Source organism: Streptomyces sp. NPDC058534, assembly GCF_042717365.1.
Classification (GTDB): Bacteria; Actinomycetota; Actinomycetes; order Streptomycetales; family Streptomycetaceae; genus Streptomyces.
The window spans coordinates 46802-89166 of the sequence record NZ_JBHXNW010000029.1 but is presented as its reverse complement, the minus strand read 5'-3'; the positions used below and the strand labels follow the sequence as shown (position 1 = coordinate 89166).

General features: G+C 71.7%; 45 protein-coding genes and 1 pseudogene. 11 read left to right on the top strand and 35 right to left on the bottom strand.

Annotated features, from left to right (window positions below; translation table 11 throughout):
- Positions 1–153: 153 nt before the first annotated feature.
- Positions 154–2019 (bottom strand): S9 family peptidase, encoded by a 1866-nt coding sequence (locus ACFWR9_RS19595; RefSeq protein ID WP_383843546.1) that lies wholly within the window; start codon positions 2017–2019, stop codon positions 154–156.
- A 143-nt stretch (positions 2020–2162) separates the two neighbouring features.
- On the opposite strand from ACFWR9_RS19595, the gene ACFWR9_RS19590 reads away from it, so the two are divergent.
- Positions 2163–3014, top strand: coding sequence for an SURF1 family protein (locus tag ACFWR9_RS19590; protein ID WP_383843543.1), 852 nt, complete (start codon positions 2163–2165; stop codon positions 3012–3014).
- A gap of 11 nt (positions 3015–3025) precedes the next feature.
- Here the strand turns inward: ACFWR9_RS19590 and ACFWR9_RS19585 are convergent, their stop codons facing one another.
- From ACFWR9_RS19585 to ACFWR9_RS19525, 13 genes are all read right to left on the bottom strand, one after another.
- A complete protein-coding gene (locus ACFWR9_RS19585) occupies positions 3026–4297 on the bottom strand; it encodes a hypothetical protein (RefSeq protein WP_383843540.1) in 1272 nt (423 codons plus the stop codon).
- Entirely contained in the window at positions 4294–4869 is a 576-nt protein-coding gene (locus ACFWR9_RS19580; protein WP_064729026.1) for a SigE family RNA polymerase sigma factor, read from the bottom strand. Before ACFWR9_RS19580 ends, ACFWR9_RS19585 begins: the two co-directional genes overlap by 4 nt.
- A gap of 494 nt (positions 4870–5363) precedes the next feature.
- Entirely contained in the window at positions 5364–6431 is a 1068-nt protein-coding gene (locus tag ACFWR9_RS19575; protein ID WP_383843537.1) for an aspartate-semialdehyde dehydrogenase, read from the bottom strand.
- On the bottom strand, positions 6431–7708 hold the full coding sequence (locus tag ACFWR9_RS19570) for an aspartate kinase (RefSeq protein WP_383843534.1): 1278 nt from the start codon (positions 7706–7708) through the stop codon (positions 6431–6433). The genes ACFWR9_RS19575 and ACFWR9_RS19570 overlap by 1 nt, the downstream gene beginning before the upstream one ends.
- 222 nt (positions 7709–7930) lie before the next feature.
- Positions 7931–8488, bottom strand: a complete 558-nt coding sequence (locus ACFWR9_RS19565) for a Uma2 family endonuclease (protein ID WP_383843531.1) — start codon at positions 8486–8488, stop codon at positions 7931–7933.
- Between the two features lie 19 nt (positions 8489–8507).
- A complete protein-coding gene (locus tag ACFWR9_RS19560; protein ID WP_383843528.1) occupies positions 8508–8897 on the bottom strand; it encodes a hypothetical protein in 390 nt (129 codons plus the stop codon).
- Entirely contained in the window at positions 8894–9169 is a 276-nt protein-coding gene (locus ACFWR9_RS19555) for a hypothetical protein (protein ID WP_383843525.1), read from the bottom strand. The genes ACFWR9_RS19560 and ACFWR9_RS19555 overlap by 4 nt, the downstream gene beginning before the upstream one ends.
- A gap of 23 nt (positions 9170–9192) precedes the next feature.
- Positions 9193–10116 carry a hypothetical protein gene (locus ACFWR9_RS19550; RefSeq protein ID WP_383843522.1) on the bottom strand — a complete coding sequence of 308 codons (924 nt, stop codon included), beginning with the start codon at positions 10114–10116 and terminating at the stop codon, positions 9193–9195.
- A 236-nt stretch (positions 10117–10352) separates the two neighbouring features.
- On the bottom strand, positions 10353–10538 hold the full coding sequence (locus ACFWR9_RS19545; protein ID WP_383843519.1) for a DUF397 domain-containing protein: 186 nt from the start codon (positions 10536–10538) through the stop codon (positions 10353–10355).
- Positions 10531–11346, bottom strand: coding sequence for a helix-turn-helix domain-containing protein (locus ACFWR9_RS19540; protein WP_383843516.1), 816 nt, complete (start codon positions 11344–11346; stop codon positions 10531–10533). The genes ACFWR9_RS19545 and ACFWR9_RS19540 overlap by 8 nt, the downstream gene beginning before the upstream one ends.
- A 94-nt stretch (positions 11347–11440) precedes the next feature.
- Positions 11441–12100 carry a DUF5063 domain-containing protein gene (locus ACFWR9_RS19535; RefSeq protein ID WP_383843513.1) on the bottom strand — a complete coding sequence of 220 codons (660 nt, stop codon included), beginning with the start codon at positions 12098–12100 and terminating at the stop codon, positions 11441–11443.
- On the bottom strand, positions 12093–12692 hold the full coding sequence (recR, locus tag ACFWR9_RS19530) for a recombination mediator RecR (protein ID WP_383843510.1): 600 nt from the start codon (positions 12690–12692) through the stop codon (positions 12093–12095). Before recR ends, ACFWR9_RS19535 begins: the two co-directional genes overlap by 8 nt.
- Positions 12693–12765: 73 nt before the next feature.
- Entirely contained in the window at positions 12766–13110 is a 345-nt protein-coding gene (locus tag ACFWR9_RS19525; protein ID WP_383843507.1) for a YbaB/EbfC family nucleoid-associated protein, read from the bottom strand.
- Positions 13111–13338: 228 nt separating this feature from the next.
- Here ACFWR9_RS19525 and ACFWR9_RS19520 point away from each other — a divergent pair, with 228 nt between their 5' ends.
- The gene (locus tag ACFWR9_RS19520; protein ID WP_383843504.1) at positions 13339–14103 is read left to right on the top strand and encodes an SLATT domain-containing protein; all 765 of its coding nucleotides are present in this window, start codon (positions 13339–13341) and stop codon (positions 14101–14103) included.
- 161 nt (positions 14104–14264) lie between these two features.
- Here ACFWR9_RS19520 and ACFWR9_RS19515 read toward each other — a convergent pair whose 3' ends face one another.
- Positions 14265–16064, bottom strand: coding sequence for a serine/threonine-protein kinase (locus ACFWR9_RS19515; RefSeq protein ID WP_383843501.1), 1800 nt, complete (start codon positions 16062–16064; stop codon positions 14265–14267).
- Positions 16065–16247: 183 nt separating this feature from the next.
- Here ACFWR9_RS19515 and ACFWR9_RS19510 point away from each other — a divergent pair, with 183 nt between their 5' ends.
- The 3 genes from ACFWR9_RS19510 (at position 16248) to ACFWR9_RS19500 (ending at position 19262) form a co-directional block, all read left to right on the top strand.
- Positions 16248–17603, top strand: a complete 1356-nt coding sequence (locus ACFWR9_RS19510) for an aspartate aminotransferase family protein (protein WP_383843498.1) — start codon at positions 16248–16250, stop codon at positions 17601–17603.
- Positions 17604–17781: 178 nt separating this feature from the next.
- Positions 17782–18504, top strand: coding sequence for a GntR family transcriptional regulator (locus ACFWR9_RS19505; RefSeq protein WP_383843496.1), 723 nt, complete (start codon positions 17782–17784; stop codon positions 18502–18504).
- Between the two features lie 107 nt (positions 18505–18611).
- Entirely contained in the window at positions 18612–19262 is a 651-nt protein-coding gene (locus ACFWR9_RS19500; protein ID WP_383843493.1) for a hypothetical protein, read from the top strand.
- 22 nt (positions 19263–19284) lie between these two features.
- On the opposite strand, the gene ACFWR9_RS19495 is transcribed toward ACFWR9_RS19500, so the two are convergent.
- The 5 genes from ACFWR9_RS19495 to ACFWR9_RS19475 all read right to left on the bottom strand — a co-directional run bounded on the left by ACFWR9_RS19495 (position 19285) and on the right by ACFWR9_RS19475 (position 22791).
- Positions 19285–19575, bottom strand: coding sequence for a hypothetical protein (locus tag ACFWR9_RS19495; RefSeq protein WP_383843490.1), 291 nt, complete (start codon positions 19573–19575; stop codon positions 19285–19287).
- A gap of 38 nt (positions 19576–19613) precedes the next feature.
- Complete coding sequence (locus ACFWR9_RS19490) at positions 19614–20474, bottom strand: sigma-70 family RNA polymerase sigma factor (RefSeq protein WP_383843487.1); 861 nt, start codon at positions 20472–20474, stop codon at positions 19614–19616.
- Between the two features lie 153 nt (positions 20475–20627).
- Positions 20628–20828, bottom strand: a complete 201-nt coding sequence (locus ACFWR9_RS19485; protein ID WP_383843484.1) for a hypothetical protein — start codon at positions 20826–20828, stop codon at positions 20628–20630.
- A gap of 83 nt (positions 20829–20911) precedes the next feature.
- Positions 20912–21433 carry a DUF3515 family protein gene (locus ACFWR9_RS19480; protein WP_383843481.1) on the bottom strand — a complete coding sequence of 174 codons (522 nt, stop codon included), beginning with the start codon at positions 21431–21433 and terminating at the stop codon, positions 20912–20914.
- Positions 21434–21507: 74 nt separating this feature from the next.
- Positions 21508–22791 carry an adenylosuccinate synthase gene (locus ACFWR9_RS19475; protein ID WP_122616763.1) on the bottom strand — a complete coding sequence of 428 codons (1284 nt, stop codon included), beginning with the start codon at positions 22789–22791 and terminating at the stop codon, positions 21508–21510.
- A gap of 184 nt (positions 22792–22975) precedes the next feature.
- On the opposite strand from ACFWR9_RS19475, the gene ACFWR9_RS19470 reads away from it, so the two are divergent.
- Complete coding sequence (locus ACFWR9_RS19470; RefSeq protein WP_383843478.1) at positions 22976–23875, top strand: diacylglycerol kinase family protein; 900 nt, start codon at positions 22976–22978, stop codon at positions 23873–23875.
- 12 nt (positions 23876–23887) lie between these two features.
- On the opposite strand, the gene ACFWR9_RS19465 is transcribed toward ACFWR9_RS19470, so the two are convergent.
- Positions 23888–24484, bottom strand: coding sequence for a Uma2 family endonuclease (locus tag ACFWR9_RS19465; protein ID WP_383843475.1), 597 nt, complete (start codon positions 24482–24484; stop codon positions 23888–23890).
- A gap of 134 nt (positions 24485–24618) precedes the next feature.
- On the opposite strand from ACFWR9_RS19465, the pseudogene ACFWR9_RS19460 reads away from it, so the two are divergent.
- Both ACFWR9_RS19460 and ACFWR9_RS19455 read left to right on the top strand, forming a co-directional pair.
- A pseudogene (locus ACFWR9_RS19460) lies at positions 24619–24807 on the top strand (ABC transporter permease); the annotation flags it as partial.
- A gap of 151 nt (positions 24808–24958) precedes the next feature.
- Positions 24959–25162, top strand: a complete 204-nt coding sequence (locus tag ACFWR9_RS19455; protein WP_383843472.1) for a hypothetical protein — start codon at positions 24959–24961, stop codon at positions 25160–25162.
- Here ACFWR9_RS19455 and ACFWR9_RS19450 read toward each other — a convergent pair.
- Positions 25145–26365 (bottom strand): cytochrome P450, encoded by a 1221-nt coding sequence (locus tag ACFWR9_RS19450; protein ID WP_383843469.1) that lies wholly within the window; start codon positions 26363–26365, stop codon positions 25145–25147. The two genes, ACFWR9_RS19455 and ACFWR9_RS19450, sit on opposite strands and share 18 nt — an antisense overlap.
- Positions 26366–26517: 152 nt before the next feature.
- Here ACFWR9_RS19450 and ACFWR9_RS19445 point away from each other — a divergent pair, with 152 nt between their 5' ends.
- Positions 26518–27660 carry an endo-1,4-beta-xylanase gene (locus tag ACFWR9_RS19445; RefSeq protein WP_383843466.1) on the top strand — a complete coding sequence of 381 codons (1143 nt, stop codon included), beginning with the start codon at positions 26518–26520 and terminating at the stop codon, positions 27658–27660.
- 63 nt (positions 27661–27723) lie between these two features.
- Here the strand turns inward: ACFWR9_RS19445 and ACFWR9_RS19440 are convergent, their stop codons facing one another.
- Positions 27724–27912 carry a DUF397 domain-containing protein gene (locus tag ACFWR9_RS19440; RefSeq protein ID WP_383843464.1) on the bottom strand — a complete coding sequence of 63 codons (189 nt, stop codon included), beginning with the start codon at positions 27910–27912 and terminating at the stop codon, positions 27724–27726.
- Positions 27912–28763 (bottom strand): helix-turn-helix domain-containing protein, encoded by an 852-nt coding sequence (locus ACFWR9_RS19435; protein WP_383843461.1) that lies wholly within the window; start codon positions 28761–28763, stop codon positions 27912–27914. Before ACFWR9_RS19435 ends, ACFWR9_RS19440 begins: the two co-directional genes overlap by 1 nt.
- A gap of 224 nt (positions 28764–28987) precedes the next feature.
- Between ACFWR9_RS19435 and ACFWR9_RS19430 the strand changes: the two genes are divergently transcribed.
- Together ACFWR9_RS19430 and ACFWR9_RS19425 are read left to right on the top strand one after the other, a co-directional pair.
- Entirely contained in the window at positions 28988–29386 is a 399-nt protein-coding gene (locus ACFWR9_RS19430; RefSeq protein WP_383843458.1) for an ATP-binding protein, read from the top strand.
- Positions 29301–29906: a group II intron reverse transcriptase/maturase gene (locus tag ACFWR9_RS19425; RefSeq protein WP_383843455.1), complete on the top strand. Its 606-nt coding sequence runs from the start codon at positions 29301–29303 to the stop codon at positions 29904–29906. Before ACFWR9_RS19430 ends, ACFWR9_RS19425 begins: the two co-directional genes overlap by 86 nt.
- Positions 29907–29997: 91 nt before the next feature.
- Here the strand turns inward: ACFWR9_RS19425 and ACFWR9_RS19420 are convergent, their stop codons facing one another.
- The 11 genes from ACFWR9_RS19420 to ACFWR9_RS19370 form a co-directional block, all read right to left on the bottom strand.
- Positions 29998–30672, bottom strand: coding sequence for a response regulator (locus ACFWR9_RS19420; RefSeq protein ID WP_383843452.1), 675 nt, complete (start codon positions 30670–30672; stop codon positions 29998–30000).
- On the bottom strand, positions 30669–32018 hold the full coding sequence (locus ACFWR9_RS19415; RefSeq protein WP_383843449.1) for a sensor histidine kinase: 1350 nt from the start codon (positions 32016–32018) through the stop codon (positions 30669–30671). Before ACFWR9_RS19415 ends, ACFWR9_RS19420 begins: the two co-directional genes overlap by 4 nt.
- A gap of 113 nt (positions 32019–32131) precedes the next feature.
- Positions 32132–32818 (bottom strand): response regulator transcription factor, encoded by a 687-nt coding sequence (locus ACFWR9_RS19410; RefSeq protein ID WP_307013939.1) that lies wholly within the window; start codon positions 32816–32818, stop codon positions 32132–32134.
- Positions 32815–34209, bottom strand: coding sequence for a sensor histidine kinase (locus tag ACFWR9_RS19405; RefSeq protein ID WP_383843446.1), 1395 nt, complete (start codon positions 34207–34209; stop codon positions 32815–32817). Before ACFWR9_RS19405 ends, ACFWR9_RS19410 begins: the two co-directional genes overlap by 4 nt.
- Entirely contained in the window at positions 34202–35578 is a 1377-nt protein-coding gene (locus ACFWR9_RS19400; protein ID WP_383843443.1) for an acyltransferase, read from the bottom strand. The genes ACFWR9_RS19405 and ACFWR9_RS19400 overlap by 8 nt, the downstream gene beginning before the upstream one ends.
- The gene (locus tag ACFWR9_RS19395) at positions 35571–36560 is read right to left on the bottom strand and encodes an alpha/beta hydrolase (protein ID WP_383843440.1); all 990 of its coding nucleotides are present in this window, start codon (positions 36558–36560) and stop codon (positions 35571–35573) included. Before ACFWR9_RS19395 ends, ACFWR9_RS19400 begins: the two co-directional genes overlap by 8 nt.
- Positions 36561–36730: 170 nt before the next feature.
- Positions 36731–37669, bottom strand: coding sequence for an alpha/beta hydrolase (locus ACFWR9_RS19390; RefSeq protein ID WP_383843437.1), 939 nt, complete (start codon positions 37667–37669; stop codon positions 36731–36733).
- Positions 37670–37872: 203 nt separating this feature from the next.
- Positions 37873–39096, bottom strand: a complete 1224-nt coding sequence (gene kynU / locus ACFWR9_RS19385) for a kynureninase (protein WP_383843434.1) — start codon at positions 39094–39096, stop codon at positions 37873–37875.
- Entirely contained in the window at positions 39089–39904 is an 816-nt protein-coding gene (locus tag ACFWR9_RS19380; RefSeq protein ID WP_383843431.1) for a tryptophan 2,3-dioxygenase family protein, read from the bottom strand. The genes kynU and ACFWR9_RS19380 overlap by 8 nt, the downstream gene beginning before the upstream one ends.
- Before the next feature lie 145 nt (positions 39905–40049).
- Entirely contained in the window at positions 40050–40463 is a 414-nt protein-coding gene (locus tag ACFWR9_RS19375) for a DUF3151 domain-containing protein (RefSeq protein WP_122616749.1), read from the bottom strand.
- A gap of 324 nt (positions 40464–40787) precedes the next feature.
- Positions 40788–42242 (bottom strand): MFS transporter, encoded by a 1455-nt coding sequence (locus tag ACFWR9_RS19370; RefSeq protein WP_383843428.1) that lies wholly within the window; start codon positions 42240–42242, stop codon positions 40788–40790.
- Positions 42243–42365: the final 123 nt, after the last annotated feature.

Sequence of the window (42365 nt, the reverse complement as noted above, 5' to 3'; positions counted from 1 at the left end):
CCGGGGGGGGGGGGGGGGGGGGGGGGGGGGGGGGGGGGGCGTTCGGGGCCGGCCCCCACCCCCCCCGCCAGGGGGCTCCGCCCCCTGGACCCCCGGCCTATGCCCACCCACCACCCGTCTCGGTAGCTCAGGAGGCGAGCTCGAAACGACTCACTACGCGCCGCGCGGCAAATGCCTCTCCGCGAAGTCCAGTTCCAGGCGGACCTGCTTGATGCGTTCGTCGACGACCAGGGAGCCGTGGCCCGCGTCGTAGCGGTAGACCTCGTGGAGGGCGCCGCGGGCCTCCAGGCGTTTGACGTAGTTCTCGACCTGGCGGATCGGGCAGCGTGGGTCGTTGACCCCGGCCGAGATGTAGACGGGGGCCTTGACGTCGTCGACGTAGGTCAGCGGGGAGGATGCCTCGAAGCGCTCGGGGACCTCCTCGGGGGTGCCGCCCAGCAGGGTGCGGTCGAGGGCCTTCAGGCCCTCCATCTCGTCGTGGTACGCGGTGACGTAGTCGGCGACCGGGACGGCGGCGATGCCCAGGGTCCACGCCTCGGGCTGGATGCCGATGCCGAGGAGCGTGAGGTACCCGCCCCAGGAGCCGCCGGTGAGGATGAGGCGGCCGGGATCGGCGAGGCCGGACGTGACCGCCCATTCGCGCACCGCCGCGATGTCCTCCAGCTCGATGAGGCCCACCCGGTGCTTGAGGGCGTCGGTCCAGGCGCGTCCGTACCCGGTGGAGCCGCGGTAGTTGACGCGGACCACCGCGTAGCCGTGGTCCACCCAGGCGGCCGGGCCGGCGGCGAAGGAGTCGCTGTCGTGCCAGGTCGGGCCGCCGTGGATGTCGAAGACCGTCGGGAGCGGGCCGGTCGTGCCGGCGGGCTTCTGGACCAGGGCGTGGATGCGGCCGCCGGGGCCCTCCACCCACACGTCCTCCACCGGGACCGAGCGGGGCGACTTCATGCCGGGCGGGTCCAGGACGACGCGGCCGGTGGTGGAGCGGACGGCCGAGGGCTCGGCGGCCGAGGACCACAGGTACTCCACGGTGCCGTCCGGGCGGGCCGTCGCCCCGGAGACGGTGCCCGCGGGCGTCTCGATCTCGGCCAGCTCGCGCTCGGCGAAGTCGTAGCGGAACAGCTCGCTGCGGGCCTCGAAGCCGTGCACGATCAGCAGGGCGCCGCCGTCCGGGAACCACTCGGCGCTGACGTCGCCCGGCAGCTCCAGGGCGAGGTCGGTCTGCTCCCCCGTCGCCACGTCCCACACCAGCGGCTCCCAGCGGCCCCGGCGCTGGTGCCCGATGAGCAGGCGGGTGTCACCGTCGACCGGCGCGAAGCCCAGGACCTCCAGACCCAGCTCCTCCTCGCCGCCCTTCGTGTCGTCCAGCTCGGCGACCGTCGTGCCGTCGGGACGCAGGACGCGCAGCGCCGAGTGCATCGCGTCGCCGTGCTCGGTGTGCTCGATCGCGATCAGCGTGCCGTCGTGCGAGAGGTCGCCGACGCCCGCGGACTCGCGGTGCCGGTAGATCTCCGCCGGGGCGGCGCCGTCCCCGCGCGCGAGGTGGATGGTCGTGCCCTCCTCGTCGGTGGAGCGGCCGACCACCGCCGTACGCCCGTCCCGGCCGAGGGCGAGGCCCGCCGGGTAGGAGGGGTCGAGGCCCGGCACGGCCGCCTTGTCCTCACCGCCCGCGAAGGGCTGGCGGCGCCAGACACCGAACTCGTCGCCGTCCTTGTCGTCGAACCACCAGATCCAGTCGCCGTCGGGCGAGAGCACGCCGTCCGTCGTGCCGTTGGGCCGGTCGGTGACCTGGCGCTGGTCACCCGACGAGCGGTCCCAGGCGTACAGCTCGTACGTCCCCGTCGCGTTCGACACGAACAGGGAGCGGTCCGGGGCGTCCTCGGCCCAGTCGGGAAGGGACACCCTGGGCGCCCGGAACCGCTTCTCCCACTCGGGCATCTGCTCGCCCTGCGTCTGCCGCTCGTCCGACTCGTCCGACTCGTCCGACTCGTCCGACCGAACGGACCCGTTGCTCTCAGTCATGGCCCCATACTGCCCCGACCTGCCGACAACGCGCAGACGGGATCCCCAGCCTGTGGACAACCTCGCCCGTCCACCCGTCTGCCACCACGTTTTCCACAGCCCCGAAGCAGGGGCGCACAGGCCCGCCCCGTACCGTGGAGGGCGTGTACCGGTTTCTGCTGACGCCCCGATGGTGGGGGATCAACGTCTTCGTCGTCCTGGCCATCCCCTTCTGCATCTTCATGGGTTCCTGGCAGCTGGGCCGCTTCGAGGACCGGGTGCAGGACCACGAGACCGCGACCACCCAGCACGAGGAGGCCCGCCGGGACGCGCCGCGCCCCCTGGCCGAGCTGCTGCCCCTGGACAAGTCGACCGTCGGCAAGCAGACCACCGTCACCGGCCGGTACGCCGACCAGCTGCTCGTGCCCGAGCGGAAGCTGGACGACCGGGAGGGCTACTACGTCCTCACGCTGCTGCGCACCGACGACGGCCGCGCCCTGCCGGTCGTACGCGGCTGGCTGCCGGGCGAACCCGACCCGGCGAAGGTCCCGGCCCCGCCCACCGGCGAGGTCACCGTCACGGGAGCGCTCCAGGCCCCGGAGTCACCGGGCAGCAACGGCGTCAGCGGACGCTCGGGATGGCCCGCCGGGCAGACCGGCTCGATCAGCGCGGCGACGCTGCTGAACCTCGTGCCCTACGACGTGTACGACGCTTGGACCACGCTGAACAGCGGCGACTCCGGGATGCGGGCCGTGCCCGTCAGCGCGCCGCAGAACAGTGGCCTCGACCTGAAGGCGTTCCAGAACCTCGGCTACACCGCCGAGTGGTTCGCCTTCGTGGGCTTCGTGATCTTCATGTGGTTCCGGCTGCTGCGCCGCGAGGCCGAACTCGCCCGGGACGCGGAGCTGGGGCTGGCCGTGGAGGACGCGGAGGACGTCGAGGCCACGGAGACCGACGCCGAGAACGCCGGGGAAGAGACCGAGCGGGCAGCGCGGCCCAGCCCGTCCAACGCCTGAGCAGGCGCCCCTTACGACTCCGTGCCCGCCAGCACACCCGTCCAGTACACGGTGCCCACGCACGCGTTGGACACCGTGGCCGTGGCCGAACCGGATCCGCTCTCCGGGGTGTACGTCACCGACACGCTTCCGTCCGCCGGTCCGTCCTCGTTGAGCAGCTGGGTCGTGGGGCCGGCCTCGGCGCCGCTCGTGGAGGTGCCGCCCGCGGCGGTCGTGTCCCCGGTGGGCGAGGGGTCGGGCGAGGGCCCGCCGGTGCTGCCCCCGGTGGTGCCGCCGGTGGTGGGACAGGTCTCCGAGGGCACCCAGGCGAACTGCACCTCGTACCCGGAGGCCGGCGCCAGGGTCAGCGCCGTGGTCTCCAGGGACGGGTCGGGCAGTCCCGCCGCGGCGTCGCCCGCCACATGCCGTGCCGTGCCGATCCTGGAGGCGTCCGCCGCTCCCTGCGAAGCGGTGACCACGTTGCCGGGGCCGGTGACGGTGCAGCCGTCCGAGGAGACGTTGGTGACCCGGAACGAGCCGTAGACCACGCCCGCGGAGTCGGGCTCGGCGATGCCGGCGACGGCCGGTCCGAGCTGCTTCGGCGTACACGCCGGAACGCCGGCGGCGACGCTGGGCGACGGTTCGGTCCCGGGCGCGGAGCCCGTGGCCGCGCCGCTCTCCTTGCCGTCGGGCGTCTCCTTGGGGCCGGTGCGGTCCTTGTCCTCGCCGGGGCCCGCGGAACCGGCGACGCCGCTCTGGCCGCCGGCCGGGTCCTTGCCCTGGGAGGCGCCGCCCTGGGCCTGCGAGGCGTGGCCCGCGACGGACGGGTCGGCGCCCGGGCCGGTGGAGTTGGAGACGTGCACGAGGGCGGGGACCGCGGTGCCGATGAAGAGGGCGGCGGCGGCCATCCCGACGACGGCCTGGCGCTTGCGGGCCCGCCGGGCGGGTACCGCGCGGCGCAGGTGTTCCAGGGTGCCGTCGCTCGGCTCGACGTCCTGGACGGCCTGCTGCAGCATCCGGCGCAGCGCCGGCTCGTCGGCGTCGAGCCCGTCCTGCCCTCGCGGGTCGGGGCCCTGGTCGGCGGGGCCGTGGTTCACAGTTCCGTTCCCAGCGTCGTGCGTGTGCTTCTGCTGCTCTTGCCGTTGCCCTTGCCCGGCCGGTCCGTCCGGCGGGCTCGGTTCGGTCGTTCTGTCCGGTCCGGCCGGCGCGGGCCCTTCCCGGGGGACGTCCTCGTCCTGCCGCGCGTGATCCTGCCGCGCGTGCTCGTCGCGGGCGCCCCGTCGTGCGTCGTTGCCGTCACTCATACCGGTGCCTCCATGGCCACCCTGAGCGCCGCGATGCCGCGTGAACCGTACGCCTTCACCGAGCCGAGGGATATGCCGAGCGTCTCGGCGACCTGTGCCTCGGTCATGTCGGCGAAGTAGCGCAGGACCAGGACCTCGCGCTGGCGGCGCTGGAGTCCCTTCATCGCCTTGATCAGGGAGTCGCGCTCCAGCTGGTCGTAGGCGCCCTCCTCCGCGCTCGCCATGTCCGGCATCGGCTTGGAGAGCAGCTTGAGGCCCAGGATGCGGCGGCGCAGCGCCGAGCGCGACAGGTTGACGACAGTCTGGCGCAGATACGCCAGGGTCTTCTCCGGGTCGCGGACGCGTTTGCGCGCGGAGTGCACGCGGATGAACGCCTCTTGGACGACGTCCTCGCAGGAGGCGGTGTCGTCGAGGAGGAGGGCGGCGAGGCCGAGCAGCGACCGGTAGTGCGCCCGGTACGTCTCGGTGAGGTGGTCGACGGTGGTACCCGCCGCCACCGTGTCGTCCGCGCCGTCGCGCTGGTTCGATATGCGGGCCGGCCGCGCTGCTGGCATCGGCGCGATCACCGGCATGCCACCGGCCGGACCGGCCACACGGGGACGGACTGACCGGCCGGGGGCCCGCACAGCGGGGCCACGCGTCGATGCGGTGAATTCGAGTACCTCTGCCACGCCTGTTGGACACGCCGACCCCCGTGAGGGTTGTACGTGTCGGGCGTCACGTTCCCGTGTCGGTCCTGTCCGTCGGGCAGCCACCCGGCTGACGGTGCGTCATACGCCCTCATCGTCCGCTCTTCCCCTATGTCCCATATGAACGAGCGTCCCCACGCCCGTCCTCGGCGTCCCCACGCCGACCCACGCGTCTGAGCGCCACGAATGGGTGACCGCAAAGACGCTCCCCGCCATCCGCACGGTTGCGGAGGGCGGGGAGGAAATCCTCTGACGGCACAGGTGCCGGGTACAAGTAGTCCGGACCAACTTCCGGATCACATCTCGTCCATGGATCCTACAAAGGAAACCAACAGTGGCCAGGGCATTTCGCCCCTCTGATGGGGCCTGATGGGGGTTCAGGCGAACTCGGCGGCCACCAGCTCCGCGATCTGCGCGGTGTTCAGCGCGGCGCCCTTGCGCAGGTTGTCCCCGCAGACGAAGAGTTCCAGCGCCGTCGGGTCGTCCAGCGCCCGCCGTACCCGCCCCACCCAGGTGGGGTCGGTGCCGACCACGTCGGCGGGGGTGGGGAACTCCCCCGCGGCCGGGTTGTCGAAGAGGACGACGCCGGGCGCGGTGGCCAGGATCTCCCGGGCCCGGTCGACGGTGACCTCGCCCTCGAACCGGGCGTGGACGGTCAGCGAGTGCGTGGTGACCACGGGGACGCGTACGCACGTCACCGCCACCGGAAGCTGCGGCAGCCCGAGGATCTTGCGGGACTCGTCCCGCACCTTCATCTCCTCCGACGACCAGCCGTCCTCGCGCAGCGACCCGGCCCACGGTACGACGTTCAGCGCGACCGGCTCCGGGAACGGCCCGGTGCCGTCACCGACGGCCCGCCGCACGTCACCGGGGTGCGTCCCCAGCTCGGTACCGGCCACCAGGGACAGTTGCCGGCGCAGCGTGTCCACGCCGTCCCGCCCCGCGCCACTGACCGCCTGGTACGAGGAGACGACCAGCTCACGCAGCCCGAACTCGGCGTGCAGCGCGCCCATCGCCACGATCATGGACAGCGTCGTGCAGTTCGGATTGGCGACGATGCCGCGCGGCCGCATCCGCAACGCGTGCGGGTTGACCTCGGGCACGACGAGCGGCACGTCCGGGTCCATCCGGAACGCGCCGGAGTTGTCGATCACCACGACGCCCTTGGCGGCGGCGACGGGCGCCCACCGGGCGGCGACCTCGTCGGGGACGTCGAACATGGCGACGTCGACGCCGTCGAAGGCCTCCTCGGTGAGCGCCGTGACCTCGACCTCCTCACCGCGCACGGCCAGCTTGCGGCCGGCCGAGCGCGGCGAGGCGATCAGACGGATGTCGCCCCAGACGTCCGCGTGCTGGGACAGGATCGTGAGCATGACCGAGCCGACGGCACCGGTCGCTCCCACGACGGCGAGCGTGGGCCGCCCGTCCCGTCCGGTGTCGGACATCAGCGGCCGGTGCCCCCGTAGACGACTGCCTCATCGCTGTCGGAGTCGAGACCGAAGGCGGAGTGCACGGCGCGCACGGCCTCGTTCACGTCGTCCTTGCGGGTGACGACCGAGATGCGGATCTCGGAGGTCGAGATCAGCTCGATGTTGACCCCGGCGTCGGAGAGCGCCGTGAAGAAGTCGGCGGTGACGCCGGGGTGGCTCTTCATACCCGCGCCGACCAGCGAAATCTTGCCGATCTGGTCGTCGTAGCGCAGGGAGTCGAAGCCGATGCCGGCGCGGTTCTTCTCCAGGGCGTCGATGGCCTTGCGGCCCTCGGACTTCGGCAGGGTGAAGGAGATGTCCGTCAGGCCCGTGGAGGCCGCGGACACGTTCTGCACGACCATGTCGATGTTGACCTGGGCGTCCGCGATCGCCCGGAAGATCGCGGCGGCCTCGCCCGGCTTGTCCGGCACGCCGACGACCGTGACCTTGGCCTCCGAGGTGTCGTGTGCGACACCGGAGATGAGGGCCTGCTCCACCTGCTTTTCCCCTTGCTTGATCGGCTCGCTGCTGACCCAGGTGCCCTGGAGTCCGCTGAAGCTGGACCGGACGTGGATCGGGATGTTGTACCGGCGGGCGTACTCCACGCAGCGGTGGAGAAGCACCTTGGAACCGCTGGCCGCGAGCTCCAGCATGTCCTCGAAGGAGATCCAGTCGATCTTCTTCGCCTTGCTGACCACACGCGGGTCGGCGGTGAACACGCCGTCGACGTCCGTGTAGATCTCGCAGACGTCCGCGTCGAGCGCGGCGGCGAGAGCGACGGCCGTGGTGTCGGACCCGCCGCGGCCCAGCGTGGTGATGTCCTTGCTGTCCTGGCTGACGCCCTGGAAGCCGGCCACGATGGCGACGTTGCCGTCGTCCACCGAGGTCTTGATGCGCCCCGGCGTCACGTCGATGATCCGGGCCTTGTTGTGGACCGAGTCGGTGATGACTCCGGCCTGGCTGCCGGTGAACGACTGGGCCTCGTGACCCAGGTTTTTGATCGCCATGGCCAGCAGCGCCATGGAGATACGCTCTCCGGCGGTCAGCAGCATGTCGAGTTCACGCCCGGCAGGAATCGGGGAAACCTGCTCGGCGAGATCGATCAGCTCGTCCGTCGTGTCGCCCATCGCGGAAACGACGGCGACCACCTGGTTGCCGTTCTTCTTCGCTTCCACGATCCGCTTGGCGACGCGCTTGATGCCCTCGGCATCGGCTACGGAGGAGCCTCCGTACTTCTGCACGACAAGGCCCACGTGCGCTCCTCGCTCAATCCGTCTCTGGTCCGCACGTACGTATATGTACTGCGGTCGGCTCATTTTACCGAGCGTCCCGGTTTCCCCCCTGCGGTATCGCATGGTGAGACCCGGGTACTCGCTCAGGCTGGCTCATGCCCAACCGGAGACGGGTCACTCGGGAAAGTGCGGCGTGTCACACGTTCACAAGTGTCTTCCCTTCACGTCGATACCGGGCCGGACTCAGTCCGCGAGTTCCTTGAGGGGCTCGGTGTCGAGGGTGATGCCGACGGGGTCGGGAAGCTTCACAGGGGCGCCGAAGGCACTGTTCACCTGCTGCCGGTAGCGGCCGTCCTGCGGTTCGGTGAACACGGTGACCGTGCAGTCGTCCCGGTCGACGAGGAGGTAGACGGGGATGCCTGCGGCGGCGTAACCGTCGGGCTTGTCGATTCGGTCGTGCGAGGTGACTTCCACGGCCATGAGCACTCCCTCGGCATCGGACCAGTCACCATGCCCCTTCGGGTACCCGTACGGTGCGAGAACGCCGCCCGGGCGAGCTCGCCCCTTGCGGTAGCCCTCGACCTTCACACCCCTGTCGACGTAAAGCCACAGCTCCGGACGATGTTGCATGCACAGCCTCTGCAACCAGGCGATGATCTGATCGTGGTTGCCGTCCGTCACTGCCTTGACCTGGACCTTCCCATTGATGAACTCCAGCCGCACGGTCTCCGGGGCATGGCGTTCGAGCTCCTCGAACTCCTCGACGGACATCTGCGGCCGGTGCTCGGTCCTGCGGGTCATGGCGTCGCCTCCTGCACGCTCACGGGCGCTCCACGTGAATGCGTTCCCGGCCCGCGCAGGCGGCCAGGGCGCGGATGTCGCCCAGGTCGTCGGTGAGGATGGGGGCGTCGTCGTAGGCGATGGAGGCGAGGACGACGGTCGCGTCGATGACGTCGGAGGTCTTGTTCTGCTGACAGAGCACGGCCGCCGCCTTCGCCATGGTCTCGGTCATCGGCAGCACCTCGCAGCCGTGCAGTACGCGATGCAGGGCCGCCGCCTTCGGACGTGTGTCCCAGCCCTGCGCCAGCACCCCGGCCGGGACGACCGGGGTTTTGCCCCTGCTGAGCGCCGTGTAGTGCACATGCAGGAAGGCCGGGTCGTTCTTCACAGCGGCGATCAGCGCGCCGGTGTCGTAGATCAGGTGACTCATGCGCTGCGTCGCTCCTCCGGCGTCTCCCCGAAGAGAGCGTCGACCCGCGCTTCAGCTGCGGACATCTCGCCGGGGGTCGGCCACCCGTACTCGTCGAAATGTTCCTCCATCGCTCGCATCCCCTCCCGGAGAAGGCGCCGGTTGCTGAGGTACTGCTCAAGGGCTCGGCTGATCACCGAGGAGATCTGCTCGTCCTCGGCGGCGGCGAACTGCCGCAGCGCCTTACCGAGCTCGGCATCAAGGCTCACACTGAACTTCACTTTCTCAGCCATATTACGACTGTAATCCGGTTGCTTCAGGGGTTCCAGCGCCTGGGCACGCGGAGGAAGGTGTCGGGCACGATGGCGTACTCCTCGTCCTCGGCGGCCGCCTCCGCAAGGCAGTTCTCACAGACGCCGCCGTCGAGCTTCACCGTGCGTTCGTCCTGGTCACAGATCCCGCAGACCATGATCACGCGGGTCACCTTGGCGCGCCGCGCGCGCTGCTTCGGGGGCATCTTCGACTCCAGTCGTCGGCGGGCGAGACCGCCCGGGTTGCTGACAGTGGGTGGCAGCCCTTCGGTCAGGGCTCGGGTGATGTCCTTCGGCGTCGCACCACGCGACAGCCACTCCTCGGCGAGAGGTTCGAGGGAACCGCAGTCGCCGTCACTGAGCGCCATACGCGGCTCGGCGGTGCGCAGTGCGGCGAGGGTGCGGTACGCGACGCCGACCGGCTCGGGTTCGGGTTCGGGTACCGGCTCGGGCTCGGTCACGTCCGGTACGGGGGCGGCCGTCGCTTCTTCGACCCGGGCCAGGCCGGGCTGGTGGTCCCAGGTCACGTCCGTACCGTGCCGCTCCCGCGCGAACACCGCCCACCACTCCGCTGACCTGCGGGTACGCGACCAGTACGTCCGCGTGACCCACCGCATGGTGTTGTCCTCGACGGTGATGTGTTCCTTGATCCAGCGCAGGTGGCCGGCGTGCGTGATGCGGGTCAGCGACGAGCGCATCGCCTGCTGGCCGTAGCGCGGATGCTCCGCCGCGAGCGCCTTGTGGCCCATCGCGTGGCCGGTGTCGAGGTGGTCGATGAAGACGGCGACCTCGGCGTCCCGGGGGATCAGGTGTGCGAAGTCCGGGTCCGCGACCGGGTTTTCGTCACCTGCGAGGCGCTTTCCGTAGCCCGGATTGGCCATGGGGTGGGACGCGGAGGGGAGGGCAGGACTAGTCTTGGCGTAAGCCACGGGCGAACCACTTCTTCGTTCCGTAGGTCAGGCCCCGGATTGGTGTTGGCGCACCGCCGGGGCCGACTCATTTGCTGGTCGTTTGCCGCGAACCTAGAGCGGCTTTACACAACGACGCAAGCTGATCACGGAACGTCACTCTTACGAGGTACACCGCCTCAACTCAGCTACAGACTTGGTTGGTTGGGAATTTCAACCAGACCAGAAACCCAAGGGAAGAGCTCGGGTCCCGGGGCTCAAGCTCCGGGCTGAACTGCGGCGATGAACGCAGCCCAGGCGGGGGGCGAGACCTGGAACTGGGGGCCGGTCGGGGCGGACTTGGAGTCGCGGACGTGAATGGCGCCACTGCGGGCGACCTCGACGCAATTACCGCCCTCGTTGTCGCTGTAGCTCGACTTGAACCACTTCAACTGGTCACTCACGGCTGATCACCATCCGCTCGATGAAACGGGCCGTCTCGTCGGGATCGAGGGCCCGCGTGCGGATCATGCTTAGCCGCTCGGTGACGCGGCTGACAACACCTGGATCGGCCGAGAGTTCGCTGGCGAACGCGCCCTCCATGAAGGCCAATCGCTCGTGGTCCAGCCCCTCCAGCAACACCATGGGCCCCATGAGCGCATCACTGAATGCTTGCTCGAAGGGAAGTACCTGCAACACCACGTTGCGCAGTCGGGACACCTCCAGTAGGCGTTGCAGTTGCGCCTCGTCCACCAACGGGCTCCGCAAGACCGCCTCATAGAGCACGAAGCTCAGCCCTACCGGCGGCTTCCGTTCGGTGAGGATCGTCTGCCGCTCCATCCGGGCGGCCACCCGCTCCTCCACCGTCTCCTCGTCCAGGGGCGGGATGCGGTTGTCGATGAGCGCCTTCGCGTAGGCCCGCGTCTGCAACAGGCCCGGCACCAGAGCGACTTCGTACGTCCACAGGCTCGTCGCCTCGCGCTCCCGCTCGATGAAGTCGACCGCCCGCGCGGAGTACCGCTCCCGGCGGACGTACTCCTTCGCCGCGCTCAGCATGCCCTGGGCGCCGCAGAGTTCGTCCGCGATGTCGAGGAGCCTGGGCGACGGCATCCGGACGCCGCGCTCCATGGACGAGATGGTCTCGGGGGCGTAGTTGGCGGCGGTGGCCAGGGCCTCGCGGCTGACGTTGGCGAGGGTGCGCCAGCGTCTGATCTGGTTGCCGCTGTAGCACCAGGCCGCGGGTGGCTGGGAGTTGTTGTTCGGTACCGGCACAGGGCCCACCTCCGGCTGGTCGTCGGCTACCGAGCGTAGACCGGCCGATGGCTACGTGTGACCGTGATGAACAGGATTCACCGGTCGGAGCGGATCACTTCACCGGCCGCAGCCCCAGCGGACCCGCGATCTCCTCCACCATGACCTTGCCGGCCTCCGTTTCCAGGGCGTCGTCGCCGAGGTCCTCGTCGGTGTCCAGGCCGTCGAGGGCGGCGAGGGGCTGGTTGAGGCGGACGTGGGCTACGACCGACTGGAGGGCGCGCAGGGTGGCGGAAGCCGTGGAGCCCCAGTTGGAGAAGTAGGAGAACTGCCACCACCACAGGGCCTCCGTGGTGCGGCCGGCCCGGTAGTGGACCATGCCGTGGCGGAGGTCGGTGATGACATCGGTGAGGTCGTCGGAGATACGGGCCGGGACCGGGGCCTTACGCGGCTCGTAGGGGTCGAAGACCTCCGAGTAGACGTCGATGGGGTCGAGGATGCGGGCGAGGTTCTCGCGGAGTTCGTCCACGTCGAGTTCCGGGCCCGGGTCGGGCTCGTAGCGCTCGTCGGGGACGATGTCCTCGTGGGCGCCCAGGCGGCCGCCGGCCAGCATGAGCTGGGAGACCTCCAGGAGGAGGAAGGGGACGGCCGAGTCCGGTTCGTCGCCCTTGGCCACTTCCGTGACCGCGACCAGGAAGCTTTCGATCTGGTCCGCAATCTGGACCGCGAAGTCGTCGGGGTTCTGGTTGGTCGCGTGCAGCGTGGCGTCAGACATCTAGGAGTCGTCTCCCCTCGAAGGCGCGGCCGAGAGTCACCTCGTCCGCGTATTCCAGGTCCCCACCCACCGGGAGGCCGCTGGCCAGGCGGGTGACCTTGAGGCCCATGGGCTTGATCATGCGGGCGAGGTACGTGGCCGTGGCCTCGCCCTCCAGGTTCGGGTCCGTGGCCAGGATCAGTTCCGTGACGGTGCCGTCGGCGAGGCGGGCGAGCAGTTCACGGATGCGGAGGTCGTCCGGGCCGACCCCGTCGATCGGGCTGATCGCGCCGCCGAGCACGTGGTAGCGCCCGCGGAACTCACGGGTGCGCTCGATGGCGACGACGTCCTTCGGTTCCTCCACCACGCAGATCACGGCGGGGTCGCGCCGGGTGTCGCGGCAGATGTTGCACTGCTCCTCCTGCGCCACGTTCCCGCAGGTCGCGCAGAAGCGGACCTTGGCCTTCACTTCCATGAGGGCCTGGGCGAGCCGTCGTACGTCGGTCGGTTCCGCCTGGAGGATGTGGAAGGCGATCCGCTGCGCGCTCTTGGGACCGACGCCGGGCAGTCGCCCGAGCTCGTCGATGAGGTCCTGGACCACGCCTTCGTACAACGGACTGCCGTCCTTCCTGAGGTTCCTGCACTACGTACGGTAGATGGCTTCCGCCGGTCTGAGAAAGGCGAACTCAGAAAGGCAGGCCGGGGATGCCGCTGCCGCCGCCCATGCCCTGGGCGAGAGGGCCGAGCTTCTCCTGCTGGAGGGTCTGCGCGTTCTCGTTGGCCGCCTGGACCGCGGCGACGACCAGGTCGGCGAGGGTCTCGGTGTCCTCCGGGTCCACCGCCTTCGGGTCGATCACGAGGCCGCGCAGCTCGCCGGAGCCGGTGACCGTCGCCTTCACCAGGCCGCCGCCCGCCTGGCCCTCGACCTCCGTCCGTGCCAGTTCCTCCTGGGCCTCGGCGAGGTCCTGCTGCATCTTCTGGGCCTGCTGGAGCAACTGCTGCATGTTGGGCTGGCCACCACCGGGGATCACGTTCGACTCCTGTCACTACGGCTCGTCACTGATTTCCCGTTCGGCACGAGCCTACGTGGTCCGGGCGGCCCTCGCCCCAGCACTCTTTCGAGTGATGTTGCCCGAGTCCTATACCTGATCAAGACCCCCTTCCGGGCGGAAAGACGGCGGAACCCACGGTGTCGCCACCCATTGGGCGGTAGGAAGGATTCCGAGCAGGCGCGGACGGTCAGCAGTAGGGAGTGCCGGGTGGGTCAGCCGGAGAAGCAGCCCGAGGGGCCGCCGCAGGACGGGCGGGACGAGCAGGGGGCGGCCGGAGCGCGGCCGGGCGACCTGGCCGGGCGGGCGTTTCCGCTCGGCGACTGGGCGCTGCCCGCCGACCGGCTGGACGAGCTGTACCGGTGGGTGGAGCGGGGTGCGCTGGACACGGCGGCCTGGTATCTGGCCGACCGGGTGTGGAAGCGGCGGGGCGCCGTGCTGCTGCGGGGCGGGGCGGCGGTGGGGGCGGTCGCCGGGGCGGCGCTGCCGCTGCTCGACATGTCCGGGGTGGTGGGCGGGGTCGCCCCCTGGGGGTACCTCGCGCTGCTGGTCGCGGTGGCGTGCGTGGCCGGGGACCGGTACTTCGGGGTCACGTCCGGGTGGATGCGGGACGTGGCCACGGCGCAGGCGGTGCAGCGGCGGCTTCAGGCGCTCCAGTTCGACTGGGCGTCGGAGAGTGTGCGGGAGGTGCTGGGGCCGGCGGACGGGACGGCGAGTGAGGCGGCGGAGCGGTGTCTGCTGGTGCTGCGGCGGTTCTCGGAGGACGTGACGGAGTTGGTGCGGGCGGAGACGGCGGACTGGATGATGGACTTCCGGTCCGGGGTCGCGCCGCTGGGGTTGCAGTCGGGGGTGGGGGGTGGGGTGGCGGGTGGCCGGGCCTCGGAGGCGGGGGTGGTCGGGTCGGGGCGGTTCTCGGCGCCTGCGAATGGGGCTCGGCCGAATATGCCTCGGCAGCGGCCGCCGGAGCCGAGGTGACTTGGCTCGCGGTGAGGTCGGTGCGGTGAGGTCGGTGCGGTGAGGTCGGTTTTCCGGTGACCGGCGTGGGGGTGGGCCGGGGGTGGGTGTCGCAGCCCGGCGTTGCGGGGTGCCGCTCTCTTTGGGACGGGTGCCGCCCCAGCGGCACGATTGCCCGCAGCTCAGCGGGAGCGGGTGTAGGTCAGGGTTTCGCCTGTTGTCGTGTTTGTGCGTTCCAGGGTGCCGTTTGGTAGGAGGGTGACCTCGGTGGGGGCGCCTGGGGTGCAGGTGGTGGACGGGCCTGTGGTCACCGTGGAAGGGCCGACCGTGACCGGGCCGTCGGGGGCCGGGGTGTCGGTCAGGGCGGCCTCGAAGACGCAGTGGTAGGTGCCGTTGCCCGCGGGGCCGTCGGCGGCGAGGGACAGGACCGTGTCTCCCACCTCGCCCTGCCGGATGGTCAGCCTGCGGGTGTGGACCCCGGACGCGTTGTCGATGGTGGTGGCCCATGTGCCCAGGTACGCCGTCGGGATCGTGCCCTTCCGGGTCGGCCGGTCCGCGTCGTCGACCGTCGGAGCCGATCCGTCCGTGCTCCGGGACGCGGAGGCCGTCGGCGTGGGGTCGCCGTCCGCCCGGTCGTCGCCGCCCCCGCTCATCAGGGCGTAGACCGAGCCGCCGGCGCCGAGCGCGACGACCAGGGCGACGGCGATCAGCAGCGCGGTGGAGCGGCCCCTGCGGGACGGGTCGTAGGGCGGGCCGTACGGCGGTGGGGGCCCGTAGGGCGGGGTCGGGCCGGTGCCGTACGGCTGCGGGTGGCCGGGTGGCGGCGGCGCGTTCCAGGCCGGGGACGGGACGGCGTACCCGTGGGCGGGCGGGGGTGTGGGCGGCGGGTTCTGGCCCGCGACCAGGGTGGGGAGGTGGTTCAGCGGGGCGCCCCCGCCGCCGCTGCCCGGCTCGCGCGGTGGCGGGGGTCCCGCCACGGGGGTCTGCGGGGCCGGGGACGTACCACCCGGCGTCTCCGATGCCCCCGGCGTCTCCGGGTTCTCCGTGTCCAGCAGCCGTACGGCGTGCCGGCCGAGCTGGGCGACCAGCGCGCCGGGCAGCCACGGGTCGCGGGAACGGCCGTCGGTGACCGTGTCCTGCGCGCCCGTGCGCTCCAGGACCTCGGCGAGGCCGGGGCGCGCGGCGGGGTCCTTCTTCAGACAGTCGCGTACCAGGTCGGCGATGCCCTCGGGCACGCCGTCCAGGTCGGGCTCCTCCTGCGCGATGCGGAACATCAGCGCGTGCACGCCGCTGTTTGCGGTGCCGAAGGGCAGCTCGCCGGTGGCGGCGTAGGCGAGGACGGAGCCGAGGCAGAAGACGTCGCACGCGGGCGTGATCCGGTCGCCGCGCACCTGCTCCGGCGCCATGAAACCGGGCGAGCCGACGAGCGCGCCGGTGCGGGTGAGCCCGCCGTCGGTGACCGTCTGGAGGGCCCGCGCGATGCCGAAGTCGATGACGCGGGGCCCGTCGATCGTGACGAGCACGTTGGACGGCTTGAGGTCGCGGTGGACGATCCCGGCGGCGTGGATGTCCTGGAGGGCGTGCGCGAGACCGGCCCCCAGGATGCGGACCGACCGCTCGGGCAGGGCACCGTGGTCGTGGCCGACGACCTGCTGGAGGCTGGGACCGGCGACGTACCCGGTGGCGAGCCACGGCACGGCGGCCTCGGTGTCGGCGTCCAGCACGGGCGCGGTCCAGTGGCCGCCGACCCGGCGCGCGGCCCCGACCTCCTGCCGGAAGCGTTCCCGGAACTCCTCCAGCGCGGCCAGCTCCTCGCGGACCAGTTTCACGGCGACCGTGCGCCCCCGGTCCGAGCGGGCCAGGTAGACGTGGCCCATACCCCCCGCGCCCAGCCGCCGCAGCAGCCGGTACGCCCCGATGTTCCCCCAGTGCTGAACGCCTGGGGGGACCCCCATCGGATCCCCGTCCCCCAGCTCGTGCATGTCGCCGCCGCCTTCCCCCCGAACGTGCGCAACAGAGCGAGGATAGTGCGGGCGCGCCCCTCGGTGCGGGGGTCTTGTGCGTGACGGGATGGCCGGTACGTCGACAACCTGTCGCGGAAAGCTCCGGACCGCAGACAGGACGCCGATTCCGTTTCCGCATCGCGGACATCTACCCTCGGCCGCATGACTCCTGAGCCCCACCTCCAGGCCGGCGCCGCCGTGAAGGCCGCGGACCGCGCGCACGTCTTCCACTCCTGGTCCGCCCAGGAGCTCATCGACCCGCTCGCCGTCGCCGGCGCGGAGGGGTCGTACTTCTGGGACTACGAGGGCAAGCGCTACCTCGACCTCGCCAGCGGACTCGTCTACACCAACATCGGCTACCAGCACCCCAAGGTCGTCGCCGCGATCCAGGAGCAGGCGGCGCGGATGACGACGTTCGCGCCCGCGTTCGCCGTCGAGGCGCGTTCGGAGGCGGCCCGGCTGATCGCCGAGCGGACGCCGGGCGACCTGGACAAGATCTTCTTCACCAACGGCGGCGCCGACGCCGTGGAGCACGCCGTGCGCATGGCGCGGCTGCACACCGGGCGGCCGAAGGTGCTGTCGGCGTACCGCTCGTACCACGGCGGCACCCAGCAGGCGATCAACCTCACCGGCGACCCGCGCCGCTGGGCCTCCGACAGCGGCACCGCGGGTGTCGTGCACTTCTGGGGCCCCTTCCTGTACCGCTCGCGCTTCTACGCCGAGACCGAGGAGCAGGAGTGCGCGCGGGCGCTGGAGCACCTGGAGACGACGATCGCCTTCGAGGGCCCGGCGTCCGTCGCCGCGATCGTCCTGGAGACGGTCCCGGGCACGGCGGGGATCATGATGCCGCCGGCCGGCTACCTCGCCGGGGTGCGTGAGATCTGCGACAAGTACGGCATCGTCTTCGTGCTGGACGAGGTCATGGCCGGCTTCGGGCGGACCGGTACGTGGTTCGCGGCGGACCTGTACGACGTCGTGCCCGACCTGATGACCTTCGCCAAGGGCGTGAACTCGGGGTACGTGCCGCTGGGCGGTGTCGCGATCTCCGGGAAGATCGCCGAGACGTTCGCCGAGCGGCCCTACCCGGGCGGCCTGACCTACTCCGGGCACCCGCTGGCCTGCGCCGCCGCCGTCGCCACGATCAACGTGATGGCGGAGGAGGGCATCGTCGAACACGCGGCGCGGCTCGGTGCCGAGCTCGTCGAACCGGCCCTGCGGGAGCTGGCCGAACGGCACCCGAGCGTGGGCGACGTGCGCGGCACCGGCATGTTCTGGGCGCTGGAGCTGGTGAAGAACCGGGAGACCCGGGAGCCGCTGGTGCCCTACAACGCGACCGGGCAGGCCGCCACCCCGATGTCCGCGTTCGCCGCCTCCGCCAAGTCCCACGGCGTGTGGCCGTTCGTGAACATGAACCGCACGCACGTGGTGCCGCCGTGCAACATCTCGGAGGCCGAGCTGAAGGAGGGCCTGGCGGTCCTGGACACGGCACTGTCCGTGGCGGACGAGTACACGGAGTAGCGAGAGGCAAGTGCACCGAGTAGCGGGAGGAGTACGCCGAGGAGCCCCTGCCCGCTTGCGGGCAGGGAGGGGCGCCGGCGCGTATGGTGGCGTGCTCGTACACCGTAGACATGTGTGCGAACCCTGCGAGCCCGCCCCGGGCACGCACGCCCCGCCCGCGACGAGGAGACGCCCGCCCATGCCCGGCCCCAGCGGCACCGGTGCCGTCACGCGCAGCACCCTGCGGCGGCAGATCGCCGACGCGCTCCGCGACGAGGTGCTGGCCGGGCGGCTCCAGCCGGGGCAGGAGTTCACCGTCAAGGAGATCGCCGAGCAGTACGGGGTGTCCGCGACGCCCGTGCGCGAGGCCCTGGTCGACCTGTCCGCGCAGGGGCTCCTGGACGCCGACCACCACCGGGGCTTCCGGGTGCACGAGTACTCGGTCGACGACTTCCGAGGCATGGTCGGGGCCCGCAGCCTCGTGACCGACGGGATGTTCCTGTCCCTCGCCGGGGACCTGGGGGGCGGGCCGGACCCGGACGACCCGCGCGTCGCCGCCGCCCTGTCCGGAGTGCGGCGCCGGGGCGAGGAGGCCCAGCGCGCCGCCGCGGCCGGCGACCTGACCGTCCTCATCGGCTACGACCTGCGGTTCTGGCGCGAGCTGGCCGCCCTCTTCGGCAACGCCTACCTCTCCGACTTCCTGCACCGGCTGCGCGTGCAGTCCTGGGTGTGCACGGTGCAGCACCTGCGCCGGCTCAGCGAGCTGCGCGGCGCGCTGTGGTCCGGGCACACGGAGCTGGTCGACGCCCTCGCCCGCCGCGACGTGCCGGGCGCGCGGTCGCTGGTGCACGCGTACAACGCCCACTCGCTCGCGCTGATCGAACGGCTCGCCCGGGACGACCGGGGGAGCACCGGGCGATGACCAACGGCTGAGGTGTCGTGGTCCGGCGCCAGATGGGTATGGGACCTGCACGCGACCCGCACCGACTACGCTTTCCTGACCCACCGTGCTGTGTGAGGAGCCCTCTTTTGGCCTGTGACCTGTGGCTGGTACCGCTCGTCGACGTCTTGTGCCACACGCCGGACAACCCGTTCGCCGAAGAACTCGCGCAATACGACAAGGTGCTCGCCGAGGCCGGGCTGCCGCCGGTCCCGGTGTACCAGTACATGCCGGGACTCACCGGCGAGGTCGGGCCGGTGGCCGGTTTCGACTACGACGCACTGCACTTCCTGCGCCGGGCGTACCTGCTCCAGGTGTGCGGGCTGCCGGTGACACCGGTGGACGAACTCGGCGGTGACTACGAGCAGTTGCTGGAGATGTTCGAGTCGACGGCCCAGCAGTCGCACCTGGTCTGGCACTACGACCACGCGGGCGCCTACGTCCCGGTCGACTTCCCGCACCCGCTCGCCAACGACGAACTCCTCGCGGGCGGCGGCCCCTTGGGCTCCTCGCACGCCCTGCTGCGGGAGCTGGAGTCCGTCGCCCCGGCCCTCGGCATCGACCCGGCCAACCCCCCGGCGCCGCCGCAGCCGCCGCTCGCGCCGACGGAGCTGGAGGAGCCGGCCGTGGCCGCGCCCTACGACTCCAGTCCCTTCGCCCGGGAGCGCCACGTGTGGCTGGGCCTGCACGCGGCGGCCACGCGGAGCCTGGCGCAGGGGTCGATGATCGTCTTCAGCTGATCCGGACCAAACCCGGTGCCGGTCAGCGGAGCTGGGAGAGGCCCTTGCGCAGATCGTCCGCGTTCATGATCGGAGACACCTCGACCTCGGCGTTCAGCTCGGTGAAGAACGGCTCGCCGGTGGGCGGCAGCTCCGAGCTGTCCTGCATGTCGAAGACCATCAGGGCCGTCCGCCGGCCGCCGAGGGGACCGAAGTAGGCGGCCTCCGGCTTGATGTGGTCGAGCGTCTGGTTGATCAGCTCGGGCAACTTCCCGCTGCGGATCGCCGCGTTCGCCTTCTCCGTGTCCAGCGTCGCCTTGAGCAGCACGCGCATCGCACTCACCTTCTTCTGCCGACACGACGTGTACAGGTTCAGCTCATGCCCGTGATGTCCAGTTCGTTCAGGCGCTCCGGCTCCGCGATCACGTCGATGCCGGTGATGCGGTCGTCGTCCGCGAAGGTGAAGCGGAGGACCACGTTCAGCCGGCCGTGTTCGGCGGTCGCGATGCCGGCCAGGCCGTCGACGAGGACGACGGCGGCGGACTGCGCCCTGGCCATCGAGGCCATCGCTCCCCTGGCCACCCGCTCCATGCCGGACATGGCGATGGGCTCGGGCGTCGGGACGACCGCGGCATCGGCGCGCAGGACGACGTCCGGGTGGAGCAGGGAGACCAGCGCGTCGAAGTCGCCGCCGCGGGTGGCCGCCAGGTAGGCGTCGACCGCGCGGCGCCGGCGGGGCGGGTCGGCCTCCGGCGCCGGGACGCCCCGGACCCGGCGGCGAGCGCGGCTGGCCAGCTGGCGGGTGGCCGCGGGGGTCTTGCCGAGCATCTCGGCGATGTCGTCGAAGGGCACGTCGAACATGTCGTGCAGCACGAACGCGAGCCGTTCGGCGGGGCCCAGGGTGTCCAGGACGATCAGCAGCGCGATCCCGACGGAGTCGGCGAGCTGGGCCTCCTCCTCCGGATCGGCCGACCGGGGACCGGACCGGGGGCCGGGGGACACGTCCTCCAGCGGCTCCTCGCGGCGGCCGGCGCGGGCGCGGAGCATGTTGAGGCAGACCCGGGCCACGACCGTGGTGAGCCAGCCGGAGGGGTTCGCCACGTCGGAGGTGTCCGTGCGGTCGGCGCGCAGCCAGGCGTCCTGGAGGGCGTCGTCGGCCTCGCCGAGGGAACCGAGGATCCGGTACGCGACCGCCCGCTGCCGGGGCCGGTCCAACTCGAACTGACGTGCCATGTCATTCGACGGACCAGAGGATGTACCAGAGGATGGACCAGAGGATCGTCCGGGCACCGTACGGCTTCCTTCCGCGTCCATGCGCCCTCGCGGGCGGGTCACCCCCAGTGAACCACCCCGGCGTGCGCGCGCCCTCGGCGGCCTCTCGGCCGCTCACCGCACCAGGGTGATCCCCGGCGGCCACAGCACCCCGTCGGCCAGCAGCAGCGCGGGTCCCAGGTGTACGGGGCACACCCGCAGCGGCGTCCGCAGATGCCGGGCGACCTCGAAACGGGCCGGGTCGCCGCAGTCGCCGGGTCCGGTCCCGCCGCCGTGCGGGCCCTGGCAGGAAGCGGCGCTGTAGCGGTCGGTCATGCCCCCGATCCGACACCATCGTCCGCACCGGCGCCCGGCGAAGGGGGCCGGAAGGGGGCCGGAAAGGGGCCGAGCGCGAAGGGCTACAGGACGTCGGCGTCGTCCAGGCCGATGCACTTGCGCTCCTGCGGGATCCACTCGACGGCGGGGTTGAGCGCGGTGAGGATGCCGCCCACCTCCTCGCGCGGGCCGTCGTACGTGAACTCCACGGCCGGTGAGCGGCCGTACGTCCGCAGCACGCTGACGCCGTCGCGCCCCAGCCGGTCCTCGTCCAGGACCCAGTCGACGCCGTCGACGGTGACGCAGAGGTTGATGTTCGGCGGCAGTTCCTCGGCGCCGCACCGGAAGACCGCCTTCTGACCGGCCCAGGACGCGACCCCGTCGCCCAGGGCCCAGTCGCGGGACGAGCCGGGTATGTCGTCCGGCAGGCGGGAGACGACCTTGTCGCACTTGGCGTCGTCCGCGTGCGGGGCGGCGGAGACGCGGTGGCCGTCGACGTAGAACAGCGCGCCGGCCACGGCGACGACGGCCACGGTCAGCCAGATCCACGTCCGGGTGGTGGGCCTGCGGCGCAGGGCGACGGGGAGGGGGTTGCCGATTCGCATGTTCCACTCGCTCCGTCGCCCTACGTCCGCGGTCTCCGCGGTCTCCGCGGTTTCCTACAGCTGCCCACAGTTTCCTACAGGAACGAGTTGACCTCGATCGTCTCGTCCCGGCCCGGGCCCACGCCGATCGCGGAGATCGGAGCGCCGGACATCTCCTCCAGCGCCTTCACGTACGCCTGGGCGTTCTTCGGCAGGTCGGAGAAGGACTTCGCCTTGGTGATGTCCTCACTCCAGCCGGGCAGCGTCTCGTAGACCGGCTTCGCGTGGTGGAAGTCGGACTGCGAGTACGGCAGCTCCTCGACGCGCTTCCCGTCGATCTCGTACGCCACACAGACCGGGATCTGCTCCCAGCCGGTGAGCACGTCGAGCTTCGTGAGGAAGAAGTCGGTGAGGCCGTTGACGCGGGTCGCGTAGCGGGCGATCACCGCGTCGAACCAGCCGCAGCGGCGGTCGCGGCCGGTGGTGACGCCCCGCTCGCCGCCGATGCGGCGCAGGGCCTCGCCGTCCTCGTCGAACAGCTCGGTCGGGAAGGGACCGGCGCCGACACGGGTCGTGTACGCCTTGAGGATGCCGATGACCCGGCTGATCTTCGTCGGGCCCACGCCGGCGCCGGTGCAGGCGCCGCCCGCGGTCGGGTTCGACGAGGTGACGAAGGGGTACGTGCCGTGGTCGATGTCCAGCAGCGTGCCCTGGCCGCCCTCGAAGAGGACCACCTTGTCGTCGTCCAGTGCCTGGTTGAGGACCAGGACCGTGTCGGCGACGTACGGGGCGAGCTTGTCCGCGTAGGCCAGCAGCTCCTCGACGACCTGGCCGGTGGCGATCGCCCGGCGGTTGTAGAGCTTGGTGAGCATCTGGTTCTTGACGTCGAGCGCCGCCTCGACCTTCTGGGTGAGGATCGACTCGTCGTACAGGTCCTGGACGCGGATGCCGACGCGGTTGATCTTGTCGGCGTACGTCGGGCCGATGCCGCGGCCGGTGGTGCCGATCTTGCGCTTGCCGAGGAAGCGTTCCGTCACCTTGTCGACGGTCACGTTGTACGGCGTGATGATGTGCGCGTTTCCGCTGATCAGGAGCTTGGACGTGTCTACGCCGCGCTCGTTCAGCCCGCTCAGCTCGGAGAACAGGACCGACGGGTCGACAACGACACCGTTACCGATGACCGGCGTACAGCCGGGAGACAGGATTCCGGAAGGGAGCAGGTGAAGGGCGTACTTCTGGTCGCCCACGACTACCGTGTGGCCGGCGTTGTTGCCGCCCTGGTAGCGCACCACATAGTCGACGGAACCACCGAGCAGGTCCGTCGCCTTTCCCTTGCCTTCGTCACCCCACTGAGCACCGAGCAGCACAAGTGCGGGCACGCGCGTACACCCCTTCCGGGCGGGGCATGTCCATGGTCGAGGGCGTACGCGAAGGGTATGAGTCGCGTGCACCGCGACCGTCGTTGGCCGCCACCGTCGGACCGGATGCCCCGGAATAGACGAAGCCCCTGGCGCAATAGCGCAAGGGGCTCTTGCACAAAGATGCTACCCGAGGAAGCGAGGCATGGCCGAGGTGGTGACTTCCGCGAGCTCTTCCGCGAACTCTTCCGCGAGGCCCGACCAGCTTCTGGTGGTCGTCGATCCGGTCGCCCGGCGGACCGACGGGGAGTCCGTCCGGATCGCGAAAGACGTGCTCAGCGCGGGTGTGTCGAGCACGAAGGTGTGTCTGCCGGACGGCCCGGAGGAGTTCGCCCGGGCGCTCGGGCGACGCGGTTCGCGGCGGCCCGTGGTGGTCGGTGACGACCGCGCGCTGCTGCGGGCCGTCGGCCTGCTGCACCGGCGGCGGGAGCTCACGGGGTGCGCGCTGTCGGTGGTGCCGGTGGGCTCGGCGCTCGGCCTCGCCCGGTCCCTGGGGCTGCCCACCGGGGCGGTGGCGGCGGCCCGGGCCGTGCTGGACGGCGCGGAACGGCGCCTGGACCTGCTCGTCGACGACAGCGACGGGGTGGTGCTGGGGGCGGTGGGGATTCCGCCGGTGCCGGTGCCGGTGCGGGAGGGCTGGGGCCCCGGTCCGGACGAGTCGGCGTCGCTCCGTCCCTGGCTGCGGACCTGTCAGTCGCTCGTACGGACGCTGGTGTCCTCGCGTCCGGCCCGGACCGCCGTGGCGCCGGGGGCGGCCGGTCCGGCCCGGCTGCGGGTGGAAGTCGACGGGGTGATGCTGGTGGACCTGGACCAGCCGGTCGAGGCGGTGACGGTGATGCCGGGCGCCGGAGGGGTGGCTCTGGTGGAGGTGCGGCCGCTGTCGGTGGGAGCGCAGGCGTCGCCGCTGACGGCGAGCGGGCGGACGGTGACCGTGTCGGGGGCGCATTTCCGGTACCGGGCCGACGCCGTGGTGTGCGGGCCGGTGGGGACGCGGACGTGGGTGGTGCGGGAGGGGGCGTGGGGGCTGACGCTGCCGGCGGGGTAGGTGCGCTTCGGCTCAGGAGGCGGGGGCCTTGAAGCCGGCGGTGTCCAGCAGGCAGTCGAACGGAGCGGGGATGGGGAGCTTCTCGCCGAACGGCCTGGTGCAACGGGACTCGTACCCCTTGGCGGAGGGCGTCCACAGGACCGATGCCTGCTCTTCCTGCATGTCGAGGATCAGGTAGACGGGGATGCCTGCCTTCGCGTACGTCTCGACCTTGTCGGTCAGGTCGTCGTCCCGGGTGGAGGAGGAGGTCAGCTCGGCGACGAAGGAGAGGGCTTCACCGTCCAGGTGGTTGCTGACGGTCGCCAGCGCTGTCGTATCCGCCGCGTAGATGTCCGGCCCGAACGCCCTTTCGGCACCCGGGAACACGAAGAGATTCGGTGCGCGTTCGATCACGTGCCCATCTGGCAGGTGCGGCTCCAACTGCCCGCAGACCATGCGCATCACGAGGGTGTAGTACCCCTTGGACCACGGCGACACGACGATGTTCCCCTTGATGATCTCGGCCTTGAAGCCGTCGGGTACGACCAGCTCATCGAGGCTTTCCAGCAACTCCTCGAAGGTCTGGGACTCGGTGCCGCTCGTCGTCGGTCGCTCTGCCATGACTGTCATGATGCGCCCTCCCCTAGATGCGGACCAGTGGCAACTCAGTGTAGTCGGGCGCCTACGCTCGTGTGACCCGCTTTTCCGATCACCGTCAGCCCCGCCCGAACCGCTCCTCCCGGTGCACCCGCCAGGAGGTGGTCGCCTCCGGCTGGGTCGGGCCGGCGCTGAATGTGCCGCAGGCGGTGCTGGACGTGTCGCCGTTCGGGCACCTGCCCACGCTGCCGGGCGGGGATATGAGCTGGACGCCGGTGCCGGTGCTGCTCCTGATCGCGGCGGCGCTGGTGGCGGCGGGTCTGGCGGGGCTGCGCCGGCGGGGCCTGACGACCTGAGCGGAGGAGGCCGAGGAGGCGGAGACGGGTGGGCGGGCCGGCGAAACGCGAACCGCGGACGGCGAACCGCGGACGAGTCGGGAGCGTTCTCGTGGGCATGAAGCGAGACACGACGACGTGCGGTGGGTGCCTGGTGTCAGCGGTGGGGGCCGTGGGAGCCGTATGGCTCTGGGGAGCTTCGGACCGCACGCAGCGGCATCTCGGGAACGAGTTCGAGAACAACGGCCAGGACTTCGGCGCCGTGCTCACCGAACTGCCCCTCGTCGCGGTCGGCGGCGCGGTCGTGCCCGCGCTGGTCTGGGCGCTGGGCGCCTGGCTGCTGCCCCGTCGCCGGCGCTCAGAGTTCCACGCGTAGTCCCGAAAGGCCCCGGATCACGAAGTTCGGTTTCCGTTCCGGTTCCGCCGCCAGTCGCAGCGTCGGGGCCCGCTCCAGCAGGGACGTCATGGACGCCGCGAGTTCGATCCGGGCGAGCGGCGCGCCGATGCAGTAGTGGATGCCGGCGCTGAAGGAGATGTGCGGGTTGTCCCGGCGGGCGAGGTCGAGGCGGTCCGGGTCGGTGAACACCGCCGGATCGTGGTTGGCGGAGCCGAACAGCATCGCCACCTCGGCGCCGCGCGGGATCGTCGTCCCGTCGATCTCGATCTCGTCCAGCACCCAGCGCTCGAACATCTGGAGCGGGGTGTCGTAGCGCATCAGCTCCTCGACCGCGCTCGGGACGAGGGCGTGGTCCGCGCGCAGGGCAGCCAGCTGGTCCGGGTTCCGGAACAGGGCCAGCCAGCCGTTGGCCGTCGCGTTCACCGTGGCCTCGTGGCCGGCGTTCAGGAGCAGCACGCAGGTCGAGATCATCTCCTGCTCGGTGAGGCGGTCGTCGTCCTCGTCGTGGGCCGCGATCAGACCGGAGATGAGGTCGTCGCCGGGTTCCTTGCGGCGAGCGGCGATCAGCCCACGCAGGTAGTCCGAGAAGTCGAGCGAGGCGCGGACGGCCTTCGCCGCCGTCTCGTCGGACGGGTTCAGCTCGTACATCCCGCAGATCTCCGCCGACCAGGGCCGCAACGGGGCCCGGTCGCCCTCCGGGATGCCCAGCATCTCGGCGATCACCGCGACCGGCAGCGGCTCGGCCACGTCGGTGAGCAGATCGCCGCCGCCCGCCGCGACCACCCCGGCGACCAGGTCGTCCGCCAGCGCGCGCACGTACGGCTTCAGCCGCTCCACCGTGCGCGGTGTGAACGCCTTCGACACCAGGCGCCGGATCCGCGTGTGGTCCGGCGGCTCCAGGTCGAGCATCCCGTGGTCGTTGAGCGTGTGGAAGGGCTCCTGCTCCGGCGGGGGCGGGGTGCGGCCGAACTCCTCGTGCGAGAACCGGTGCTGGTAGGTCCGGCCCAGACGCCGGTCACGCAGCAGCGCCGATACGTCCGCGTGGTGCGGGATGAGCCACTGGTCGCTCGGCTCGTAGTAGTGCACCCGGCCCCGGTCCCGCAGCTCGACGAAGGCGGGGTAGGGGTCGGCGACGAACGCGGGGTCCCAGGGGTCGAAGGCGAGGTCGGACGCGGCCGTCATGGACGGACAGTAAGACCTCGACCGGCCCTGTGCCCAGAGTCCCGCCCGTGTGCACGGGTCTTGACCTCGCGCTGCCGGAGCCTTAGCTTCCATCACCAATGTTTCGGAATACTCTCCGAAACTTTCGAAGCACGACGGAATGAGACTCCCGCATGAGATCCGTTCGTTTCGCCACCGCGGCCCTTGCCGCCGCCGCCCTGACGCTGCCGCTCGCGGCGGGTTCCGCCACGGCCGACCCCGCGTCCGGCCGGCACGCCGCACCGCACCACTCCCACGGCAAGTCCGACCGGCTGCGCGAGGCCGCCCCCGACGGCTTCTACGTGGGCACCGCCGTGGCGGGCGGTGGCCACCACCTGGAGCAGGACTACCCGGACCCGTTCACCTCGGACAAGAAGTACCGGAAGATCCTCGGGCGCCAGTTCAGCTCGGTGTCGCCCGAGAACCAGATGAAGTGGGAGTTCATCCACCCGGAACGCGACCGGTACGACTTCGCGGCGGCGGACGCCATCGTCGAGTTCGCCGAGCGCCACGGCCAGGTCGTCCGCGGCCACACGCTGCTGTGGCACAGCCAGAACCCGCAGTGGCTGGAGCAGGGCGGCTTCTCCGACGAGGAGCTGCGCGCGATCCTGCGCGAGCACATCACCACCGTCGTCGGCCGCTACGCCGGCCGGATCCAGCAGTGGGACGTCGCCAACGAGATCTTCGACGACCAGGGCAAGCTTCGCACGCAGGACAACATCTGGATCCGCGAACTCGGCCCGGGCATCGTCGCGGACGCCTTCCGCTGGGTGCACGAGGCCGACCCGCAGGCCAAGCTGTTCTTCAACGACTACGGCGTCGAGAGCGTCAACGCCAAGAGCGACGCCTACTACGCCCTCACCCAGGACCTGCTCCAGCAGGGCGTGCCGGTGCACGGCTTCTCCGTACAGGCGCACCTGAGCACGCGGTACGGCTTCCCGGGCGACCTGGAGACGAACCTGGAGCGCTTCGACGCGCTGGGCCTGGAAACCGCCGTCACCGAGCTGGACGTACGGATGGACCTGCCGGCCGACGGTGTACCGACCGCCGCGCAACAGAAGCAGCAGGCCGACTACTACCAGCGGGCCCTGTCGGCGTGCCTGGCCGTCGAGGACTGCAACTCGTTCACCATCTGGGGCTTCACCGACAAGTACTCATGGGTGCCGGTGTTCTTCGAGGGCGAGGGCTACGCGACGGTCATGACCGACGACTTCGACCGCAAACCCGCCTTCCACGCCCTGCGGCACACCCTGAAGGCGGCGGCGCGCAAGCACTGACGACTGCCGTCCGCCGCGGGGCCCGTTGCCCCAACCCCGCGGCGGGACCCGCCGCCCTCTTGCTCAGGCCCCGGGCTGGGGGCGCCGCTTGACGCCCTCGATGAAGGCGATGAAGGAGGGGGCGAGGATGGAGAGGGTGGCGCGAGTGGGGGCCTTGGAGTCACGGATGGCTATGTGGGTGGCCAACGCCGCGATCTCGACGCAGGTGTCGCCGTCGCCGCCACTGGAGTACGTGGACTTCCGCCAGTTCATTACAGCTCCTTCGCCAGCCGGTGGATGAGATCCCGCGACGCCACAGAATCCAGCGACGCGCCCTTCACCATACGAAACAGCGTGCGGAGGTTTGCCAACTGTGCCTCCGCATCGCAGAAGGCAGCACCAGTGGGCGAATCGCGCAGACCGGTGTCCAGTTGAGGCACCGGACCGCCCAGGTACATCATCGACGCACCGGCTCCCGCGAATCCCTCGCAGTCAACGGGGATGACGCGCACCGTAACCCGCTCCTGCTCGACCTCGTCCAGAATGACGCGCAGTTGGGCGCGTGACACCTGGCGGTCGGCCACGTGGACTCGCAGGGCGAACTCGTGGATGACCGTTTCGTACGGCGTCGGAGTGTCGCGCTCGATAGTCAGGCGTCGGTTCATCCGGTGCTCCACACGCGACGCCACCTCGCTCTCGGGTAGTTCTGGACGCATGTAGCTGAAGACCGCACGTGCATAGTCTGCGGTTTGCAGCAGACCGGGCACATGCGTGATCACCACCTCACGCAGGTACGTCGCGTGGTACTCGGCTTCAGCGGTGTCCAAGAACGCCGGAGGCAACACCCCTCGGTACTCCTCCCACCAGCCGCGCGTCCGATCGGTCGCCAAGGACACGAGCGCGCTGATCAACGCCTGGTCCGTGCAGGCGTAATAGGCGGCCAGACGGCGAACGCGCCCCGGGCTGACAGCCGCGATACCCAGCTCCACGTGACTCATCTGACCTGAAGTCGAGTTCAGCAACGCTGCCGCCTCCCGAGCCTTCAGGCCGGCAGCCTCGCGCAGCCTGCGCAGTTCCGTCCCCAGGCGCACCTGTCGCGCAGTGGGATTGCTTCTCGGCGGCATGCATCCTCCCGATTCAACGCCCCTCTGATGGCGCCACGTTCGGGTGTCAGATTACGGCAACCAGTTGCCCTGGCACGAATTAGTGCCATACCTTCAGTGACGCGACGCACACGCTGCGGAACCCCGGGGCACCGGAAGCGCACCGCTCCGTCCCGTCATGACGGCTGCGGCATCGACACCGCCCGGCGGCAGCTCCACCCCTCCCTCACGAACGGAGTCGACGCATGCCCGAAGACACTTCCTGGGAGTACTCCCTGTACATCCCCAACGACCCCCGCGCCGTCACCATCAGTCGCCGCACCCTCCGTCTGATCCTGACCATGCACGGACTGATCGGCCTCGTCGACGTCGCCGAGCTGCTCGCGGCGGAGCTGATCGGCAACGCCGTGCTGCACACCAAGGGTCCTGCGGCACTGCGCGTGCGGTGGTCGGCCGGGGTGTTGCGGATCGGCGCGTGGGACGCGGACCCCGAACCGCCGGACGCTCCCGCCCGGTTGGCAGACGTGGTCGACGAGGAGAGTGGCCGGGGGCTGGTCGATGCTCAATTACGACGACTACACCATCGTCAGCATCTACGGCGCCAGGTACCGTGGAATCGTTCAGTACTACCTGCTCGCCGGTGACGTCTTCCGACTGAACCGGTTGCACTGGGTCATGCAGTCCTCGCTGCTGTGCTCCCTGGCGAACAAGCATCGCTCGACCATGTCGAAGATGGCCCGCAAGTACAAGGCCACCATCGACACCCCGGCCGGGCCTCGCAAGTGTCTCCAGGCCGGCATCACCCGTGCCCCGAGCAGGAAACCGCTGATCGCACAGTTCGGTGGCATTCCACTCAAACGGCAGAAGTCCGCAGTCCTGAAGGACCGCGACCCTGCCCACAGTCCCCCTCGTCGGCGCGAGTTGACCAGGCGGCTGCTGGCAGGCTTCTGCGAACTCTGCGGACAGACCGAGAAAATCCAGGTCCACCAGATCCGCAAGCTCGCAGACCTCGACCGGCTCGGGCAGGAACAACCCAACTGGGCCGCTCTCATGGCCAGGAAACGACGCAAGACACTCGTGGTCTGCTCAACCTGCCACGACAGCATCCATGTTGGACGCGAAACCGCAGCTCACGGCAGTCACTGGAGAGCCCGTTGCGATTAACGTCGCACGACGGGTTCGGGAGGAGGTCGCTGGGAAAAGGGGCAGCTCCGCTGCCACCTCGCCCGGCGGCCCACCTCACGCTCGGTACCGGTCAGCCCGGCGTCACCAGCCGGGCCTCGTAGGCGAAGACCGCCGCCTGGGTGCGGTCGCGCAGGCCCAGCTTGACCAGGACGCGGCTGACGTGCGTCTTGATCGTCGACTCGGCGACCACCAGGCGCTCGGCGATCTCCGAGTTCGACAGGCCCTGCGCGATCAGCGCCAGGACCTCCGTCTCCCGCTCGGTCAGGTCCCCGTACGCCGCCTGCGCCGAGGGCATCAGGCGCGGGGCGTCGGAGAGTTTGGAGAACTCGGTGATCAGACGCTTGGTGACCGAGGGGGCGAGGAGCGCCTCGCCGGCGGCCACGACCCGGACGCCGTCGGCGAGCCGGCGGGCCGAGGCGTCCTTGAGGAGGAAGCCGGAGGCCCCCGCGCGCAGCGCCTGGTACACGTACTCGTCGAGGTCGAAGGTGGTGAGGACGAGGACCTTCGCCGCGCCGTCCGCCGCGACGATCTCCCGCGTCGCCTCGATGCCGTTCAACTCCGGCATGCGGATGTCCATCAGGACGACGTCCGGGGCCAGTTCCCGGACCTTCGCCACCGCCTCCCGGCCGTTGACCGCCTCGCCGACGACCTCGATGTCCGGCATCGCGTTCAGCAGGACCGAGAAACCCTCGCGCACCATCATCTGGTCGTCCGCGATCAGGACCCGGATCGTGCGGCCGGTCATGCGTCACCCTCGCTCGGTGCGGTGACCGGCAGGAACACCGCCACCTCGTAGCCCCCGTCGTCGGTCGGGCCGGCCGTCATCTCGCCGCCCAGCATCGACACCCGCTCGCGCATGCCGGTGACTCCGTGTCCGGCGCCGGGCGACGGCTTGACCAGGGTGTTCGCCGGTATGGCGGTGTTGACTATCCGCAGGCCCAGACCGCCCAGGACGTAGGACACCTCGACGCGGGCGGTGGCGCCGGGCGCGTGCCGCAGGGAGTTGCTCAGCGCCTCCTGCACGATCCGGTACGCCGACAGCTCCACGCCGGGCGGCAGCTCGCGCACCGCGCCGGTCACCGCCTTCTCCACGCCCAGGCCGGCCTCGCGGACGTTGGCGAGCAGGGCGTCCAGGTCGGTGAGCGTGGGCTGCGGGGCGTCCGGGGCCTCGTAGTCCTCGGCGCGGACGACACCGAGGACGCGGCGCAGCTCGGTGAGGGCGGCCACCGCGTTCTCCCGGATGGTGGCGAACGCCCGCTCCAGCTCCTCCGGCGGATTCTCCACCCGGTAGGGCGCGGCCTCCGCCTGGATGGCGACCACCGACATGTGGTGGGCGACCACGTCGTGCAGCTCACGGGCGATGTTGGTGCGCTCCTCCAGCAGGGTGCGCCGGGACCGCTCGTGAGCGGTGACCGTCTGCTGGGCGGTCACCTGCTGCCGGGCGTCGCGACGGATGTGCCAGAGCGAGATCGCGAGCAGGGCGAAGGCGGTGAGCACCAGCAGCGGGGCGGAGTTCGCGTTGTACTGACCGCCGCCGAACATGGTCTCGGTGAGGAAGCCGTAGAGCGCGGTCAGCGCCCACATCCAGGCGGCCGTGCGGGGCCGGGTGCGTATCGCGACGAGCACCAGGACCGACACGTGGCACATGAACGCGCCGGGCCCCCACGGCCAGTCGCTCCAGTCGCCGCCGAGCACGGCCAGCACCGGTGTCGCCGCAATCGACAGCCAGAACGCGCCGACCGGCCGGACCAGCGTCGCCAGCACCGGGACGGCGCAGATCAGACCGCTCAGCAGGGACAACGGTCCGTCGGAGACCGCGCCGGACGTCGAACCGCCGAAGAAGCACAGCAGCGCGACGACACCCACCACCGCGTGCGGAATCCGGGCCGCGCGGGGCCGGACCCGGGCCGGGATGCGGCGGATCAGCGGCCCGTCCGTGGCCATGCGCGGCAGCGGGCGGTAGGCGAAGGCATCGTGGAACAGGTCCTCGCGCAGGCCGCTCAGGGCGTCCTTGGCCAGCCGGTACTCGGGGCTGCGGGTCGCGCTTCCGTCGCCGGGGGGCGTGGTACCCGTCTGGGTCGTCTCGGTCACGTTGCCACGGTAGGCGTCGGCGGGACGGGCCGTCGTCACCAGTGAGAGGGGTCCTTCGGCATCCCCCTCAGGTACTACGGGGGCCAGGGACGGTCCGCGCGCGTCCACCGGAGTCAGTACCCCGAGGGCCGCACCAGGCCCGACTCGTACGCGAACACGGCCGCCTGGGTGCGGTCCCTGAGCCCCAGTTTCACCAGGATGCGGCCCACATGGGTCTTCACCGTCTGCTCGGCGACCACCAGGCGCTGGGCGATCTCCGCGTTCGACAGGCCCTGTGCGATCAGGGCGAGCACCTCCGTCTCCCGCTCGGTCAGCTCACCCACGCGGGCCTTCAGCGGGGCGCGCGGCCGGTCGTCCAGCCGGGAGAACTCCGCGATCAGCCGGCGGGTGATGCCGGGCGCGAGCAGGGCGTCCCCGGACGCCACCACCCGGACCGCCTCGGCGAGCTGGTCGGCGGACGCGTCCTTCAGCAGGAACCCGGAGGCACCGGCCCGCAGCGCCTCGTACACGTACTCGTCGAGGTCGAAGGTGGTCAGCACCAGCACCCTGATCTCCGGTGTCGCCCCGGTGATCAGGCGGGTCGCCTCGATGCCGCCCAGCTCGGGCATGCGGATGTCCATCAGGACGACGTCCGGGGCCTGTTCGGCGACCTTGGCGACGGCGTCCAGGCCGTCCACCGCCTGCCCGATCACCTCGATGTCCGGCTGGGTGTTGAGCAGCACGGTGAATCCCTGCCGGACCATCTGCTGGTCGTCGGCGATCAGGACACGGATCACGCGCCCGTCGCTGCTGGTCGTCATCGGGTGTCGTCCTCGGGGATGTGGCGGGCGGAGGGGTCGTCGCCGGCCGGGTGGGCGGGTTCGTCGGCGACTGCGGGTTCGGCGGCGTCGACCGGCAGGAACGCCGCCACCTGGTAGCCGCCGCCCGGCAGTGAGTGCGCGGTCAGGCTGCCGTCGAGCATCGCCACCCTCTCCCGCATGCCGAGCAGCCCGTGCCCCGCCCCCTGCGACGGCGCCGGCGCCCGCTTCGGGCGGGTGTTGGAGACGTCCACGCGCAGTCCGATCGGGAGGTGCGTGAGGTGGACCCGGGCGCTCGCGCCGGGCGCGTGCCGCAGGACGTTGCTGAGCGCCTCCTGCACGATCCTGTACGCCGACAGCTCCACGCCGGGCGGCAGGGGCCGGCGCGTGCCGCTCGTCCCGGTGGTGATGGTCAGTCCGGCGGCGCGGGTGTTCTCCACCAGCGCGTCGAGCCGGTCGAGGGTGGGCTGCGGGGCGTGCGGCACGGGATCGCCGCCCTCGGACGCCTCCAGTACGTCGGGGTGCTCGGAGCGCAGCACGCCCAGCACCCGGCGCAGCTCGGTGAGCGCCTCCAGCGCGTTCTGCCGGATGCCCGCGAGGTTCTCCTTCAGCTCGTCCGGCGGGTTCTCGACGAGGAGGGGGGCGACCTGGGCCTGGATGGAGATCACCGACATGTGGTGGGCGACCACGTCGTGCAGCTCCCGCGCGATGCGGCTGCGCTCCTCCAGCAGGGTGCGCCGGGACCGCTCCTCGGCGGTGAGCGAGGTCTGTTGCGCGAGTTCCGTGCGCGCCTCGCGGCGGCCGTGCAGGGCGATGCCGAGAACGACGACGACCGTGAACAGGATGACGGCGAGCTGACCGGTGGGCTGGTAGTTCCGCGCACCTATCAGTCCCTGGAGGATGTATGTGGCCAGCGCGCTCAGGGCCAGAACCTCCACCGCAACGCGCGTACGAACCCGTAGGGCGAGCAGCAGCAGGACGAATAGATGAGCGATCAGTCCGGCCGAGGTCCAGGGCCACACGAACTTGTAGGCCTCGCGTTGCATCAGCACCGCAGAAGCTCCGACCGCTGTGGCCGCCAGCGACAGCCACCACGCGGGGACCGGCCGCCACAGCGCAAGAATCATCGCGGCGGCCTGTCCGAGCGCGATAAGAAAGGCGAACTCCGGCCTGAGCTTGCTGTGATCGTTGAGTTGAGCGGCGTCGCCGATCAGCACCCCGACCGCCGCCAGGCACACGAGCCCGTGCGGCAGCCAGCGCAGCCACACCGACGGCGGCAGCGGATCCGCCCGCCAGGTCCACAAGTCGTCGTGCAGGACCCCCAGCACGCGCTCGACGCGGCCCCAGGCCGTCCGCCGCTCCCCCCGTCGCTTCACGGGCCCCACCCTAGACATGACGTGCACCCGCCGTCCTCGTCCGGTCCTGCGGGCGGTGGGCCCGGACGACCTTGGAACGGCGCCGGGCGCCACCGCGCTCGCAGGAGCGAAAGGCGGCCCAGCAGCCCGCCAGGACCAGCGCGAACACCGGAAGCCAGGCGATCCGGGCCGCGACCCAGTCCAGGCCGTCGGGGCGCGTGTGCAGGCCGGGCAGGCGGCCCAGGAGGAGGCTGCCGGCCGTGGTCGCCATCAGGGCCGTCTGGTGCCAGAGGAAGATCGTCATCGCGGAGAGGTTGACCAGCGCGACGGCCGCCCACGCCACCGGCCGCCGCATCGCGCCCCGCAGCCGGTCGCGCAGCAGCAGGGCGAGGCCACACTGGGCGAGGCCGAACGTGACGGCGGCCAGGGTCGGCGGATTGAGGTTCGACACCGCGGCGCCCGGGACGCCGACCATCGAGGCCGGATAGCCCGCCCAGGCGACGAGCGCCGCGGTCGCCGCCGCACCGCCGGTGAGCAGGATCCAGCCGGCGCGGCGGCGGTTCAGGGGGTGTCGCCTGGATCCTGCCGGGGTCGCGACCCGGCACAAGGCGCCGTTGCCTGGAGCCGGCGTGATCCAAACGACACCCCCTAGCTCGCCGCGGGTCCAGGCGGCGCCGAGGGTGAAGGGGACCAGCCAGCCGGCCGCGAGGTTGATCCAGCCGAGCCAGGACGGAGCGCCGAAACCGAAGCGGAGCAGGTCGACGTGGAGGACGACGGCCAGCGGCCACAGCGGACTCAGCCGCGTCAGCAGCGGCGTCGCCGCGGTGAGCGCCGCGAAGACCAGCAGGAACCACATCGGGGACAGCGCCAGCTTCACCAGCGTGTGGACGGTGCCGAACTCCGCGCCGGTCAGGAGCAGCAGCGCGGCCGTCACCGTCCACAGGCCGAGGACGGCCAGCACCGGCCGGAACAGCCGGGAGAGGCGGGCGGACAGCCAGCGGCCGTAGGACTCGCCCCGGGCGCGGGCGGACGCGTAGCCGCGGGTGGCGACATGGCCGCCGACCAGGAAGAACACGGCGAGGGTCTGGAAGGCCCAGGAGACCGGGGCCAGCCAGGGCATGTCCCGCAGCGGGCTGGCCGCGCGCAGGCTGCCGCCGTCGGCGACCAGGGCCGTCACCAGCCAGTGCCCGAGGACCACCCCGAGGATGGCGAAGGCACGCAGGGCGTCGACGGCCCGGTCCCTCGACGCGGGCGTGGCGGCGTCGATCCGGCCGGCGGCGCGGAACAGGCTCCGCCGGGCGTCGGCACCCGGCCACCGGGTCGGGGCGCCCAGCGGCGGGCTCGACCGGGTCTCCGGCATCTCCAGGGTCGCTCGAGCCGCTCGGGCCGCTCGGGTCACGTCAGTCATGGGTCACCTCCGTGGTCTCGCCCAGGGCGATCCGGGCCAGGTTCGTCAGGGAGAGGGAGCCGGGGTCGAAGTAGTCGCTGTGGCCGGCGTCACCGGCGTCGAAGACCCGGGCGCCGAAGTCCGGGGAGACCGGGTCGGTGCCGAAGCCGACGGTGGTGCCGAACAGGCCGGTGCTGAGGTGCGGAACGTGCTCCACCCAGTCGTCGTCGCCCCGCGCCGCCCAGATCCGGGCGCCGGTGTGCAGGCCGGCGGCCGTGTAGGCGCCGGTGCCGGGGCTGCCGAGCAGGGCGATGTCGGAGACGTCCAGGCCGTCGGCGGCGCGGGCGCAGACGACCGAGCCGTAGGAGTGGCAGAGCAGGGTGAGGTGGGTGCCGGGCCCGGTGATCCGGCGCAGGTCGGCGACGAGGGCGCGCAGCTTCGGGGCGGCCCTCTCGGCGCGGCCGGTCGTCGCGACGGTGGTGCTGGTCGTGCCCGGCGTCTCGTAGCCCAGCCAGGCCACGACCGCGGTGCGGGTCCCGGCGGGCGCCTGCGCGGCGAGCTGCCGGTGCAGCGCGACGGCGGCGGCGCGGAACCGGCCGTAGGTGTCGAGGCCGGTGTCGGAGCCCGGGACCAGGACGGCGACGCGGTCGGCGTGCGCCAGGTCGCCGAGTATCTCGGTGGCCAGTCCGGCGCCCCGGCCGTCGAAGGCGAGGAAGCGGCGGGACGGGTCGGCCATCGCACGGTCGGCCGCGGCGCGGTGACGGTCGCCGTGGTCGGCGGCCATCCGGGACGCCTCGGCGGCGTTGGCCCGGTGGGCGGCGTACGTCTCGTCCAGCGTGGCGGCCGTCGGCGCCGGCAGCTCGGCGGGGGGCGGGGCCGGAATCCGGGGCTGAGCGGCACCGGAGAGCGGGAGGACCACGGCACCGGTGATGAGGGCCGCACAAACGGCGCGGCGCCACCTGCCCGCGCGCCGCCGCCAACCTACCGCCGTACCGGGCCACATGGCCGCTCCCCTCCGGCACGCCCGCCCATCGGGCCCGCCTGCAAGGGAAGTTATGAATCGGGCCGGGTAACCCGCGTCCCGCCAGGGAACTCACCTGGCCGGTAGCTCTCAGGTATTACGGGTACGACGCCATTACGGGTACGACGCCTGACGCCCGCCCTCCCCGGGGTTCACCACGCCAACTGCGCGATCTCCTCCGCCACCACCGCGCACGCGTCCGCCGCCGGGTCGATCAGCGGGAAGTGGCCGACATCCTCCAGCAAGGTCACGCCCACCACCTCCCCGGCCTTCGCCGCCGCGTCGGCGTACGCCTCGGCGACCGCCTGCGGCACGTCCACGTCGGCACGCCCCTGGACGAGGGTCGTCGCGATGCCGGTGGGCAGCAGCAGGGCGGGGTCGGCGTAGGGGCGGCGTTCGGCGAACCGGTCGCCCCCGCCCAGGAACTGGCGGGCCGCTCCCCCGCACACGTCGAGCTTGTCGGCGACCTCGAAGTCCGCGATCGGCGCGAGCGCGACCACGCCCCGCAGCGGCGCCGGGCGGTCGGTGCGCCAAGGGGCGTCGGCGGGCAGCAGATGCCGGGCCGCCGCCCACAGGGCGAGGTGCCCGCCGGCGGAGTGGCCGGTGAGCACCGTACGGCGCGCGTCGGCCCGCGGGAGGTGCCGTCGTACCAGCCCGGGCAGCGCGTCCAGCGCGGCGGCCACGTCGTCGAAGGTCTCGGGCCACCGCCCCGCCACGGGCCCGCCCGCACCCGTACCGCCCCCCTCGGCACCCGCGCCTCCCTCGGCACCCGCCCCGCCGCCCTCCGCACCGCGCCGGTACTCCACACTCGCCACGGCGAAGCCCCGTTGCGCCAGGAACCCCGCGAACGGGCTGACATGCCGACGGTCGTACGGCGCCCGCCACGAGCCTCCGTGCAGGACCACCACGACGGGGGCGGCGTCGCTCGGCCCCGCGGCGGCACGCGGCGCGTAGAAGTCGATCACCTGGTCGGGGTGGTCGCCGTACCCGGCCGTGCCGTCGGGGTCCACCGCCGGGTGCGCGAAGGCCGATTTCTCCTCCGCGGCGTTCCTCGCGGCAGCGGTGCCCGGTTCTGCGGCGGCGTCCGGCATGCTCAACCTCTCGGCGAAGGAACGGTGTTGGCGGACCGGGGGAGTGGAAATCGGCCGTTGGCGGGACGTTATCAGGCCGATGACGTGCGCGGACATGGGGATGTGACGCTGGGTGAGGACCAAACGATTCGTCCGGCCCCCACCCTTCACCCGGGGGTGATGTCACCACTCCCGCGCGTCACCCCCGGCGTCGCTCCCGCGCGTCACCCCAGCGTCCGCGCCAGCACCCGAGCCGCCCGCTCCACGTCCGCGAAGCCGACGTACAGCGGCGTGAAGCCGAAGCGCAGCACGTCCGGGGCGCGGAAGTCGCCGACCACGCCGCCTTCGATCAGCCGCTTCATGACCTCGCCCGCGTCGTCGCAGCGCAGGGCGACCTGGCTGCCGCGCTCGGCGTGCGCCGTCGGGGTCACGGACTCCACCCGGCCGCCGGGGACGTACTCCCCGACGCAGCGCAGGAAGAAGTCCGTCAGCGCCAGCGACTTGGCCCGCACCGCCGCCACCGAGACGCCGTCCTCGTCCCACACGTCCAGCGCCGCATCCAGGGCGAGCAGGGAGAGGATGTCCGGCGTCCCGACCCTGCCACGCACCGCGCCGGACGCCGGGGCGTACGCGGGCCGCATGCCGAACGGCTCGGCGTGCGAGTTCCAGCCCGGCAGCGGGGAGTCGAAGCGGGGCTGGAGGTCGCGGCGCACGTACAGGTAGGCGGGCGAGCCGGGGCCGCCGTTGAGGTACTTGTAGGTGCAGCCGACCGCCAGGTCGACGCCGTGTTCGTCGAGCCCGACCGGCAGCGCGCCCGCGCTGTGGCACAGGTCCCAGACGGCGTACGCCCCGCACGCGTGCACCGCGCGGGTGAGCGCGGGCAGGTCGTGCAGCCGGCCCGTGCGGTAGTCCACGTGGTTGAGCAGGACGGCGGCGGTGCGGGCGCCGAGTGCCGAAGGCACCTCGGCCGGGGTGACCGGGCGCAGGGCGCAGCCCGTCATCCGGGCCGCCGACTCGGCGATGTACCCGTCCGTGGGGAAGGTCGTGGCGTCGACGAGGATCTCGTCCCGGCCAGCACCGTCCCCGTCGCCCCCGTCGCCCCCGTCCTCCTGGGCCATCCGCACGGCCGCGACGAGCGCCTTGAAGACGTTCACGCTCGTGGAGTCGCCCACCACGATCTGCCCGGCCGCCGCGCCGACCAGCGGTGCGATCCGGTCACCGATCCGTTCGGGCGCCGTCCACCACCCGCTCTCCTCCCAGGACCGGATGCGCAGCTCGCCCCATTGCCGGCGTACGACGTCGTCCACGCGCGCGGGCACGTGCGCGGGGAGGGCGCCGAGGGAGTTGCCGTCCAGGTAGGTGACGTCGTCGAGGACGAACCGTGTGCGCAGCGCCGCCAGGCCGTCGGCGGCGTCCAGTTCCTCGGCCGTGCTCTTGAGGTCAGACATAGGACCGCGCCGTCCACAGCTCGGGGAACACGTTGCCCCGGGCCCGCTTCTCCAGCCAGGCCACCCCGGCGGAGCCGCCCGTGCCGGTCTTCGAGCCCATCGCGCGGCGGGTGGCGACCAGGTGGTCGTTGCGCCAGCGCCAGACCAGTTCGGCGACGTCGGTGAGGGCCTCGCCGAGGCGGGCCAGCTCGCCGTTCTGGTCGCCCTTGTAGACGGCCGTCCAGGCGGCCTCCACCTCGGGTGCCGCTTCGTACTTCCGGGTGAGGTCCCGCTGGAGCACGGCGTCCGGTATGTCGTACCCGCGCCGGTCGAGCAGCCGGACCACCTCGTCGTACAGGCTCGGCTCGTGCAGCGCCTTCTCCAGTTCCGCGTGGACGCGCGGGGCGCCGCGGTGCGGGACGAGCATCGAGGCGGACTTGTCGCCGAGCAGGAACTCCATGCGGCGGTACATCGCCGACTGGAAACCGGAGCCCTCGCCGAGGGCGGCCCGGTAGGAGTTGAACTGGGCCGGGGTGAGCTGCCCCAGGGGCGTCCAGGAGGCGTTCAGCGCCTCCAGCTCCCGCACCGAACGCTTGAGCGCGTCGGTCGCCACCGGGATCCGGTCCTCGCGCAGGGCGCGGGCGGCGGTCTCCCATTCGTGGACGATGACGGTGAACCAAAGCTCCATGACCTGGGTCGTGACCAGGAAGACCATCTCTCCGGGATCGTCGGAGAGGGTGTGCTGGAGATGGGTGAGCACGTCCGCCTGGACATAGTCCTCGTACGGCGTGCTGCCCTCGAAGTCGAGATTCGGGGCCTCGTGGGACATCGCTGTCTCCTGATGTGCGCGGGTAGCGGTCCGCCCTGCCGTTACCGGCACGGGGCCCCGGTCCCCAACGGCATCCTCCGCAATCGTCGCAGGAAACCGCAAGGCCCGCCCGCGCACGGCGGACGGGCCCGGGGTGTTCCTCGTTTCAGCCGAGCACCTCGGCCGCCGCGGGCGAGGAGTCCTTCAGGAACTGGGCGCAGCGCTCGTACTCCTCCTTCTCGCCGATCGCCTGGGCGGCGCGGGCGAGGGCGTGCAGGGCGCGCAGGAAGCCGCGGTTCGGCTCGTGCTCCCAGGGCACCGGGCCGTGCCCCTTCCAACCGCTGCGGCGCAGGGCGTCCAGGCCGCGGTGGTAGCCCGTACGGGCGTACGCGTACGACTCCACGACGCTGCCCCGTTCGAACGCCTCGTCGGCCAGCCGGGCCCAGGCGAGGGAGGACGTCGGGTACTTCGCGGCGACGTCGGCGGGGGAGGTGCCGCCCGCCAGCAGCTCGCGCGGCCCGGGGTCGTCGGGGAGGTGGGTCGGGGGCGGTCCCCCGAGGAGGTTCTCGTGAATGGACATGGGACAAGTCTGCGGCATGTGCGGGGGTCCGCCGGACGGGTCTGTCGGTGCGATGGGGTGCGTGGTCGGCTGCGGGTGCGCTGTCGGCTGCGGGTGCGTTGTCGGCTGCGGGTGCGCTGTGGCTGGTCGCGCAGTTCCCCGCGCCCCTTAGCGGCGTGACCGGGCCGTCGGCCCAAGGTTGCACCCTGCGTCCAGGCGCGTCGTCGACCGCGGGTGCGCTGTGGCTGGTCGCGCAGTTCCCCGCGCCCCTTAGGGGCGTGATCCGGTCGTCGGCACAAGGCGGCACCCGGCCCGAGCGGGCGTGATCCGCCGGGCGGCGTATGGCTAGGTGCTGCGTTCGCCCTCCAGGGGTGGGGTCAGGATCGAGCCGTGGGTGTGGCACTCGGGGCGGCGGCAGTCCGGGGGTGGGCGGTGGATCGTCGTGAACGCGATTGCCGAGCCCGCCACCAGGACGGCCGCGCAGATCAGCATCGCCGGCCCGAACGCGTCGTCGAAGGCCCGCGCCGACCGGTAGGCCTCCTCGCCCATGCCGGTGAGCAGCGGCAGCGCGGCCACCGCGACGAGCCCCGCCGCACGGGCCGCCGCGTTGTTGATGCCGCTGGCCAGCCCGGCGCGCGCGGTGTCCAGGGCGGCCAGCACGCTCGCCGTCAGCGGCGCGACCAGGGTGACCATGCCGAGGCCGAGGACGAGGAGGGCGGGCAGTACGTCGGTGAGGTAGGAGGCGCCGGGTCCGACCCGCAGCATCAGCACCATCCCGCCGGCGCACAGCAGCGGGCCGACGGTGAGCTGGATCCGGGGGCCGAGCCGCTCGGACAGCTCGCCCGAGCGGGCGGAGAGCAGCAGCATCAGGACGGTGGTCGGCAGCAGCGCCGTACCGGCGGCCAGCGCGGACCAGCCGACGACGACCTGGAGCTGGAGCGCGGCCAGGAAGAAGAAGCCGCCGAAGGCCGCGTACACGCACAGCGTGACCAGGTTGACCGCCGTGAACTGACGGGAGGCGAAAACGTCCAGCGGCAACATCGGGTCCGTGCGGCGCCCCTCGACGACCACGAAGGCCACCGCCGCCGCCACTCCGGCCACCGCGCTGAGCGCCACCGCCCAGGACGCGGTGCGCGCCTCGATCAGCGCGTACGTGAGCAGCGCGAGGGCCGCCGCGCCGAGGGCCGCGCCGAGCACGTCGAAGCGCGCGTGGGCACGCTCGTCCGAGGACTCCGGTACGTGCCGCAGGGCGATCGGCGCGCACAGCACGGCCAGCGGGACGTTGAGCAGGAACACCCAGCGCCAGCCCGCGCCGTCCACCAGCCAGCCCCCGAGGAACGGCCCCACCGCCGCGCCGACGCCCCCGAAGCCCGACCACAGGCCGACCGCGCGGCCCCGGTCGTCGGGGTGGAAGGAGGCCTGGATGAGGGCGAGGGAACCGGGCGTGAGCAGCGCACCGCCGATGCCCTGGAGGGCGCGGGCGGCGATCAGGACACCGGCGTTCGGCGCGAGGCCGCACAGCAGGGAGGCGGCGGCGAACCACAGCACGCCGATGACGAAGATCCGGCGGCGGCCGAACCGGTCGCCGAGGGCGCCGCCGAGGAGGATCAGCCCGGCCAGCGTGACCATGTAGGCGTTGAGCGTCCACTGGAGGGCGGCGAGGTCGGCGTCGAGGTCGCGGCCGATGCGGGGCAGCGCGACGTTGACGACGGTCGAGTCCAGCAGGGCCATGCTGGAGCCGAGGACGGTGGTCAGCAGGATCCACTTGCCTTGCGGCGAGGCCAGCCGGACGTCGGGCATGACCCAGGTATACAGCGAGGCCGGCGCGGTCGGCGCCGGGCGCGCGGCACCTCACCCGGCCCGGGGGCCGCGGGGGCCTACGTGTTCTTCGTACCGGCGGGCCGCCGGGGACCGCAGGCCGCG

Bases quoted from the DNA above. Each gene is read 5' to 3' on its own strand.
- ACFWR9_RS19375 (WP_122616749.1), bottom strand. From the start codon at position 40,463: ATGTCCATTCACGAGAACCTCCTCGGGGGACCGCCCCCGACCCACCTC.
- ACFWR9_RS19390 (WP_383843437.1), bottom strand. From the start codon at position 37,669: ATGCCGGACGCCGCCGCAGAACCGGGCACCGCTGCCGCGAGGAACGCC.
- ACFWR9_RS19370 (WP_383843428.1), bottom strand. From the start codon at position 42,242: ATGCCCGACGTCCGGCTGGCCTCGCCGCAAGGCAAGTGGATCCTGCTG.
- ACFWR9_RS19445 (WP_383843466.1), top strand. From the start codon at position 26,518: ATGAGATCCGTTCGTTTCGCCACCGCGGCCCTTGCCGCCGCCGCCCTG.
- ACFWR9_RS19435 (WP_383843461.1), bottom strand. From the start codon at position 28,763: ATGCCGCCGAGAAGCAATCCCACTGCGCGACAGGTGCGCCTGGGGACG.
- ACFWR9_RS19465 (WP_383843475.1), bottom strand. From the start codon at position 24,484: ATGACAGTCATGGCAGAGCGACCGACGACGAGCGGCACCGAGTCCCAG.
- ACFWR9_RS19420 (WP_383843452.1), bottom strand. From the start codon at position 30,672: ATGACCGGCCGCACGATCCGGGTCCTGATCGCGGACGACCAGATGATG.
- ACFWR9_RS19535 (WP_383843513.1), bottom strand. From the start codon at position 12,100: ATGTCTGACGCCACGCTGCACGCGACCAACCAGAACCCCGACGACTTC.
- ACFWR9_RS19515 (WP_383843501.1), bottom strand. From the start codon at position 16,064: ATGCACGAGCTGGGGGACGGGGATCCGATGGGGGTCCCCCCAGGCGTT.
- ACFWR9_RS19410 (WP_307013939.1), bottom strand. From the start codon at position 32,818: ATGACGACCAGCAGCGACGGGCGCGTGATCCGTGTCCTGATCGCCGAC.
- ACFWR9_RS19440 (WP_383843464.1), bottom strand. From the start codon at position 27,912: ATGAACTGGCGGAAGTCCACGTACTCCAGTGGCGGCGACGGCGACACC.
- ACFWR9_RS19395 (WP_383843440.1), bottom strand. From the start codon at position 36,560: ATGTGGCCCGGTACGGCGGTAGGTTGGCGGCGGCGCGCGGGCAGGTGG.
- ACFWR9_RS19595 (WP_383843546.1), bottom strand. From the start codon at position 2,019: ATGACTGAGAGCAACGGGTCCGTTCGGTCGGACGAGTCGGACGAGTCG.
- ACFWR9_RS19400 (WP_383843443.1), bottom strand. From the start codon at position 35,578: ATGACTGACGTGACCCGAGCGGCCCGAGCGGCTCGAGCGACCCTGGAG.
- ACFWR9_RS19560 (WP_383843528.1), bottom strand. From the start codon at position 8,897: ATGAGTCACCTGATCTACGACACCGGCGCGCTGATCGCCGCTGTGAAG.
- ACFWR9_RS19380 (WP_383843431.1), bottom strand. From the start codon at position 39,904: ATGTCCCACGAGGCCCCGAATCTCGACTTCGAGGGCAGCACGCCGTAC.
- ACFWR9_RS19490 (WP_383843487.1), bottom strand. From the start codon at position 20,474: ATGGCACGTCAGTTCGAGTTGGACCGGCCCCGGCAGCGGGCGGTCGCG.
- ACFWR9_RS19430 (WP_383843458.1), top strand. From the start codon at position 28,988: ATGCCCGAAGACACTTCCTGGGAGTACTCCCTGTACATCCCCAACGAC.
- ACFWR9_RS19510 (WP_383843498.1), top strand. From the start codon at position 16,248: ATGACTCCTGAGCCCCACCTCCAGGCCGGCGCCGCCGTGAAGGCCGCG.
- kynU (WP_383843434.1), bottom strand. From the start codon at position 39,096: ATGTCTGACCTCAAGAGCACGGCCGAGGAACTGGACGCCGCCGACGGC.
- ACFWR9_RS19425 (WP_383843455.1), top strand. From the start codon at position 29,301: ATGCTCAATTACGACGACTACACCATCGTCAGCATCTACGGCGCCAGG.
- ACFWR9_RS19505 (WP_383843496.1), top strand. From the start codon at position 17,782: ATGCCCGGCCCCAGCGGCACCGGTGCCGTCACGCGCAGCACCCTGCGG.
- ACFWR9_RS19405 (WP_383843446.1), bottom strand. From the start codon at position 34,209: ATGTCTAGGGTGGGGCCCGTGAAGCGACGGGGGGAGCGGCGGACGGCC.
- ACFWR9_RS19485 (WP_383843484.1), bottom strand. From the start codon at position 20,828: ATGACCGACCGCTACAGCGCCGCTTCCTGCCAGGGCCCGCACGGCGGC.
- ACFWR9_RS19565 (WP_383843531.1), bottom strand. From the start codon at position 8,488: ATGACCCGCAGGACCGAGCACCGGCCGCAGATGTCCGTCGAGGAGTTC.
- ACFWR9_RS19450 (WP_383843469.1), bottom strand. From the start codon at position 26,365: ATGACGGCCGCGTCCGACCTCGCCTTCGACCCCTGGGACCCCGCGTTC.
- ACFWR9_RS19470 (WP_383843478.1), top strand. From the start codon at position 22,976: ATGGCCGAGGTGGTGACTTCCGCGAGCTCTTCCGCGAACTCTTCCGCG.
- ACFWR9_RS19580 (WP_064729026.1), bottom strand. From the start codon at position 4,869: ATGCCGGTGATCGCGCCGATGCCAGCAGCGCGGCCGGCCCGCATATCG.
- ACFWR9_RS19555 (WP_383843525.1), bottom strand. From the start codon at position 9,169: ATGGCTGAGAAAGTGAAGTTCAGTGTGAGCCTTGATGCCGAGCTCGGT.
- ACFWR9_RS19480 (WP_383843481.1), bottom strand. From the start codon at position 21,433: ATGCGAATCGGCAACCCCCTCCCCGTCGCCCTGCGCCGCAGGCCCACC.
- ACFWR9_RS19575 (WP_383843537.1), bottom strand. From the start codon at position 6,431: ATGTCCGACACCGGACGGGACGGGCGGCCCACGCTCGCCGTCGTGGGA.
- ACFWR9_RS19495 (WP_383843490.1), bottom strand. From the start codon at position 19,575: ATGCGCGTGCTGCTCAAGGCGACGCTGGACACGGAGAAGGCGAACGCG.
- ACFWR9_RS19585 (WP_383843540.1), bottom strand. From the start codon at position 4,297: ATGAGTGACGGCAACGACGCACGACGGGGCGCCCGCGACGAGCACGCG.